We start from the raw sequence: 56,736 nt of genomic DNA, 5'->3' as shown, positions 1-56,736 counted from the left end.
ACGTGGGGCAGTTGTCATCAACTGATGAGCAAAGGACAGAAGTTTTTGTCAACCCTTATACAGGCAAAATTATCGGTGAGCGTATATCGGATAAAACTCTAATTGGTATGCTCCTTGAACTGCATTACAGCCTAATGGCAGGCGAAACCGGAACTATAATTGTTGGCATTGCTGCCTTTCTAATGTGTATACTCACCATCACAGGTTTAGTTCTCTGGCCCGGTTGGCGTAAGCTAATTGCCGGCTTCAAAATTAAGCTTGATGCTCATCCCCAAAGAGCGAACTTTGACATTCACAAAGTGGCTGGCATTATCACTGTGGTTTTTTTATTCTTTACTGGCTTTACGGGCTTTTGCTGGAACTTCTACGATTTGACTGAGCCTATTATTTACGCTGTGACATTCACCCCAAAACCATCCGAGCTAGTATCCAAGCCAATTCCTGGTAAATCAACCTTAGGACTAACAGAACAACTGAAAATTGCTAATGCTGCCTTACCTGGTGCTGTTACCAAAAGCATTTACTTCCCTGATAAACCAGAAGATGCTCTACAAATTCGCATGAAGCTACCGCAGGACAGTTCAGATTATGGTGATAGTAATGTTTATCTCGACCAGTACAGTGGTGAGGTTTTGCGAGTTGATAATGCTTTAAAGATGCGGTTGGGCTCGCGCGTCCTCAACTCCTTTACTCCCCTACACTACGGTACTTTTGGTGGCTTGCCTACTCGCATTCTCTATGTCTTTGTTGGACTTGCACCGTTAATTCTATTTCTCACTGGCTTTCTAATGTACTTATATCGTCACTGGACAAAACGTCCTATAAAAAATAACATTTATACAACTTCAAATTGACGCTCTATAAATTGGCATTACACCACAATTCACGCATTCATTAAATTACAGAGCGTATTTGGTTTCTTCTTGGAAGAGTGAAGCTAAAGATTCATAGCGATCGCTTCCACATCTTCTACAGAAAGGGACAAAGCATCAGCCACTTGTTCTCGGTTTAATCCCATACTCAGTAGTCGAGGTACTGCTTGTTGTAAGCGTTGTTGTGCAGCTTGAGCCTGTTGTTGTGCAGCTTGAGCCTGTTGTTGTGCGGCTTGGGCTTGTTGTTGTGCGGCTTGAGCTTGTTGTTGTGCAGCTTGCGATCGTGCCATTAATTCCCCAAATGTCATAAAAGGCTGACCATCTGGGTATGAAAGTTGCCACTGTTCACCGGAGACATCAAAATTAATTTGCAGCCGTGGACTCACCCATTTTTCACCAACATCTACCCAGTCTAAACCATACTCACCCCGTAACCAAACTCGTAGTTCATTATTTGCTGGGTTATATATATAGTATTCCTCGACACCGTATTGACTGTAGAACAGCAACTTACGATCCATTTCTACTGATGTGTTGACTGGGGAGAGAATTTCAAACACTACTTGGGGCGGTTGGTTTCCTTCTTCCCACTGCTTATAAGAAGATCGACGACCTTTGGGACGATTAAGGGCAACCATCACATCGGGTGCATATTTAATCTTGTTGTTGCCTTCGATGGGATACCAGAACAAATCACCAGCGATGAAAACATTGGGATTATCTGCAAAGAGAATATCTAAATTACCTTTAATTAGTACGATAATTTCAAAGTGTTCTGTATTATTTGCCATCGGCTGACCATCAGATTCAGGATAGAAAATCTCCGAAGGCGCTGAAGATTCAATTTGGGAAACCATCGCTGTTACCTCCACTCGTATTTCTATTTTAGGCGATCGCTTAGTACAAAATTCCAGAAATTCGTAACGAAATTTATGACAAAAACTCTGCGTTACTTTGCGTTAACCTCAGCGTCCCTCTGCGTTTTAAAACGCTACGATTTTAGCCTAACTGTCGCTAGCACCTACCCAATCTCGGAAAAACAAAAATTGTCACCCAAAATGTAAATATCGGCAAACAAATCAAATGAACTAATAAAACCGATGTCGCTACCCCGAAAACTTGCCCATGAACTCCTATCAGTAACGCAGCCGCAAATATTCCAGTAAATATAATATTCCAACGCAAATCTAAGTTAGGTTTACCAATAGCTACTAACAACTGAGAAGCAGCATCCGCAAAAGGTCGAGAAATCGCCGACAAACAAATCATTATCAAAACTGGAATCGCAGGTACCCACTTTTGCCCAAAAACAATTGGCACATAAAAAGGAGCCAAGCTAGCTTGTAATATAACAAAGGGAATAATAATATAGCTAATAGTTTTCAGACTGGTAAAATAGCGTTTCTTAAACTCAAACCAATCGGAACGCGCTGCACATAAATGAGGTAATATAGCTGAACTTACAGCGTTGATAATACTTAAACTAATGCCTAAACCAGCGTTAAACCCAAAGAAGTATATACCTAGTTCTTTAATGCCGATGAAGCGTCCAACTATGAGATAATCTAAGTTATTTCTGAGAGTTTTGAGTAAACCAACACCGAGCAAGTTTTTACCAAAGCTGAAAATTTCGCCCCAGTGCTTGGTGGTGAATTTAGAGTGCGATCGCCAATCGTGAAAATAATAGTATATGATTAGCTCCAGCGGCGCGACCAAAAACGCCGGCAGCACAAAAGACCACACACCCATCCCCGCAACCGCTAATATAGCAGAAAATATACTTGCAAACGAGTTTTGTAAGCTATCAGTTACAGCGATAATTTTTAAGCGATTTTCTCTTTGAATTAAAGTCTTTTGAATAGCCGAGACGGGCCATATTAAATAAACAAGCCCTGATACAATAATTGGCAAAAGAATCTGATTATTTTTATAAAACCAAGAAATCGGAAAAGCGGCAACACTCTGGATGAAAAATAAACTAATAAAAATCATCCAGTTTAACCAGTATGCAGAGTTGCATAAAACCTCTAATTCTTTTTCTTCAGCTTGAATAATTTTTGCGCCAATACCGACGTTAGTAAACGTCAAGGTAAACTCCCGAACTGTCATCACAATTGCTCCCAAACCGTAGTCGTAAGGAGTCAAAAAACGAGCAATGATGACTACCAATCCTAAACGCAAGACTCTGTAGACGATTTCTGTTATACCTAGCCAGCTAAGATTGCGAAGAAACTGGCTAGATAGTTTTTCTTGAAGTCGATTAATTAATGAGTCAAGAAAATTCGGTTTCTGTAGATGGCGCTTATTAATGAATGTCATATTCTAATACATTAAAGCATAGGGTATTATTATTTCGTAGTGAGCGCTTCAGCGCTCAAGCAAAAACTTTTAAGGGCTGAAGCCCTTACTACAATATTAATGTTCAACGGTGTTAGCAACCGTACCCAAAATGGAAACACGAGAAGATTTTAATTCTTCTAATGCTTGTTTCAAAGTAGGACGAAGTGCTTTACCTAATCCAGTAACTAACACAATTCCATCTACTTGCGAAAGCAAAACATTGGTATCGAGACGACCTAAAAGATGTGGTGTATCATACACAACTAAGTCGTAATTTGTTTGCGATCTATCGATAAAAGTCTGCATTGTTAATGAAGACAAAAGCTTTGTTGGGTTAACAGGTATTCTCCCAGCAGTCAAGATAAACAAATTATCGTCTGAAGGTGATTGCTGAATTACTTTGCTGATATCTATACCGTCAGAAAGTACTTCACTCAATCCCTGATTATTTAATAAACCGAATCTCAGATGTATTTGCGGATGGCGTAAATCTCCATCTACTAATAATACTCGCGCTCCGGCTTCTGCCGCCATCTGTGCTAAATATGCCGCCACTGTGGTTTTACCTTCGCCAGATGTTGCGGAAGTGATAGCAATTGAGCGAATAGAAGCCTCCATTTTATAAGATTGCACTTTCGTATAAAATGAGCAAAATGCTTCTATAAACTGAGCCGATTTGTGTTGTACAGATTTAGCATGATTATCTAGTTCGCGTTCCGGATTGTGTTTTTTAGTTAACTGAACTACATCACCTGCACGCGCCAATTTTTTCAGTTCTTTATGGAAAGGAATTACCCCCAATAAAGGCAATTGAGTTGTCTGTTTTATCTCGTCACCATCGTGGTAGACATTTTCTAAATTATCGAGAACAAAAGCAACTAAAACGCCTAAAAGGATACCTGCAACTCCTCCCAAAAGTATGTTACTTGCACCGCTAGGTGAAACGGGCATTAGTTGACCGGTTTTGTTACGCGGTAATGTGGGAGGCATAATTAGTTCCCAAGGAACTTCTTGTTGTGCAGCATCTACGCGCAATGCTTCTTGGCGATTTAAAAGCTGATTCAGTGTATCAGTAGCTGCTTGCAATTCTCGTTGCATATTAGCGTACTGACGTGAAAGTACTGGATATTCAAGAATTTGTTGATTTAATTTAACTTGAGCCGCTTTTGTAGCTGATAAACTGGCTTCGAGTGACTTAACTTGGTTAGTATTATTAGCTAGTTGTTGGATAAGTTCGCGACGAACAGAATTTTGAAAACCGCCTACTTGCGATGAATTTAATTCGACATCGGGTGCGTTATTTCCTAATGTTAATTGTGCTTCTTTATTTAATAAAGGTAATAGTTTTTCTCGTTGTTCGCGCAAAAGCCTGATTGTAGGACTTTCGTCACTAAAACGAACTGATTCTGTAGCAATTTTGGCTTCTATGTCGCGGATGCGAGTGAGTATCTGTTGATATTGAGGTGATTCACTCAAAGCTGAAGCTGCGATCGCTTCATTTTGTGGCATTCCCAACTGACCTTGTAATGAAAGATACAGTGATTTTGCCTCAGCCAATTTTTTCTCAGTTTCTAACTTCGTAGCTTGCAGTTCATCGCGTCTTTTTAACAGTTGTTCCCCTTGTAGCTGCGGGTTAAACAAGTCATGTTGCTGCTGAAAAAATTGTAGTTGACCTTGCAGCGCATTTACCCGATACCGCAATTTTGGCAATTGTTCATCAACAAATTTGATTCCCTGACGTAAATTCGTCTGCTGTTGGTCTTGACTGTACTTTCGATAAGCTTGCGATATCCGATCCAATACAATCTGGACTTTTTGCGGATCGGAATCGCGATAACGAACCTCAATAATTCGAGATTCATCTTTACCTTTCGCCATCCGGTTAACATACAGTGTACCTTCTCGCCCGCTAGCTAGCTTACCAGATACATCATTGCCAACCAAGCGATCGTAGCTAATTTCCGGATATTGTTTTTGCAGTTCTTGAATTACTGGATTTATCAGCTTCGGACTTTTCAAAACCTCCATTAAAGCCTGATAATCCAACGCAGTAGTATTTTGTCTGCTGATTTCGTTGACATTTTGCTGCAACGTTTGCGAAAGCAAAATCAGTAACTCATTATCAGACGTTTTTAACGGTTCAACTAACAGTTGAAACTTGCCTTCATACTTGGGAATACGAGTTGCACTCCAGCCAATTGTTCCTGTTGTAACGATAACTGCCACACTAGCAATTACAGCTACCCTGCGGCGTAAAACTGTAACAATTTGACTCAAACCTTGATTGTTTTCATTGCCTTCAGGTTTTTTCCAAAACCCATAAGATTCTCTTGACGATGAGTTGGAATTTTTCAGTTCCTGCAAATCTTCTTCCTTAATTGGCATCTGCGTTCCCATGCAAAACTGTTGAGGATATCAATTTGATAATTCTCTTTCGGAAAACTTAATTTTTTTTCCAACCGAGGTAGGCAGATAATTTGGATAGCTACCAATAGCTAATGTTGCGATTGCCAAAACCTAGATTGGATTGTTGAGAAAAAGAGCGAACAGTCAACATAAAGTTATCTTGTAGACTTTATATCTTGGATTAATTATGTCTCAATAAATCGATTTTTGAGAATAAGAGACATGATACTTACCAAAATTTTTCCAAGTCTAGATATCCTCAACATATCCTGTTAACAGAATAATGCACTGCGCTTAGTCAAAATTTCATCAAAAAATATTCTTGATGAAGATTAAGTAAAGTTAATCCTAAAATTCTTTATTCCAAGTTAAATTTGGGGGCAGAGCCGCGTCAAATCTTAACCAGGATAGTATTTTTTCAGTTCTACCGCTCTTCAAATTCTCAAAGCTGGTAATTACAGGTTAATGCATTGATTTATAGCTGACTAGAAATTTGTACAGATGGTATTCCGGATTAGCTATTGATAACATCTGCGTGCTGACTTGTTAATTAAATAACTTTATCGGCAATTTTGGCAAAGCTAATCATGCTATTAAAAGGCACTTTTTAGTCTTTTGTAATTTCCTTTTGATAGCAGTACTCAAGTGAAAAAATAGAGTTGTGATGCTTAGATTTACAAGGCTAGTTGAAAAGGCATTTGTTGTATTTTCTCTTTTTCTTTCAACAGCTGCCTTGATACCAGTGCTATTAGAAAGTCCAAATGGTAGTATTCCCCAAGATCCATATAGTCCCTTACTTTTCATGGGGATTTATATGGTGACTTTGCTTTTGCTTGCGACACGACGGAAGAGTTTTCTACTAATTGCACAAAAGGACTTTTTAATTTGGGTACTGGTAGGAATTGCATTAGCATCAGCAATTTGGACTGTAGCACCAGATATTACCCTACGCCGCAGTTTATTGTTGTTAGGAACAACTCTATTTGGGATATATCTAGCTTTGCGTTACAGCTTGCGAGAGCAACTACAGTTATTAAGCTGGGCGCTAGGTTTGGTAATTTTACTTAGTATTGTGTTTGCCATAGGATTGCCATTTTACGGTTTAATGACCATTCAAGAGGGAGGCGTTCACGCAGGTGCTTGGCGGGGTATAATGTCGCACAAAAACCTCTTGGGACGGTTGATGGTTTTGAGTAATATGGTATTTTTGTTTGTAGCAATTTCTGATTCAATTGCTAACAGTAAATACCGGTGGCTGCCGTGGATAGGCTATGTTTTTTCCATTGTTTTAATAGTCCGTTCAACATCCAAAACAGCTTTAGTTGTGTTTGTAGTGTTGATGATAATTATGCCGTTGTATAGAACTTGGCGGCGTAATTATAACCAATTAGTACCGATAGCGATCGCGATCATTCTAGTAATCGGAAGTGCAGCCATTTTGTTTGTCGATAACTTACCCTTCATCACCAGTGCATTAGGGAGAGATTTGACATTAACAGGACGCACAGAGTTATGGAGTGTAATGCTTGAACTCATTCAAGAACGTCCTTTATTAGGTTACGGATTCAATGGCTTTTGGAGAGATTGGGATAGCGATGTCACTGCCTATCTTTGGCGTACACTTCAATGGGAATGTCCCTACGGTCATAACGGCTTCATGGATTTATTAGCCGAATTAGGTATATCCGGATTAGCTGTATTTTTATTGAGCTTAACAACAGCTTGTATCCAAGGAGTACGCTGGTTAAGAATTACCAAAAACGTAGAAGGACTGTGGACATTAATGTATCTAAGCTTTTTGGTAATTTATAACATCAGCGAAAGTACCCTTTTAGCTACTAACAGCATCTTTTGGATTCTATATGTGTCCACAATTTTTTCAATGGCTATAGAGTCAGAACAAGCTCAAATTTACAGCTATACGGCAGTAATGGCACAAGAAAAAGAGCCAAACTTTAGATAAGGAGAAAGAATGCTAATTTCAGTATGCGTAGCAAGTTATAAACGTCCTGAAGGATTAAACCGCTTGCTAACAAATTTAAATCAGCTAACTTTTAACAAGTGTGAAACACCAGAAATAGAAGTAATCATTGTTGATAACGATGTCACTGGTTCAGCGAGTAAAGTTTGCACAAGTCAACTGCTTAAATTCAAATGGAAAATGAAATATTCCATTGAACGACAGCGGGGTATTTCCTATGCGAGAAATAAAGCGATCGCCTGCGTTAACAAAAACGCAAACTTCATCGCTTTCATAGATGATGACGAAGTTCCCCACCCATCTTGGCTAGATGAACTTTTATTCGTTCAACAAACACATAATGCAGACGTAGTAACCGGACCCGCATTACCGCACTTTATCAAATCAGACGTACCTAACTGGATTATCCAAGGTAAATTTTTTGAGCCACAACGTCACCCAACAGGACATCAACTCAAAGTTGCATTTACCAACAACGTACTAATTCGCTCCTCAATTTTACACAACATAGATAAAATTTTCGACGAGCGTTTTGCACTCAGCGGCGGCGAAGATTCCCACTTTTTCATGCGCCTTCACCGCGCAGGATATAAACTAATATGGGCAGACCAAGCCTTAGTTTACGAGTGGATACCCGAAAGCCGTACTAACATCAAATGGATACTCCAACGCGGTTATTTAGGTTGGAGCAGACACAGCATTTGCGAGCGCGAACTTTACCCTTCAATAATCCTACTCACCATACGCATCACCAAAGGAATCGCACTAATAGCTCAAGGATTATGCTTCATCCTTCCCTCCCTTTTCCTCGGACAGCATCAATTTATTAAAGCATTATTACGTATCTACAAAGGCGTAGGAACCCTAGCAGGTATCGCCGGAATGCGCTACCAAGCCTACAAAATAACTCAAGGAATATAACCCTTCAAAAATAGATTCTCTCCCCCTCTTCTCTTGGCGCTCTTGGCATCTTGGCGGTTCGTTAAACAGGTGCATCTCAACTCATCTCCTGCAATTGTGAGAACCCAACTCTTCAATACACCTTACAAATTATTTAATAGGTTTCAACGCTGATTTAAGCACTAAAGTGCTTACTACCTAAAAACTCCAAACTTACCTAATGAAAATATTATACTTAACAACCGTCCTTCCTAGTAAAAAAACAACAGGCGGTGAAATTGCATCACAATCATTTATCGATGCACTTCAACATAATGGACATGAAGCCTTAATCCTAGGATATCAACGCCCAAGCAGTATTTTCCAACCAAAAAACAATGAAATACCCATCGCCCAAAGACACATAGAAACCGACAAATCCCGACTTTATCCTATGCTTTGGATGAGCTTAGGACTATTAAAAAATCTTCCCTACTCCTCAGCCAAATATTATTCTCAAAAATACATCAATCAACTCAAAACTCTTTTAAAAAAAGATAAATTTGACATTTTCCTAATAGATCATGCCCAAATCGGCTGGTTAGCACCTTTCCTTAACAACAAAGCAAAAATTATATTCATCGCTCATAACATTGAACATGAAATATATCTAGCGCAATTAAAAAACTCTCAAAGCCAGATATCACAACATATATATCAGCGAGAAACTGACCTCATCAAAGATATGGAAGATAATTTTGCGAAAACAGCTACACAAGTTTGGACATTTACAGAATATGATGCTAGCTACTTTCTAGACATCAATAAAACAACGAAAATTTTTCATCTACCTTCTAGCTTGAAAATATCATCACATCAACCTACAGTCAAAAACTTTGACATTGGTATTATCGGTTCTTGGACATGGAAAGCTAATAAATTAGGGCTGAATTGGTTTTTAGAAAAAGTTTATCCGCACTTACCCACAAATCTATCAATTCATATTGCTGGATTAGGTGCCGAATGGTTGAAAGGACAGTATCCTAATATCAATTATTGCGGTTTTGTCCCCAGTGTCCAAACATTTATGGCACAGGCAAAAGTATTAGCAATTCCCTCTATTAGTGGGGGTGGGGTACAGATAAAAACTTTGGATGCGATCGCTTCCGGTTCTCCTTTAGTAGCAACACCTACTGCATTACGTGGCATATCTGAATATCCCTCTTCAGTTATAGTTGCCGAAAAACCAGAAGAATTCGCTCTTTATTTGGTTCAATTATTAACTTTAAACACAATACCAGATATTTGTGCCGAGGCGATCGCCTGGTCAGAAAACCGCCACTCGAAATTTCTTGCGGATATTACTTATGCCATAAATCATCTTTAATACAAACATTTTACAATGCAACGACTCAACTCAATACTATGGAGAAGCTTCACAGCAAAAATTGCCATTGGCTTCATCTTAATTTTACTCTCTACAAATCTCTACCTTTTTTCGCCACAGTTCCCCAGCAGCACAGAAGCCGCAGCTACTAATATTATCTTGCCTTTATCCACTCGCGGTTCTCAGATTGTTGATGCTAAAGGTAAAATTGTCATGCTGCGCGGCATCAACTGGTTTGGTATAGAAATTAACACACATGCACCTCATGGTCTTTGGAGCAGAGACTATAAAGACATGCTCGCTCAAATTAAAAGTTTGGGCTACAACTTCATCCGCTTACCTTATTCCGTAGAAGCACTGCGTTCTCAAAACATCAGCGGTATCAACTTTTCTATCGATGCAAATAAAGATTTGCAAGGCAAAACCCCCCTTGAAGTCATGGATTTAGTAATTCAAGAAGCTCAACGCCAAGGGTTGCTGATTCTGTTAGACAGTCACTGTCTTAAAGATGACCATATTTCCGAATTATGGTACGGAGACGGATTCACTGAGAAAGACTGGATTGACACTTGGAAAATGCTGGCAAATCGTTACAAAAAATACACCAACATCATCGGAGCCGATTTGAAAAACGAACCCCACGGTAGTGCTAGTTGGGGAACTGGGAACCAAGCAACAGATTGGCGATTAGCTGCACAGCGGGCAGGAAATCAGATTCTCAGTATAAACCCAAATTGGCTAATTCTCGTTGAAGGAATAGAGAAAAATGTGCCCGGTCAAAAACAGTCAAATTACTTTTGGGGTGCAAATCTCGAAGGTGTCCGCAAATATCCAGTGCGTCTGAAAATACCCAAAAAGCTAGTATATTCACCTCACGAATACGGTGGTTCTAATGTGTCGTGGTTTGCAGATCCGATATTCCCGGCAAACCTTTATCAACGCTGGGAAACTGGATTTAATTATATTGCCACTCAGCGTATCGCCCCAATTTTAATTGGTGAATTTGGCGGATATTTTGTAGATAACAAATCAAAAGAAGGAATTTGGCAACGCTTTCTTGTCGATTACATTGCTAAGAAAAAGTTGAGCTTTGCTTATTGGTGTTGGAATCCCAATAGTAAAGGTACTGGCGGCATTCTCCTAGATGACTGGCAAAATATAAACGCTCCCAAACAAAAGCTTTTAAATAAGCTACTGAAATAAACTTCTCCAAAACCCCTAATTTTACACTCTTTCTTTGCGCCTCCGCGCGGCAGTCGCTACAAACTCCTCCACCCCCCTTCGGGTTCGCCACTTCGACGGGACGGTACAGGCAACCGCCGAGTGGACTCACCGCAACGCGCTACCTTGCCTTTGCGTGAGGTAAATTTTAACATGTCAAAAAATCTCAAACCACGAATTTTAATTATATCCATGAGAAACTTGCATTCTCAAGCTTTTCGCTCTGCCGAATATGAATTTGAAGATGCAATTTGCACTTTTGACTATGCTGATATGCTGACACCTGAGTTCGCTTCTGGCTTGAGAAAGCAAATAAATAAAAAGTTAGCAAATTACGCGGCATTAACTGTAGGTAACGGCAAGCTTCTCAAATCAGGTTGCCGAACATCAACTGTGGATAAAGAATATGATTTATTATTTTTTATCTGTCAGCACTTTTGGGATATTACCTGTATAAATTCAATAAAACAATGGCGAGAAAAGAGTCATAAAGCTGTTTTATGGATAGATGAAATATGGGCTAAAGAAGTTTTGGAACATAAGACTAAGCTTTGTCTGGAACTTGTCAAAGATTTTGATTATATTTTCACGACTCAAGCCAAGAGTGTTGATGCGATCGCTAATTTAATTCAACGTCCTTGTTACTCTCTACCTTATGCCGTCGATGCTATCAAATTTTGCCCCTATCCGCATCAACCTCAAAGAAATATTGATGTCTATAGCATCGGTCGTCGTTCGCCAATAGTACACAAAGCTTTAATAGAACTAGCAGAAGACAATTTTTTATATTTATATGACACTCTCAAAGGTCTGCAAATGATGGATTATAAAGAACATCGAACTTTATATATTAATCTAATTAAAAGAAGCCGTTATTTTATCGCTAATAAAGCCAAATTTGACAGCGTTAATCAAACAGGTAATCAAGAAGAATTAGGCTCTCGCTTTTTTGAAGGAGCAGCAGGAGGAGCAATAATGATTGGAACTCCTCCAATTTGTGAAGCTTATACCACATACTTGAATTGGCAAGATGCAGTAATTGAAATACCCTACAATGCCGTTAATATAGCTGATATCATAGCAGAACTTGACGCACAGCCTGAGCGCATAAAGAGAATACGTCAAGACAATATTATTAACTCACTATTACGCCACGACTGGGTATATCGCTGGAGCCAAATATTAGATAAAGTCGGACTCGAACAAACACCAGAAATGTTATCTAGACAAGCCGATTTAAAGAACCTAGCTGAATTAGTAATGCAAGCATAAACGAGCCAAAACAACTGATTTATCAAATTACAACTCAATCTAAGTAGGTCAACATGAAAAATATAAAATGTAGGGTGCGTTAGGACATTCGTCCTAACGCACCAAAACCCCTACTTGACAATCCATTTTATTAAATCTACTTCAAAGCAGACTTTTTTAAGAAGTTTGTTATTTAGCCCGCGATGTTCTGCGGGCTTTGTCTGTGTGCAACATGAACCGCGACTTCTAGTCGCCAGGGCTAATTACAATCTATCAACAATTTCCCAAATTCTGCTATCATCCTTACGGTCTTTTTTCCGAAATAAATTAAATTTTTGTCTGAAAAGTAGTAGAAAGAAAACAACATCATCTACTAAATATCTTTTCCACAATCTTTTCGGTTCGCGTAATAATCTAAACAACCATTCTAATCCTACTTCACTCATCCATTTAGGCGCTCTTTTCACATTGTCTGCTTCAAAATCGATAGTTGCTCCTAATGCCATAAATATTTTGATAAATGGCAAACTATCTTTGTACTTGTATATCCACTTTTCTTGTTTTGGAGCACCAACACCTATCACCAGAACTGTAGCACCTGAATTATTAATCATGTCAATTATGTTTTGACATTGCTCTACGTCATGTTCAAACCTAAAAGGCGGAGAATATGTAGCAATTACCATATTTCTGCCGATTTTTTGATTTATCTTATTTTGTGCGGTGAGAGCTACTCCTTTACCTGCTCCTAAAAGAAAAATCTTTATTTCTTCATTTTTCTTATGGTAATTGTAGAACGCAGGAAATATGTCTGATCCGGATATTTTTTCTTTGATTGGTGTTCCGAGAAATCTTGAAGCATAAATCAGGATTTTACTGTCACAAAGGTTATAATCACTAATGCTGTATGCTTGCAAAAATTCCGGGTCTTTTTCGAGTTTGATGAGATGATCGACATTGGGCGTAAATACTACCCCCGATTGTAAGTTTTCTAAAAACTCTCTCTTTGACAAATTGTCAAATTCCAAGTTCAGAATTTTAACTTTCTTCATGGTAGCGCCCAGTACGTGATAACTTTTCAACTTGTTTACAAAAAAAACAATATACAGTGAAGCGTGAGGAGAAGTTCCAAGATTCAATATTGTTCTTTCAATGTTCAGGATTTTCTGGGTCTAGACATTTGTCATCAAATATGAATACAGTAAATTGGCAATACATGAAAGCCATTTAGTAGCAGTTACATCAATTGTGGATAAACATTCCTGACGGGGCGATATCGCGCCAATCATGCTTTCTTTACATGAAGAACAATCATGCAAAGCTGCCTGACCCCGAATCTGCTTTATCTACGCCCTTAATTATCACGAACAAAACTAGAACATTTAACCACACAATCTGTAATGTGAGAAACTAATTCAAAACCAAGTAAGTTGAGGAGCAATATAATTTTGGTTTTGATTTACCAAATTTTTGCCGGAGATAAAATTTAAGCTTACAGGAAATTTTCTCACGACTTCAATTTGATAATAACTCATAGCTTAACATAAAAGATAAAAAGATAATAGTAGCTTCACCTATTTTTCATGAAAAAAATATGAAGTTCAGTAGGTATAAAGTCAAGAAAAGCCGGAAATTTCGAGATTTTATCTGTTTTTAGTTGCAGAAGTTAGGCGATCGCTCCGGGTAAAAAATTTGTAAAGCAGAGTCCAGAGACTGGGATAGTCGATTAATGTAAAAACTACTGTAATGCAATTTTTGTTGGTCCGGCTGTGCAAAGCAAAAACAACTGCTGCATCAGCACTGTTGCACTTTCATGCGGAGGCATCACCATTCCGAACTGCCGTAGAGACTGGAGAGAGCGCGGAACGTCTCTACTCCCCATTTTCATAGGAATAAGTATAGTTAATTTTTGTCAACCGTTAAATTCAGGATATATTACTTGATTTTATGGTGTCAGATATTAAATACTTTCCACCTAATTAAGTATGTGTGAATTGATTTTTTGGTGTTAAATTTTGAATATTGCCAGAAGTTGACTCAAAACAACTAAACCCTTATCTATTTTGGCAATATTCTTAGAGGAGTGAATGTGAGTAATATTTTTCTTCGTAAACGTGTTTTTTGCCTGACCAGTGTAACTGTAGCAGTTCTAGGTAGCGGCTTATCTGCTGTTGCTCAGACAGTACCAGCGGTTCAACAATCAACTCAGCTATCCACAACTGAAGTGTCTGTTGACCAAACGAGTGCTGGGGTAGAGACTCAAAGCCAAAACTTCTCTACTGTATCAGAAGGCAATCCAGTTTTGGTATCAGATTCTACAACTGGGCAACAGTTCCCAGGCATCAATACAGAGGAAACTGCTAATCGAATAGTCACGCCTGTTCCCGGAACAACGTCAACCTCATCTGCGGCACTAACTGCTCAATACCCGCAAGCGCAATTTCAAGCATCTTTACCAAAATCTAATTCTCAGGTGGCACAAGCGGATATTGATCCGGGTAGACCTACCCGTGGTGGCAGTAGCTATGTTGGTATCGCTGCCAACATTGGTATAAGTGGTGGTGACTCCGCTGTGGGCGACGGCAATTTTATGGTGATTAGCAAAATAGGATTGTCAAATGCCATATCAGTGCGACCGTCGGCAGTAATTGGCGACAATACTGCTTTTTTGATTCCTGTTACTTACGACTTTTCCTTTCAGCAGGCATCAGATCCATTTAGCGAACCATTACCGATCGCTCCTTATGTTGGGGCTGGTGCAGCGATTAATACTGGGGATGACACTCAAGCCGCTTTTTTAGTAACTGGTGGCGTTGATGTGCCTCTAAATGCTCAATTTACGGCAAATGCTGCTGTAAATGCCGCATTTTTTGATGAAACCGACATCGGATTGTCGATTGGAGTTGGTTACAACTTCGGTCGCTTTTAAATCTAATAGGTAATTGGGAATTGGGAATTGGGAATTGGGAATAGGTAATTGGGAATTGGGAATTGATGATTGGCAAAACCCATTCCCCATTACCCATTCCCCATTACCCAATTTTTACTTAGGGCTAACTTTATCTATCGTCTTAATTTTACCGTCGTCGCCAACTGTCCAAACATCGTAAACACCGACCACATCGCCATTTTGGTCAATATCTACGTTGCCGCTGGCTCCCTGGTAGTTAATTTTCTTACCTTCTTTGAGTAACTTCAGTCCCTCGCAGACATCAGCAACTTCTGTACCAGGACCATTGGCAACTTCACGGATTTTGCTGGCTATGCCGACGCCTGTATTATCTTTAGCAGATTGTGCTGCCAATGCTAACAAAGCGGCTGCATCCCAAGCGTGAGCGGTGTATGGTGCTGGTGGAGAGCCTTTTTTAGATTGCCAAAGCTTGGCGAAAGCGTCTAATCCTTTACCATTGGAACCAGGTACGGTGCCGATCGCTCCACTAACAATATATTTACCATCACCAGCTTTCCCAACTCTATTCGGGAAGGTATCTGACTTGGTGCCATCTGTCAGCATAATCTGTACTCCCTGAGCCAGACCTTGCTGATAAGCAGTTTTTAGTAGTAAACTAGCAGTTTCTTCATAAGCTACGACCAGCACTGCATCCGGTTTCCCGGCAAAAGCTGCTTGAGCTTCGGTATCAAAAGTGGTGGCTTTGGGGTCGTAACGGGTGGGGCTATTTTTGTTAACTACTGTTCCACCTGATTTTTCAAAAGCTTGGACAAATGCTTTTTCAAAGCCTACACCGTAGTCGTTATTTATTACAACTGTGGAAACTTTTTGGAAGCCTTTTTTATTCGCAAGTTGAGCCAAGGCTAATGCTTGGTAGGTATCGGGGGGAGCAGTACGCGCCCAATAACCTTTATAATCTCCTTTGCCTGCCTTTTCGGTAAATACCGGGCTAGTACTACCTGGAGAAATCAACATCACTTTATTGGGTGTAGCGATGGAAACTGCGGCTGTAGAAACGCTGCTGGCAAAAGACCCAACTACACCACCAACTCTATCTACGGTTGCCAATTTCGTCATCCCCGCAGCACCGGCTCTGGGGTCGGTTTGGTCGTCTACAGGGATGAGGGTGACATTTTCACCGTTCACCCCACCACAGGCATTAACTGTATCCACAAGTAAGGGAATAGCACCCACCATCTGCTGACCGATGGAAGCTAAGTCACCAGTTGAGGGTAACAGCGAACCAATTTTCAGTCCTTTGGCATTACTCGCTGTGGTAGTTGAACTAGCTGGGGCAGTAGTAGCACCACTAGTTGTGGTAGTGGTGCTACTAGTAGTTGTAGTGGTTTTCGTACAAGCTGCCGCTAAAAAGCCAGATAATAAAGTAGCTAAACTTAGAGCTAAGGCGGAATTGATTTTTTTCATAAATTACTTTCACTCCTCTGATTTGTGGGAGCCTGAAAGCAATATTCTAACTGGATTATCAGGACTCCGGATGATAAATCATATCATCATCCTTAGGGCATCATCCTTGGGGAATAAAAGTATCTGCTCTTAGTCGATAATTTTTACTGGTTCGTAGTAAGCGCTTAAGCGCTTATTTTAGGCACGAAGAGTGCCTACTACGAGCAGAAATTCACACTTTTGATAGAGGTTCGTAGTAAGCGCTTAAGCGCTTATCTTAGGCACTGAAGTGCCTACTACGAACCTCAATTCACACTCTTAGTGTGATATGCAGACTGGGAAAACGGAGAGGGAGGGATTCGAACCCTCGGTACGGAGTTGCCTGCCGTACAACAGATTAGCAATCTGCCGCTTTCGACCACTCAGCCACCTCTCCAGTGTCACGAATATGAATAATATCAGATTTTCAAGGCACAGTCAAGGGGGATTTGTTATTTGTTATTTGTTAGTGGATAGTGGATAGTTGATGGTTGTTGGGGGTTGGGGGTCAAAAAATACTACGCTCCTACGCTCCCACTATCGACTATCCACTATCCACCAACTATCGACTAAAGTTAGAGGGCTTGCGATCGCAGCCAAGCTACTGGCAAACTGCTTAACTTTTTCCACTGAGCTACATAGGCGCGTTGACTAAACACATCATAATCGTTACGTTCAATAACGCTTAAAATGCGACTGTAATGCATCAAAGATGCCCACACAGGCAAGCGGGCATCGGGTGACAAGTAAGATATTCCTTTTTCTGCTTTGATATAATATTGACGTGCCCTGGCAATTTGAAAACGCATCAGAGAGCGCCAGCGCTCATCGACAACACCTTTCAACAAATCTTGCTCGGTGTAGTCAAATCGCGCCAAGTCTTCTTGGGGAATGTAGATTCGTCCTCGCCTTGCGTCTTCACCTACATCGCGGAGGATGTTGGTGAGTTGGTGGGCAATTCCTAAAGTGATCGCTTCTTCGGTGGGAATGTATATCGGTTTTTGGCGATTCCACGGCGCTGTGTTGGCGTTTGTATCAACTCCCATCACTGCCGTTGACATCAAACCGACGGTGCCTGCTACACGGTAACAGTAAAGATATAACTCTTTAAATGTTTCGTAGCGGCTACGGTATAAGTCCATACGCTGACCGGCAATCATATCCCGAAAGGGTTGAATGTCCATTGAGAAGCGTTGGATGGTATCTACCAAAGCTACATCGAAATTTTCAAAAGGGCAGCCGCTAAAAATAGATTCTAGCTGCTGTTCCCATAAATCTAAAGTTTCCGTCGTAGTCATAGCAGATGCAGGACCATCCACCAGTTCGTCTGTTCGGCGGCACCAAGCGTAAATTGCCCAAATAGCGGGACGCTTTTGCTTGCTCACTAACAAAGTGCCAAGGTAAAAAGTCGTGGAGTACTTTGCTATGAGTTGGCGACAAAGTTTATAGGACTCATCCACAGAGACCAGCGTTTTCATGCGCGCTTTGGAATCAGGCAGTTGCAGCATTCGTTGCAGGCGGTCGGGTTGGCGTTTGCAGGCTTGAGGAATTTACCTCCGGGTGTACTTCCGAAATCGCCTGCGCTGTAAGCTTACCAGAAAGCACGGCACCTTCCATACTCCCTAAGTAACGTTGCATGGTATAACTACCTGCGAGATAGAAGTTACTTATCGGGGTAACTTGGGTGGGGCGGTATTGTTGGCGACCGGGTATGGCGGTATAAACCGATCGCGGTGTCTTGACGACATGATATTTCAGCAGTTTTGCTGGATTATCTCCCCCCAAGTCGTCAGGAAAGAGTTTTTTCAGTTCCGCAAGGGAAGCGCTGACAATTTCTTCATCGGATTTGTCGATCCAATCTTTCGCTGGTGCTAAAACTAATTCCAGCATTGAGCGATCGCTATTCGCGTATTCGCGGCAGGTGTTGCTCATATCAGCATAAACGCTGAGAAGAGGCGATCGCGAAAATAATAAGTGGTCTATATCTGTCAGTTTCCGGTCAAACCACAGATGCAAGTTAATTACCGGCACACCTGACAAACCTTCGAGCTTTTGGAAAAACTCTATTGACTGCCAAGGTTTTGGTAACATCACTTTCATTACATCCACCGACATTGCCGAAACATACAAGTCAGCGGTGATAATTTCATCTGCTGCCCCATTCAATCCCCGAATTAGAAATGCTTTCACAGTACCATCAGAGTTGAGCATTATCTCTTTCAGGGGCGCATTTAACCGCACTTCGCCACCACCATTCGTTATATGGTCTACTATCGGCTGACACAATCGCTCGGTAGGTGAACCATCCAAGAAGGCAATTTTAGAGCCGTATCTCTCTTGGAGAAAGCGATTCAGCGCTGTTAGTAGAATTGTCGCGGAAACTTCATCTGGATTGATAAAGGTCAACGCTTTGGATGCAGCGATAAAAATATCACTATTCACCCGTTCGTCTACACCTTGCCTTCTCAGCCACTCTATGAGAGTGTACTTATCCATATCTTCAACATACTTCTGACCGCGAACCACAGCTGGGAGTAGTCCTATAGCGAACTTAATTTTTTGCTCCCAAGTCAGCATGTCATTGTTGCGAAGAATCGACGCGATCACGTTGAAAGGTGCCGGAATATCCGGAACATCAAAACGTGAAAGCGTTCCCGGCTTTTCTGGCTGATTGAAAATTAGCGTGTGCTGTTTCCATTGCAGCCGGTCTTCAATTCCTAACTCTTTTAATAACTGAAGCATATTCGGGTATGCTCCAAAGAAAGCGTGCAATCCGGCTTCGTACCAGTCGCCGTCTGAGTCTTTCCACGCTGCCACTAAACCACCCAATACGTCTTGGCTTTCCAAAACAATCGGTGTGTGTCCTGCGTCCGTGAGATATTTCGCGCAGGAAAGTCCTGCTAAACCCGCACCAGCGATCGCTACTCGCATTTAACCTTACTGCTCTTCAATATTTCTTAATTGTTTTCTCGTTTTCATTATACGTTGCAATCCGTTACATTTATCATCCAGGAGTGCGATCGTCTCTGAAGAGGCAGGGGGGAGGGGGGCTTTCTTGCAGGGAGACAAGGGAGACAAGGGAGACAAGGGAGACAAGGGAGACAAGGGGACAAGGGGACAAGGGGACAGGGAGACAATAAGAATAATTCTTTCCCCCCATCTCCTTGTCTCCTCATCTCCTTGTCCCCCCCTCTCCCCATCTCCCCATCCCCCCCTCTCCCCTTTCCCCGCTTGGATTTGCCGATTTTAAATTTTTTATTTAGTTCTTCATTAAAACTTATTTGTCTGAGTTATAAATTATTCAAATTATTCATCCCTGAGTTTTTATGTGATTTTGCTGCACCACAAAAAGATGAAAACCTTGCCCATTCAGCCTTATACCTTCTGGGAACGACAGATTATTAAATAATTTTATCTGAAAGTATATTTGCTATACCTAAGTTGGAAAAGATGCTAATAGTCTTTTCAAAACAATTGGTAGCAATTCAAACCAGTTTTTTCAAAAACTACTGCAAGTTCATTCATGATTATTATCTCTAAATCACTGATTTATTCAACAATCATGAGCATTTGCGAGCTTGATAACTTTCCGGCATTGGTAAACAATGCTCTTCGCTTCATAGTATATTTTGCTTCAGTAAATCAATAAAAACATGTATTATATATATCATTTATTAAAATAATTTTAGTATTATTACTGTTGTTAATTAAGTGATAGTTATTTATTTTAAGGCTTTTATTGAAGTTATTTATAACAAATTTAAATCAAAAAGTAGTAAGTAATCGACATCATCTCAAAGCTTTATTTACTTATTTGCCAACAACAGGATAATATGATTTCTGCTGGGGATCGCTCCCACCGCGTGCCTCTAACTAAAAAGAGATTTGTCTGAAGAGCGCAAAGGATATACAGTTTGATTTTCTGGGATAAAAATTATCTTTGCCAAAACTAGGGTTGCACTTATTGTGTGTGCGGGTACCTAAAACTTGACTTAACCATGCTATCTTTTGGATTTTTTTGCATTGCATCCTGGATTGGTTCATTTTTGTCGTTGAGCGAAAACTTGCCACCAAGTTTTATGCCAAAGGTTTCTCCGACAAAGGTTTCATCCAATCTAGATAAACTATTAAGTAACAATCGGGAATTTTTGGAGATACCTAAGCAGCGATTAAATGTCTGGAGTACGACCATATTACCTACAAGGTTTTTGAAGATAGATTGGGGTGATAAAAAATCACCACCAACGAAAGCTAAGTTATCGAATGTTTCCGTAAGCAAAGTAAAGCAAAGTAAAAATCAGTTTTGTAGTTCTCTGCCAGATATTGCATCTGAAAAGATTCCGGTAAAAACGGCAAGTGTTTTGCCGATTCCTCGGTTGATAGAATCAAGCTTGAATAACCGAGATTTGTTGCCAAATAAAATTTTGCGATCGCTGCAAAATTTCTTCAACTATTCCACATTGATGGAACAAGGCATTACAAGAACATCAGTAGTAGTTGTTCGTCGCGACCAAGACAACTATGAAGTGTGGGTAAATAACCGTATAGTTGCAACTTTACCCAACGAAATCGAAGCCAAATCAATGCAACAACGTTTAACGCAAGTCGTCAATTTGCCTCGGTTAGATGCTAATCAATTCCGACCGGCATTAGTTGATGGTATACCAGCGTTAATGGCAGGGAATCGCTTTTTGTTTGGAATTCAAAAAGAAATTTCTCACCAAATTCACCGCAGTGGTGAACTACTAGCGATTGAGTGGATTAACAATCTTCGTTCAGCTTTGCAAGCACCTGCTTTATCACTGGTGGAAGGACAGCAACAAATGTATGATTTAACTCCTTCCAAGAAAAAAATGTTTGGTTTAGCTTCTTGGTATGGTGGTTATTTTCATGGTCGAACAACCGCAAATGGTGAGAAATACAATCAAGATGAATTAACAGTTGCTCATAAGTCACTACCTTTTAACACCTATTTGCAGGTGACTAATTTAAAGAATGGCAACTCTGTGATTGTGCGCGTAAACGATCGCGGTCCTTATATTCCACCCAGAAGTCTCGATTTGTCAAGGGAAGCAGCGAGGTGTATCAACAGTGAAACCGCTGGAGTAGTACCTTATAAAGCCGTAATTTTGCAAAGTAGCGCACCAAAAATGACTTTGAAAAATTCATCTGTTTCTACCGCAAATATTAAACCAGGTAGAAAACTCGCAATTGAAAATAGGTAATTGGTAATTGGTAATTGGTAATGGATAATTGGTAATTGGGGATTGGGTAATGGGTAATTGGTAATGGGCATTTTGAGGAGGGGAAAAGGTTAAAGGGGAAAGGGGAAAGGGAATGAGTTATTTAAAATTCACACAGATGTTTCAAATTACTTCTTCCCCCCTTTACCCTTTCCCCTTTCCCCTTTCCCCTTTCCCCTTGTCCCCCTTGTCCCCCTTTCCCCTTGTCCCCCCCTCCCCCCAGTCCCCATTCCCCATTCCTGCCATAGGTAAAGCATTATGTCAGTATCGCAACTTGAGCGCTTTGGACATCACCTGATTCTGGGTATTTCGGGTACCACATTAAGCGATGATGATAAACGCGCACTCAGTGAATTGAAACCGATTGGGGTGATATTTTTTGCGAAGAACTTTCGTCAAGGTACTCATTATCAAGTTTGGCTGGAAGCTTTTAAAGAACTAATCGACCAGGTAAGACAATACGCTGAACGCGACTCGATGTTTCTCACTCTTGACCATGAGGGAGGTTCTGTGATTCGTACACCTTTGCCGATCGCTCGATTTCCTCATGCTTTTTTGTTGGGAACACTGGCTATTGAAGTCGCAAAAGCAACTGCATTAGAATTAAAGTCATTGGGAATCAATGTATCTTGGTCTCCTGTAGCGGATATTTTTTCTAATCCTGAGAATCCCGTCATTGGACCGAGGGCTTTTGGTACGACTGCACAAACTGCTGCACAAGGTGCTTGCGATTACTATTTGGGATTGAAGGAGTCGGGAATCAAAGGATGTGCGAAGCATTTTCCCGGACATGGAGACACTAGTCAAGATTCGCACATTGAGCTACCAAGGCTAAATTTGACAGTCGAAGATTTGCGATCGCGTGAACTGATACCTTTTCAAGCGCTGATCGAACAACAGATACCGATGATTATGACCGCACACATTCTATTTCCTCAGATAGATGCAGTGCCGGCAACGCTGTCTAAATTAATTTTAAATGACATTCTCCGCAAAGAGCTTAAATTTGAGGGAGTGATTGTATCTGATGACTTAGATATGAAAGCTGTCTCAGATATGTTTATGAAAAGTGGGACTGTCGCAAAAGCGTTTAATGCAGGTTGCGATTTATTTATCGTGTCCCGCAATATCAATTCATCATCTCTGGAAAGAACATATGCGATCGCGCAAGATTTTTCTGTTTCGCTTGATAACGGTAGTCTTGATGAGTCGGTAGTTGCAGCAGCTAAAGCACGAATTGATAAATTACTTGAGGTAACTCCTCAATATATAGTTCATAGTCTTGATGAAGAGACTCTTTTGCGACATGCTAAATTGGCGATCGCTTGCAATCTTTAGTCTCAGATACCCTCAGATACCCGACTTCTTAAAGAAGTCGGGTATCTAGGTGCAGGAAATTCTAAAACTTTAGACGTTGACTGATAATTGCTGACTAATTCTAAGGCTGCAAGTGTCTTTAGAGTAGCTTTTTGTGGATTTAAACTTGTCATGCCTGTAGTAATCATATTCGCATAGGGACGAGGCGATCGCACTACTTCTTCTAAAAAGTCAGCAATACTGCCGTCAAATAAATCTAAAATTGAAGTTGCTGCTATCTTTAATGCCAGCGGATTTCCGCAATAAAATTCAATTAATCTTTCTTCATCATCCACCGACGCAGAAATCCCTTTTGCAGCTAAAATCCTCTGTGCTGCATCATTATTTAATCCCGATAATTGCAAACAACGAATCGGATAGATTTCTCCAGCTAGCGCTGCTACTTCTGCTGGCTTTTTCTGCGAAGTTAGTATTAAGCAACTTTGATGCGGTACTTCCCCTACTCGTTGCAGCAATTCCCCATACTCTTCATAACCAACACGATAATTGCCTGCTTGATTGTTATTAAGTAAAACATCAAAGTTGTCAAGAACCAACAAGCAGCGCGAATTACGTAGATATTCAATTAGTCGGGAGATTTTGCTGCCTACTGTTTCCGGTAAATTTGTATCTTGCTGGCAAGAAAGGAATTTTATTAATGTATCTAAAAAATGTGGGGGGGGGGGGGAGAATTACGTAGGCTTTGCCAAATGACAAACTCAAATCCTTCTTGCACCAGTTGCGCTAACTTCACTGATAAAGCTGTTTTACCAATTCCACCCATGCCTAACAGTGTAATTAAGCGACATTTATCTTGTTCAATCCATTGTTGTAACTTAGTTAACTCATCCGTGCGTCCGTAGAAAATAGAGACATCAATCGCTTCACCCCAATCAACGCGATTTTGGATTTTAGATTTTGGATTTTGGATTGTAGAGACGTTACATGTAACGTCTCTATATTTTTGTTGATGTTTGTAGCCTGCATTTTCGAGAAGTTTTGATACATTACTATAAGTTTTGATATACATATCCGTTACAGTCTCGATGTATCGATACAAACCTCTACAAAGTTCAACCCTCAATCCACCTGGTTCGCGGTTAAGTTCCGTAGCAATCTCAGTTGGACTGTAACCAGAAAGCAATCCCCGCAAACAAGCTTTTTCAGTCGGAGTCAGTTGTTTGCACTGCCTACGTCTTTCTTGCTGCTTGGCATTTGCAATATCTCGGTATAACTTTTCTAAGTTCCAATGCTCGTTTGCTTCGGCAAACTTCTTCGCTAAATCATCGCTTCGTGGTGATGGATGTAATGCCATTAAACTTATAGTCAGAATAAATTTTACTAATAGATATTAGGCTACCAGTGTTTATACAAGCAATAAACTACATGTAATCTTTATAATTCAGTGAATATAAGGACTGGTAGCTTTATAAAGGCGATCGCTTAAGGCTAAGTATTTTTGCTGTTATGAGGTTATTTGCTGTATTAGTATAGTTGGGGTTTTGTGTTGCGGAAATTGCTAATGATGTTGCTAACGCTCATTAGGTGATTTGGGGTGAGGAGGTTGTGTATCTTGTATTCATCACTTCATATCAGGCGCTATCTACTCCCGGAAATGACGTAAAGATTTGATTCGTACTTAACGTCTGGAAAAATACAAATACTTTTCGCAAGTTTTAGGAGGATGAACATATGGGATGGTTTGATGATGCCTTCAAGCAAGTTACTGAAACAGTTGTAAATACAGTTAATCAAAATTCTGCCCTGAGTGAAGGTTTAACAGAGATTGATCCAACTAATCCAGACGCAGAATTTGGAGAAGAAACACGAATTTTTGGTGATGTAGTATTAAACGTTGCTACAGAGGGTGCATCTGGTACAGCTTTTTCCGATGGTAGTGAATTCATTCAAGACTTAAATGATGTTACCGATAATACTTTCACTCTTAATAATATTGAGGATGTTATAAGCGATTTTGACTTAAATTTTTAATAATCCTTTCTGAAAGATGCTCTGAAATACTGCTTACATATTAACTTTTGATTAGCGTAATATTTATCAAATATAAATATTATTTTTCATAAGTTTTCGAGCATTATTGTCATGAGCATCTTACTAAAACTATAACTTTTCGTAAAAAATAGGTAAAAGCTATGAACAATAAATTAGTTGGCTCTTTATTTGCTGGTTTAACAAACGGTGTTGTCAGAGGGGTAGCACAAGTTGCCGTAGGAGCATTTGTTACTGGTGTTCTCAATGCTGTTGGGATAGAGACTGAAGATAATAATTTAACGTCAGACTCACAAAATGACTCGGATTCAAATTCAGATTCATTTGATAATAATACCGAAGCTTAAGTGACTTTTCATTTTAACTAGGATAAACCAATGAAGAAAATTGACGTAGCAGTTACGATAATTGTCATACCGATAATATCAGCATTTTTAACTGGTTGTGCAGCTTTAGATGATATTGCAAGGGTAGGTGGCAGACAAGGAGATAATTTACAACCAAATGTGCCAGGATTTACAAATAAAAAACCTACTGCTGTAACCGTACTTCCCCCTAAGAATTTAAATCAAAATAGATTAGAAAAATGCAGCCGACAAACAGGTAAAAGTGCTGTAGTCGAAGCATGGAACCTAGCAAGTTCTTCTGGTAGCCAAGTAGAGGAAAATTATTTACTTAATGTTGCCAGAGATGCGATACAAAGATGTACTGTTGGAAGAGTGGGAGACAAGATATTGGATGAATTAGCAAGTTCATCAGTTGCAGATTTTAAGCAGGAATATCCCCAAGCTGAATTGAAGTAGGATTCAAATTTACAATTATTGTATACAGGATAAATCAATGAAGTTAAAGTTTTTTTTCACCATAATCGAGTAAAAAAAGTATATTTTTCCTACATATACCCAATAAATTAAATAGGGATAAGTAAGATGGATAAACTAAAAGCTTCAGCTTTGCTAGTTGTAATAACAATTATTGCATCTGGTACGTTTTTTTCTAAGCAAAAGCCAGCATATGGTTGTTTAACAGATCCTTGCCCAGCAGAATGGGATGGGCGATTAATAAGTAACTTATCGTCTGGGAAATGTATTGATGTAGCAGGTGCCCCTGGTTCTGCAAATGGTGCTAGATTGCTACTTTGGGACTGTGAAAGGTCTGGACGTAACAGAGATAACGGTTCTCCTACAGACCACATATGGGTAATAGAAAATGGATTGATCGTAAATAAATTATCCGGCAAGTGCATTGATGTAGCAGGTGCCCCTGGTTCTACCAATGGCGCACCATTGCAACTTTGGGATTGCGAACGGTCTGGACGTAATAGAGACAACGGTTCGACCACAGACCAAAGATGGGTAGTAACAAGTCAGGGGTTTATTAGAAATAGATTATCTGGAAAGTGTATTGATGTAGCAGGTGCCCCTGGTTCTACCAATGGCGCACAATTACAGCTTTGGGATTGTGAACTGTCTGGACGTAATAGAGATAACGCTTCGATTACAGACCAAAGATGGAGATTAGATGGAATTTGATGCGATGCCTACGGCGGTAAACTACGCACTTTCCAATACCACAATAACTTTATGCGATAAGCTTTGCTTAACGCCAAAGGCGTATTACACTGGTGATAGTCCTGATTACACTGAGTAATTCTTCGATTAATTGGTGGTTAGAGCGATGTCTCACGACAAGCCGCTGTGCGTCTACGCATTTATCAAAGTCGGGGTATATTATGTAAAGGTGCAACGCAGAATAAAAATTTCTAAGAATGCCAAAATATGAATAAAAAGCTTCATCGATCAGTTGCAGCATTTGCGCTTATGGCTACTTTCATAACTGGCTGTCGCTCAACAGATGAGTACAAAAAACTTGCTGAAACTGGTGGGAAATATGCTGAAGCTGTAAATCAACTATTGACGGCATCTGGCGAAATTACAATCGAAGCTAGTTCAGAACAATTATTACGAGAAGACAGAGAGTTAAGACAGTTTAAGCGAACTATTACATCTGCTCGCTATAAATAAATTTCTGAAGTTGACGAAAAGCGATTGCAACTTTTAAAAGACCTTCGTCAGCATAATAAACTTTTGCAAGCTTACTTCAATAAACTCTTTGAACTTGCTGATTCTAAAGCTCCGGAAGCTGCAAAACAAGAAGTTGAAGGAATTGCAACTAATCTTAATAAAATAGGTAATGAGCTTAAGGTAAATCCTTTAATTCCGAATTCGGGTATTTTTTAAAATATCACGAGTCTAATTGTTAGTTCTCAAATTAGCAGCGCACTTCGAGAAGAACTTGAAAAACGCAATAAAACTATTATGCTTGAGCTAACAATTCAAGAAGAATTACTTAAAGCATTAAGTAATTCACTGGAAAAAGAGATAGCAATCATTCAGTTATCTCAAGAAGAACGTTTAGTTATTCAACCTCTGGTTCAACCAGAACTGGTATCTAATGAAGATGAATGGATTGCAACACGAAAGCATATTCTAACAATGCAAATGAGGTCAAAAGAACTCACTGAAGCTAGTGAGGCATTAGGCGAGTTTAAAAGCGTCTTCAAAGATTTTGTTGAAGGCAAGTTAAGTATCAAAAAGTTAAATAACTTCTTTAACAATATTGATGCTTTTCTTGCCATTCTTGAAGAAAACAAAAAAACAGCAAATAGTAGTAAGTAGGAGGAATTATATGGGTACAATAATACGCGAAGAGCTTCCATCGATTGAAGAACTGAGAAATAAATTTATAGAAGATATATTTAAGCTAGAAATACTTCTTAACTCAGCAAATCTGAATTTTCCAAATGAAACTCAACAAATCAATTTTATTGAGTCACGCACAGACTTATCTGTATTGCGGAGAAAATTAGAAAATAGAATTTTAGAAAGCATTGCGACACAGTTAAAACGACTTGAGTCAGAATTTAAGAATGGAATAGAAGAACTAGAAAAATCAATTCAAGAATCAAAGAATACCGTTAAAGTAATAGAAAGTATAAATAAATTGACAGGTATCATAGCTCGTATTCTTGTGATTCTCTAACGATTAGTGAAGTTGTGTATTTATTGGTATTGTAAAATACCTGTGATGCTGACTCGTAGCTTGCACGTAACTGACAAGATTGAGCGATACCTAACGGTAAGCTACGAAGACCGCACTTTCGGTGACACGATTATTTTAGGCGATGTCTGGCGACAAGAAGCAGAGCTTCTACGCATTTTCTATGACACGATTATTTTAGGCGATCGCCTATTTATATTCATATCACTCATTAGCGATCGTAGAGCGATCGCTCTGTTGATGACACGATAACTGGATGCGATGCCTACGGCGGCAAGCTACGCATTATTATGATTAGAGTCATAGCGATGCCTACGGCGGTAAACTACGCACTCTTTAGCAGAGCGATCGCAAAACTATCCAATATCAGGCATAATCACAGAAATTTCAAAGATTGCGATGCTGACGATAAATCCTAAAATCACTATCTAATGTAAGCACTGAAGTCTCTGTATAAATTTCAGACATCCGCACCAAACATGCGTCTGCCAAAGATATTGGTACAGAATCATAACGCTGCATTAGCTTTTCAACAGATTCAATTTCATCACATAAGCGAAAAGGTATTTCAATATATCCCTGCTTGACTAATTGCAGAGCTTTTTCACGTCCCCTTGGGCTGAACCTGGACAAAAATGGACAGCCTTGTTTACTAGATCTTCAACACCCCACGACATTTTACAGATGTTGGCTGTCAATGAGTGTCTATTGTTTGTGAAACCCCATGAACTCTTTGTAACAAGAAGCAAACTTCAGTTATAACAGCCTCACAAGTCAAGACAGGATACTGAATATTTGTCAGTGAAGACACAGCCCACTGATGAAATTTATCATTAGGCATCAGAAATGCTACTAAAACTCCTGTATCGATAATGATGCCCTTTCGCATTATTTACCGAAGCCTTCCATATACTTAGGGTTATAAGATAAATCTTCCAGATTGCTGTCTAAACAACCAATAAATTCTTGTGCTGCTTCAGTAAAAGAAACTTCTTTATCATTGTTTTCTATCTGCTCTTGGATATGACTAATTTCGCCTAGTTTAAATTATAAGAACTCAATAAATTTAAGAACTTCGTTTCGTTGCTCAATAGGTAATCTCTTGATTTTGGCGATCGCTATTTCTAAGTTTGTCATTTTTATGATTCTGCCTTCACACTTAAGTTAGTCCTAGTTTAGCAAAATTCAACTTATCAAGTAATTAAAACTTTAACTATCAATCACATCCTCAAATTTATTGATTACTGGGAATATTAATCAGCCACTTCAATACATCCTAAAACTTTGCCTGCTGACCACAATCCTCAACGGTCTAATTGGTCATATTCAGCATCATCGGGGTTATCCCAAATTTTATGTAAAGTTGGCGGCTCATAAAGCTTTGCAACAGCTAGAGTGAGGCTAACATCTGTATTTGGCTGGGATAAAAAATCAATAAAATTTTCAACTATTACCATTTGTTCGGGAACTAGATGACGTATTTTTTCAATTAACCTTTGCTCCGATATTTTGTCAGTTTGCATTATTTACACCCTCCTTTCCTGTTTATTATTTTGTGCGATCGCTCTCTCCAATACCACAATTATTTTATGCGATCGCCTTCACGCAAAATCAAATCCCGTGACTCTTCCCAATCACCCAATTACGCCGGAAAAACCGCGCTAAGGCTGATTCTTCCAAAGATAGATAAATTGGGCGTCCGTGGGGACAGGTGCGCGGATTGCGGGTACGTTGCCAATCATCTAATAGTGTCTGCATTTCTGGTAAAGTTAAAGGTGTACCGTTGCGAATTGCACTGCGACAGGCTACGGCTACTTGGGCTGTTTGTAAGTCACCACCCCAACTAAGTTCTAAAATGGCTTCTGCACAGTCGTCTCTTTGCTGTAAAAGTGCGGGTACGTTACGAACTGCCCAAAGTTGTTCACCGAAGGGTTCTATATCTATATTGATGCGTTGTAGTTGCGAAACTTGCGCTGGTGATAATTGATATAAAATAATTGCAGGTTCCACAGGAATAAGTTGCCAATTATCGCACAATTGCTCATACAAAACTCGCTCATGAGCGATATGTTGTTCTACCAACCACATGCCATTTTGATGTTCGACAACTATATATGTGTTGCTAACTTGAGCAACGGCTTTTAAAGAGTTAGGAGTTAAGAGTGAGGAGTTAGGAGTTTTATTTTCATCGTTGGGGTTGGGACGATTGACATGATAACCGCCTTTTTCTTCTGCGGCTTTGATTAATTTGCTGACGCGGGTTGTGTGAACTGCTTCTTTGATATTGACAGAATCGATGCGAAGTGCTTGTTCAATCGCGCTGGATATTTGTTCTTGCCAATAGCTTAATTCATTGAGATAAATTTCGGTTTTTGCAGGATTGCGATTCCAGTTAATTTGATCGGGGGAAATATAAAGATGTAAAAAACAGATTGGATAGCGATCGCGTGGTAATGTTCTGTGAAATCCTGTAAAAATCGTTTGCTCTAATTCTGGCGATTTGACCATGCGTCCGTTGATAGCTACTCGCACCCAATCTGGACGATGACGATGACAGCGATCGGGCAATCCTATGACTAAATTTAGGGCTTTGTTAGGATTGGATAGTTCTAATTTTAGTTCTTGTAAATCGCCTTGTTTAACTTGATGTAAAATTTGCGGTAACAGTTTTCCGGTTGTGGCAGCTGGTGAAAGAGTGAACCATTCACGGTCATTTTGCCAAACTTGCCAGGTAACATGAGGATGACATAAGGCAATTTGATAGATCGACGCTTGCACTGCTTTCATTTGAATAGCTGATGAAGGCATGCCTTGACGACGAGTTGAGCAATTTCCGAATAAATTGGATATTGTGACAATTGTACCAGGTGCGATCGCTGCTGCTTCCACTACGACAGGTTCCCCCCCATAGCCATACACAACCCTAAATCCACCACTTGAAGAATTTGCCGGACGACTTAATATTTCTAAATCTGCCAAAGTCGTCAAACTGTGTAACGCTTCACCCCGAAATCCTAAACTGTTAATTTGCCACAAATCTGCACAAGAGCGAATTTTACTGGTACTGTGGGCAGATGCTGCTTGTTGCAAATCATCCAAATTCATTCCACAACCATTATCTGCTACGCGCACCCGCCATTGCTGCGCCCATACAGAAATTACAATCCGCGTTGCACCTGCGTCTAGGGAATTTTCTATCAATTCCCGCACCACAGAAGCTAGAGAGTCAATTACCTCTCCGGCTGTAATGAGGTATACTACCTCCGTTGGTAAAGCTTGAATCGTAGAAGACATAAATCTCAGTGTAGGCGAGTTGCCAAGCACTGAATAGAATAAGCAAATTTGTTTACAATCAGCTAGAAAATTTTATGAATTGTAAAGAAATTTTTTTCGTAGTAAGCGCTTCAGCGCTTATTATAAAGTGCTTCAGCGCTTACTACCTAATTATCCCGCATCGCTAAAGCTTTCATCGGGTCAGGTTTCAACAACCCATTTAACAATGATGCCGGACGTTGACCGTAGGGCCAAGCAAAAGCATGACGGAAAGCTGCATCTTGACAAGCTTGTAACTGTTGGAAGTTGATAATGTCGTAAGTTAAGAGATTTTCATACTCAAAGGGTAAACGCACGTTATGCAAACCAGCGTTATCAGTACAAATAGCGATATCTACCCCCGCGTCAAAACATCGGTCAAAAACTAACTTCAGTTGACGTATATCCTCTAAAGTACCAGTTTTTAAGTATGTTGTCGGGCAAACCTCCAAACACTGCCCGCGTTTAGCTACATCTTTAAGTAACTCTGGATACAGCAGCGGAATTTGGATGCCGTGACCAATCCGCATCAAATAAGGTAATAATTCTGGATAGCAGCCAGCCGTGGTTTCATAAAGATGTCCGGTGGTTTTGACGTTAAGCGATCGCGCATAATCATACAAACTAATCCACTCAGAGAGGCGATCGGCATAATAGCTATCACCACCAGCAACATCTATTCCACAGATATACTTGGTATTTTGCGCTGCTAAATCTACAATCGCTTTATTCACCTCATAAGGTAAGCGCGAGTGCATACAAAGTATTTGGCTAGTCACAATCGGATATTCTTGTAATTGACTTGCCTGTCCGACAACTTCCACAATTTCCGCCATTTTGTCAATTCTCTTTGATTGACTTAAATGCTTTGGTGTGCGGAGATAAGGAGTATAGCGCAGTTCCAGATAAGCCAAATTCTCAAAAATATAAGCACCCCGCAGCAGACGATAGATAAAGTAAGGCAAACTTTCGGCATTTTGCACGCTTTCAACTAAAGTGTGCAATTCCAGATACTCATCTAAAGTACTGCGCGATCGCGTGAAAAACTCTTCAAAAGCCGAATAGTCAGCAAACCGTGAAAGTAACTTTGACGAACTGCGTTCTAGGTATCGCCACAGAACACGGGGTACAACCGAACCGCCCAGATGTCTATGCAATTCAGCGTATAAAGCCATAATGGTCTTTTCCCGGAAAAATTATAAAAAAGTCTAATAATCTTAACAATAGCGCAGAAAAGAAGAGAGGGGGGGATGGGGAGAGGGGGAGAGGGGGGGGACAAGGGGACAAGGAGGCAGGGGAGATAAGATGGAATCTTAACTATTGACTATTGACTATTGACTCCTGACTCCTGAATCCTGACTCCACTCCTCCACTCCCCCACTCCCTAAGAAGCGATCGCTTGCAATAATTCTCTCGCTGTGCAGGGTTTGGATAAAAATGCTTTGACACCTGTGCCGGCGGATTCGGCTATGTTTTGATTTGATAACAACCCGCTCATGGCGATAATCTTTACACGAGAATTTATTTTTTGTAGCGTGCGGATAGCGATCGCACCATCCATCCAAGGCATCATCATATCCAGCAACACTACACTAATTTCCTGCTGGTGTTGGGCATAAATCGCTACAGCTTCAACACCATCACTGGCTGTTAGCACCCGATAATTATATGTTTCTAAAGATGATTTAGTCAGATCGCGAATTGCAGCTTCGTCATCCACCACCAAAATTAATTCGCCATTTCCTATAAGTGGTTTTAGTTCAAGAAAAGGCGGATCGATTTCCACTTTGGTGGAAGAAGGTAAGTAAATCTGAAATTGCGTTCCTTTATTAACTTCACTGTATAAATTAACAAATCCACCGTGCTTTTTAATAATGCCCAGTGCTGTGGAAAGTCCTAAACCTGTACCTTTTCCTACTTCTTTAGTAGTAAAAAATGGCTCAAAAATTCGCTCTTGAATTGTCTGCGGTATCCCTATACCTGTATCCGCAATGCTGATAGCAACATAACAACCTACTTGGGCATCGATATGCATTTTCGCATAATGTTCATCAATGACGATATTTTCTGCTGAAATCGTCATTATACCGCCGTCGGGCATGGCATCGCGGGCGTTGACAACTAAGTTCATTAGCACTTGATGCAATTGGGTAGCGTTTCCCTGCACATGCCAAAGATTGTCTGATATGTGTGTATGGCAAGCGATGGATTTAGAGAATGTTCCGGTGATAATGTCTTCTACTTCTGTTAGCAAAGAGTTAATTTTAACAGTCGTCTGTCTGCCTTCGACCCCGCGTGCAAAAGACAATATTTGTCTAACTAAATTTGCTCCGCGCTTGACATTATTTTCTAACATTTTTAGCAAATGTTCGCTTTGCGGATCGGACAATTTCATCTGCAATAAAGGAACTGCTAATAAAATCGGCGCTAACACATTGTTGAGGTCGTGGGCAATACCACCTGCTAAAGTGCCGATACATTCTAAACGTTGCGATCGCAAAAGTTCTGCTTCTAGTTGTTTCTTTTGCGTGATTTCTGTATTCACAATCAAAATTGATTGAGGTTGCCCAAATTCATCACGTACCAAAGTCCATCGACTTTCTACTAGAATTTCCTCACCATTTTTTTGTACTTGTTTTAATTCACCTTGCCACGAACCATTTTTAATTACAGTTAAAAGCGCTGATTCTGGCAGCGGTAAATCTTCGTATAAAAGCGCCAAAGCATCTTTACCAACAGCTTCCTCAACTTTCCAGCCATACAAAACTTCCGCGCTTTTATTCCAGAATAAAATCTGGTTTTGGATATTTTTTACGAAAATTGCGTCAGTTGCTACATCTAGCAGCGCTGCTTGTTCGCGAATTTTCTGTTCTGCTTGTTTCAGTTGGCTGATGTAATGTATAAGCAATTTATACAGCATTGCAAAGAGCGCAAAATCTGCACTCTTGCTGATGAAAAATTTAGCGATCGCCTTTATACTTCCAGAAACTTGTCTTTTTGACAACTTTCTGTTTGTTTCTTTGGGAAACAATTTAGGCAACATTTGCTCTGATAACTTTTGTGTTGACTCGATGTCGAGAACTAGCATTTGAATATTATTTGTCATTTGCTTATCTCTAGGAGATATAATTGACTGCCGAGCGGCTTCAAACATGTGTTTCGACAACAAAATTTTTGATTCTCTGGATGTTTCTTTATTGAGATAATTTGCGGATCAAGTTAAGAAATATACTGCTATTTTCGGTTAATATTTGATACATGTGTGAGTTTTGTTTACTTACACTTTGATAATCTTGACAAGAGAGTGCATCTGTAGCGATCGCGTAACCAATGAGCAAAATTTCCGCATCTTTGAGTGTAGTTCTTGCACTCCTATAGGAAAAAGGGTCAGAAGTCAAAAAGTACGAAAAAGCATTTACGAGCGTGCGAGCGTGCCCAATTTTCAAACCTTAATAAATTTAATAGCAATTTCAACATTCAGAAAAATGTCACCTAAGTTACATTTAATCAAAATTGGTTTATTTGATTAAGCTACTATTTGATTCTCCCAGATAGTATTTGGCACACTTTTCTCTTGGAAATTTCTGGCTTGATTTTGACGATTTTTCATACATATACTGCCAGATAAGAACCTAACAATTTTAATATAAATTAATAGTTATCAGTAGTCAGAAACTAACTTTAGTTGAGAAATTTACAAAAATTAAGATGAAACTCATAATTGAGCGCTGATAACTGATAAATCCGTTGTAGTTGCTTTCAACGAATCAGTCACTTTTTCGGAAAATCTGATTAAAGAAGCTTGACATTAGTCACACAATCTGTTGATAATTAGAATTTGTGAAAACTTTAGCTCTTTAATAAACGCTTGGCTAACGTCATTGTCATAGGCGCCCAGTGGGGCGATGAAGGAAAAGGTAAAATAACAGACTTACTCAGCCGCTCCGCAAACGTTGTTGTACGTTACCAAGGGGGTGTGAATGCTGGACACACGATTGTAGTTAACGATCAAACCTTTAAACTGCACTTGATTCCCTCTGGTATTTTGTATCCAGATACCGAGTGCATAATTGGCTGCGGAACGGTAATCGATCCACAGGTTCTCATCGAAGAACTCGATCAACTTGAAAAACTAAATATATCCACTCGCAATCTGCTGATTTCTGAGACGGCTCATGTAACGATGCCTTACCATAGATTGATTGACTCCGCATCCGAAGAACGACGGGGAAATCATAAAATCGGCACAACAGGTAGGGGTATTGGTCCAACTTATGCTGACAAATCTGAGCGTATTGGTATCAGAATGTTAGATTTGATGGACGAAATCGGGTTGCGCGAACAGTTAGAGTGGACGATTAATTATAAAAACGCAATTCTGGAAAAGTTTTATAACTTGCCACCGCTAAATACCCAAGAGGTGATAGAGCAGTATTTGGGGTATGCAGAACGGTTGCGACCTTACGTAGTTGATACCTCATTAAAAATATACGATGCGGTGCTGCGACGGCGCAATATTTTGTTTGAAGGAGCGCAAGGTACGCTTCTCGACTTAGATCATGGAACTTATCCTTATGTAACATCCTCGAACCCCGTAGCAGGGGGGGCTTGCGTTGGTACAGGGTTAGGACCGACAATGATAGACCGGGTAATTGGGGTATCGAAAGCCTACACTACAAGAGTAGGAGAAGGACCATTCCCCACTGAACAAGACGGAAAAGTGGGAGAATTGTTATGCGATCGCGGTGCCGAATTTGGCACAACCACCGGACGCAAACGCCGCTGCGGTTGGTTTGATGCTGTTATCGGTCGCTACGCCGCTAGAATTAACGGTATGGACTGTCTGGCGATTACCAAACTCGATGTCCTCGACGAATTGAAGGAAATCAATGTTTGTGTCGCTTATGAAATAGACGGCGAACGTTGCGATCATTTTCCATCTAGCGCTCGTCAATTTGCACGCTGTCGCCCCATTTATAAAACAATGCCGGGATGGCAGGTGTCAACAAGTGACTGCCGCACTTTAGAAGACTTGCCAAAGCAAGCACTGGACTATCTAAAATTCTTAGCAGAATTAATCGAAGTCCCAATCGCGATCGTCTCCCTCGGAGCAAGTCGCGATCAAACTATCATCGTAGAAGACCCAATTCACGGTCCCAAACGCGCATTATTGCACGCCGACGGCACACCAGCCACTTTGCTAAGTGCTTAGATTAAGTCAAGAGTCCAAAGTCCAAAGTCCAAAGTCAAGAGTCCAAAGTCCAAAGTCAAGAGTCCAAAGTCCAAAGTCAAAAGTCAAAAAGTCTAAACACTGACCATTGACTATTGATTGACTCTTGACCCTTGACCCTTGACTCTTGACTCTTGACCATTGACTCTTGACCCTTGACCATTGACCCTTGACTCTTGACTCTTGACAACTAACAACTAACAACTTGTATGGATCTCACAATTGAATGTCAAAAGCGCCCAGAAAATAGCAAACCCAACGCTTTGCGCCGTTCTGGGCGAATTCCTGCGAATTTATACGGTCACAAAGGTACAGAGTCTATCTCTTTAACCATTGATGCCAAAACTGTTGAGCGCTTGCTGAAAAAAGGTTCAGTCAACAACACGTTGATTGATTTGAAAATTACTGATATCCCTTGGCAAGGCAAAACTTTGTTGCGGGAAGTTCAGATTCATCCAGCAAAACGCACCCCCTTCCACCTCAGCTTTTTTGCGGTGGCAGGTCACGGTCCGACTACAGTAGAAGTACCGCTGCGGTTTGTCGGAGATGCGATCGGTGTTAAACAAGAAGGTGGTTTATTAGACACCGTGTTTAACCAATTGCAAGTCAGTTGCGAACCGGAGAACATCCCAGAGGCAATTGAAGTTGATGTTTCTAACATGAAAGTTGGCGACAGCTTGCATATTCATGAGCTACCATTGCCCAAAGGTGTGACAGTTCTCAATGACGCAGAGCAAATTGCTGTTAGCATTTTGCCACCACAAATCACGCCAGAAAAAGAAGCTGAACTCGATGCAGCTCAGGCTGAAACTGAGGCTACATCGGAAACAGAGACAGCAACAGAATCTGAAGCTAGCTGAAGTATATAATAGTTGTCGATAATACCAGGGGGTAACTCCTGGTTTTTTTATGTTTGAATTGCCAAATCGCTAAGGACGCTAAAAAATGACAGTTTCTGTTCCAGCATTAATTGAGCAGATGTTGCAACCTGGGTTTTATCCCCATGCGGTAACAGAACCAATTCAACTGATTCAAACGCACATTTCTTATGTGTTGCTAACTGGGGATTATGCTTATAAAGTAAAAAAGCCGATGAATTTTGGCTTTTTGGACTTTTCAACTTTGGAAAAACGGCAGCATTTTTGTCAAGAAGAATTGCGGTTAAATCAGCGGGGTGCAGCAGAACTGTATTTAGAAGTTTTGCCTATTACTTTGACGGATAATCAATATCATTTGGGGGGAACGGGAGAAGCTGTAGAATATGTATTGAAAATGCAGCAATTTCCTCAAGAGACTTTATTTAGCGCTTTATTTGAACAGGGTAAGTTGAATGAAGCAGATTTGGAAAACTTGGGACAAGTTGTAGCTGAATATCACGCGAAAACAGAAACTAGCGATCGCATTCGCACTTTTGGTGAAGTTGCTCAAGTTCGAGAAGCGTTTGACGAGAATTACCAGCAAAGTGAAAAATATATTGGTGGTCCTCAAACGCAGACGCAGTTTGACGAAACAAAGCAATATACAGATAACTTTTTTCGCGATCGCACGGAACTATTTAAAAGTCGCATCGCTAATAACTTCATTCGCGAATGTCACGGAGACTTGCACTTAAGAAATATTGCTTTGTGGCAAGATAAAATTTTGCTCTTCGATTGCATTGAGTTTAACGAACCGTTTCGCTTTGTTGATGTCATGTTCGATATTGCTTATGCTGTGATGAATCTAGAAGCAGAGCAACGACAAGATTTGAGCAATGCTTACTTGAATACTTATGTTGAGCAAACTGGTGATTGGGAAGGGTTACAAGTATTACCGATATATTTAAACCGTCAAGCGTATGTTCGGGCAAAGGTGACATCATTTTTGTTAGACGATCCAAGTGTTCCCGCAGATGTGAAAGCCGAAGCGACAAAAACCGCAGCTCAGTATTATAAACTAGCTTGGAATTATACTAAACCCAAGCAAGGAAAATTAATATTGATGTCGGGGTTGTCGGGTTCTGGTAAAAGTACCACAGCTAAGTTATTATCTCGCGAATTAGGAGCAATTCTCATTCGTTCGGATGCGGTGCGGAAACATTTGGCGGGAATTCCACTTTTAGAACGCGGTGGAGATGATTTGTATACACCTGAGATGACGGAGAAAACTTATGCACGCTTGCTGTCATTGGGAATTATACTGGCAAATCAAGGTTATACGGTGATTTTGGATGCCAAGTATGACAAACAGAAGTTGAGACAAGAAGCGATCGCCCAAGCTAATAAACATGAACTTCCGCTACAAATTATTCAATGCACCGCACCAATAGAAGTTTTGGAACAACGGTTGCGCGATCGCACTGGTGATATTGCCGATGCCACAGTTGATTTATTGCGATCGCAACTTAACTTGGCTGAACCCTTCACCGAAGAAGAAAAACCCTACCTGAAAATTTTGGATACAACTCAACCACAACAGGCACAATTAAAAGAAGTAATTCGCCAATAGATTTAAGCTTATGGCACCAAAAAAGAACGACTTCGGCGGTCTGATTACCATCTCTCAATCTTTCTTTTCTCAACTCGTCTTTGGGTTATTTTTAATACTCATATTTTCCATGACCGGCGCACCACCATCCCTAAGTATCTTCTTAGGTATATTGGGCGGTATAGCCTTAGGCGGGTTGACAACAGCAACCAGAAGCGGTCCCCAAGCCCCTACTGTTGGCTCGGCTGAAGGCGTTGATGCCGGATTGAAATACTGGTTATTTTTTCTACTTGGTTTTCTGTTTTTGGGATATCCAGCACCGATGAGCGTTTTGTTAAGCGCATTAGCCGGTTTAGGTGGGGGCTGGATTATTGCTTGGTGGGAAACCACAGAACAAACTAAAACTCAACTGGCAGCTGAAGGTTCAGAAGAAGTCGAAGGACAACTCCCAAACGAAAGGGCAATCAAACGGAAACGCAGACCCACTCGTCGTTTCCGTCGCTCTCGTGGAAATTTCAATTTTAGGTTTTGGGAAAGGTAGTAATTGGGTAATGGGGAATGGGGAATGGGTAATGGGTAATGGGGAATGGGGAATGGGTAAGTACTTTTCTTATTTCCAATTTACAATTACCTATTACCTATTACCAATTCCCAATTCCCATTGCCCCATGCCCAATTCCCAATTATGTTTTTATACCTCTCTAAGTTACTACCGCTGTTTTTTTACCCGCTAGGGTTAGCTTGCGTCTTTTTGCTGTTTTCACTGTTTATGCTGTGGAAAAGACCGCGCATGGCAGCTATAGCGATCGCACTCGCATTAACTATATTGCTAGTTTCTGGTAATGCTTGGGTTTCTCACTCTTTGGTGCGATCGCTTGAATGGCAAAATCTCCCACTTGCGTCCATACCATCATCTGAAGCAATTGTGGTTTTGGGTGGTGCAACTAAATCAGCGACTCCGCCACGTCCTGGTGTAGATTTAAATGAAACTGGCGATCGCGTTATTTACGCGGCTCAACTTTACCGCCAAAAGAAAGCTCCCACAATCATTCTCAGTGGTGGTCGTATCGATTGGCGCGGCAGCGGTTCCCCTGAGTCAGCGGATATGGCAACAATTCTTACTTCTATTGGTATACCAACAGAGGCAATTGTCCAAGAACCTGACTCTCTCAATACTCATGAAAATGCCGTAAATGTCCGGAAAATTCTCGCGGATCGTGGTATTCGTCGGGTATTGTTAGTTACTTCGGCAATGCATATGCCGCGATCGCTACTTATCTTCAAGCGTCAAGGAATTGATGTTATTCCTGCACCCACTGATTTTCTCATCAGTCAGGGCGAAATGCAAGAACTCACCAACACTCCCAAAGCCGCTATCCTGAATTTGTTTCCCGATAGTGACAATTTACAGCAATTTACCAGCGCTTTAAAAGAGTACATTGGTACTGTTGTCTATCGTTTACGCGGTTGGCTTTGAGAAAACTCACAAAACAAAGCTTTCAAGTCAGATGTTAAAGCGAAAATCCTTGGCGATTTAAACCCGCAGAACACCGCAGGTTTTCTTTGTACCAGCGACTTCTTCTAGGGTGAGGGCGATTCATAAATCGCTATAATTTCAATAGTTACAAAATCCTAAATCCCTGAGTATCTATAAAAAATGAATAAAAACTTACCGTATATTCTTCGCATTCCTCAACCGGAAATTGAGGAAACCTTTGCCGCTCACCAAACTACTCATCAGTTTTATCACGAAGTTCGGGCGCGGTCAGAGTTTAAGCGTCATTGTGAATGGTATTATATCACAGCAGAACGCAACCGTCAAGACTTAGAAAAGATGCGCGGCGAATTAAATATTTTCCGTTTGTTTCGCCGCCGATAATAAATTTAGATTATATTATTTCTAGCTCATTATCGCGTAAGTGAGCCTTAAATTTTTTACTAAACTGTACTACAAACGGCAGGTTAGCGCTAATCGGTTTACCTTTCCAAACGGTAGCAATTTGCACTACTTCGCCTTCTGAGCCTTTGATGTCAAAACCCTGACCGCGATGTTCAGGATGATGATAGACTATTACGGATTCTTTAACGCGGACGCGATCGCCAATTTTCATATTAACATTTACACCTAGTTGCTTTTCTACAAGTATTTCCACAGCCATTCCTCATCTGACTTGCTTTTTTGAAAAAATAGACTGCTTGCTTTAGTGGTTGTTTAATGCTTAAGTACCTGCCATACGCTCGATACATCGAGAGAAGGAGCGATCGCCTATCATTAAAAGCCTGTGCAGGCTTTAATAGTAATTAGACGGCAACATGACTAGTCGTCAGGTACTTTAGCAAGAAGTCTCATTTTTTATCTTCGATTTCAACAGCGTTAAATAAAGCGAGAACTCCAACAGACGCGATCGCGCTCTTGACGTTGCCCTATACCCTCACTCCTGATGGGTAGGCTTACAGGCAAGGAACAACCCGATGACGCTTTTTAAGTGCGCCTTAACGCCAAGATTAATTTTACAACAAATGGGTAATGGGTAATGGGTAATGGGGAATGGGGAATGGGGAATGGGGAGTGGGGAGACTCCTTGGAGATGGGGGGATGGGGAGACTCCTTGGAGATGGGGGGAAAGAATTATTCACCTTGTCACCTTGTCACCTTGTCACCTTGTCACCTTGTCACCTTGTCACCTTGTCCCCCACACCACGCTTCCCCCACTCTCCCTACTTCCCAGGTGGACACAATTGCTGCACTTTTTGAGGAAGTTGCCGACACGTTTGCTGGAATCCTTGAGGATTAAGTTGCGACCAAGCAAACAATCCCATCGTACTTCCTACCAGCAGCGCTAACATTCCGGACAGTAGCACCCAAACCTTACCGCGACGTGGTTTTGTCACTTCAGTTGGAGTTGCAGAAACGGCAGGTGCTTCGGCTGATGGAATGTCTAAATCCAGCAGCGCTTGCGAACTATCTGTCAACTCTGGTTGTGGTTCTGATGATGTTTCTTCTATCACGTTTGCTGGGGGTAGCGAGGGAGTCACAGCCACCAAGTATTCTGGAGATACACGGCAATGGGTAAGCACAACCGAAATATTATCATGACCATTTTTCTGATTTGCCAAATTAATCCAGTTGTAAGCCGCATCTTCTGGGGAAATTTCACCTTTTAACACTGGTAGTGCATATTCCTGCCAGTGATTTTCCACCAAGTTGTTATCACTCAGTCCATCGGAACACAGCAGTAATATACCGTCTTCTTCTAAGATGAATCGCTGAATTACAAAACGCAGAAATTCGCCATCTTTTGTCCCCAAAGCTTGGGTAAGGGAATAAGCATCTGGACGTTGTAGTGCTTTGCGATACAGACTGCGGGCATAGCGTACTTCCCGCGACGCCACATCATCATCTACTGTCAGTAACTGGCAGTAGTTGGGTGTAATCCAGTATGCGCGGCTATCACCGACACTTGCCAAGTAAAGTTCATGGGTATTCTGTGAGTACGATCCAGGGGTTATCTCGACTTGTTGCGGCACTTGTACAGCCATAACGACGGTTGTTGCCATGCGTTCTCTACCTTGGCGTTTTTGGTCGTCGTTGCAGGCGCAAATTACGTTATTTACAACCCGCAAACTTGCTTCTAGTTGCTGCTGTAACAATTCTGGCGATACTAGTTCAGTTTGTTGTGCTACTTCTGCTAGTAAGGCGCGAATTTGCAACTTTAGAGATTGTACTGCTAATTGGCTGGCAACTTCACCGCCTTCGTGACCGCCGATACCATCGCACACAATCGATAAGCGCGGTAGTAAGGGATCGTCTGAGTCACCAAAGGCTATGGGATAGCAAGTGTCTTCATTTTGCTTGAGTTGGGAACCGCTATCTGTTGCTCCTGCGACTTTTAGATTTAATGGCAATTGCGCGGCTGATGATAATAATAACTGATTGAGTTGAGTTGCGATCGCGCTTAACTCAATTTCACCAGCGCACATTGAATCGACTATTTTCTGCAAAGGTTGCGCTACTGCTGGTTTAGCGACAGCTACAATCGGTTTCCAGCACTCACCCAACTGTTGAAGACTCGGCTGTTCTGACTCATAAAGTTCCAAGAGTCGCACACACCAACCTTGTACTCGCAGGTTGTCGGGAAACAGTAAACTCAGGGCAACTTTGAATTCTGATAGAGGTTGCCAAAGTTGAATAATTTGCCACAGCCAGTAAACTTGTCGGACTGGAGTTGCTTGTTCCCATGCGTCGGCGATCGCTGGATATAAATTGCCAGTTTCATCTATCGGCACATTTTCCAGTAAAAGTATATCATCCGCAAATCCATAAACTTGAGGCAGCGAGCGATCGCTCGACAAGCGTAAATAAGGAATAATTGCTTTTGGTAATTCTTCGGGTATATCTGGCAGCTGTCCTGGTTGAATATCCAGCCAAATTTGCGATGTAATTACCTCATATCTATCTTTTATTAGTTCTCCCGGTCGAATAACTTGATGTTCGCCAGTTGCCCAAATATAACGGTGAATTAAAGGGGTTTGACAACTTGCACATAATCTGCTGTTACCCATAGGATTGATGGGATTAGTACAGCCAGGATTCGTGCAATAAATTATCCGCTCTTGTGATGAAATCATGCAGCTATAAGTTCAAGGATTTAAATCAACCGCAGTTTTTTCGACTACATCTGGCTGTCACATGATTGTTGTTTGGTGCTGTTTTGAGTAAGTTATGGTTGCAGTTTTTGGTATAAATTGTATAGGGCAACGCTAATTACGTTTAATTATTTCCACTTACTTAATTATGCTTTCATATTTGTTTGTGCGATCGCCACAATGTAGTCGAAAATTCAGTCCTGCAATTCTAGCCGAAAGATTAACATAAATTTCATCATTTGGGATGAGGGGGGATGGGGGGAGTGGGGCAGGGGGCAGGGGGCAGGGGGCAGGGGGCAGGGGGCAGGGGGAGCAGGGGGAGCAGGGGGAGTTTGTCTTTTCGTCTTCCTTGCCTCCCCCCTCTCCCTTGTCCCGCCATCTCCCCTCATTCTGCCGCTTGTGCCATTTGACATTGACTGCACAAACCAAAAAACTCTAAAGTGTGGTAAAAAATCTTAAACTTATGAGTGCCTTGTAATTGTTCTTCTAGGTCATGGACTGGGCATTGATTTATCGGAATTGAAATACCGCATTGCAAGCAAGTCATGTGATGCTTGTCTTGCTGCGCTAGGCTATAAAGGGCTTCACCGTTAGCCAATGTCCGCACCTGTACCATGCCTTCCATTTTTAAAGCTTCCAAAGAGCGGTAAACTGTTGCTAAACCCATGCTTTGGTTGCGGTTACGCAGTTCTACGTAAATATCCTGCGCGGAAATGCCTTGCTTGATGGTTTTCAGAAGGCTCAAGATACGATCTTGACTGCGGGTGCGTATGGCTCTCATAGACTATTGTTTAAATTTGCCGCTGTAGTTGAAGCTGTAAACTTGCTAATTTAGATAAATCAACAAGTTAGAGCTTCTTCATCTTATTTTCACTCACTTGGAACAGAAAGTTATAGTATAGCGATCGCAGCATTCAGCAAAAGCCCGTGCAAAGGAAATATCTAGCCAAAATTTTTGTGACGCTTCGTCCCTCAGTCTTAGACCCTGCTGGTGTAGCTGTACAATCTAGCCTAAAGCAGTTGGGATACGATAACGTTGACTCTGTACGGATTGGTAAGTACATCGAAGTAATCATCACCGAGCCTGATGAACGTAAAGCACGTCAAAATTTGGATCGCATCTGTGACCAAATGTTAGCAAATCCCGTGATTGAAAATTATCGCTTTGATTTGATTGAGGTCGAATCACAGACAGGAGTCTTTTGAGAGGGGTAATGGGTAATGGGTAATGGGTAATCGGTAATCGGTAATCGGTAATCGGTAATGGAGAATGGAGAATGGGTAATGGGTAATGTACTTTTCTCATTCTCATGTTCCCAATGCCCAATTCCCAATTCCCAATTTCCAATTTCCAATTCCCCATTCCCCATTCCCCATTCCCCAATAAAAAATGACTAAATTCGGTGTTTTGGTTTTTCCGGGTTCTAATTGCGATCGCGATGTTGCTTATGTGACGCGAGATATTCTCAAGCAACCTACTCGCATGGTTTGGCATCAAGATACGGATATTTCTGATTTGGATGCGATAATTATCCCTGGTGGTTTTAGTTACGGGGATTATCTGCGCTGTGGAGCGATCGCTCGTTTTTCACCTGTGATGCAGCAAGTTGTTGAACACGCACAAAAGGGTAAGTTTGTCATCGGTATTTGTAATGGATTTCAGGTATTAACTGAAGCGGGACTTTTGCCGGGAGCGTTGGTGAGAAATCAAGATTTGCATTTTGTGTGCGATCGCTCTCCCCTAAAAGTCGAGCGTACCGATTTACCTTGGACGCAAGCTTATACAAAAGGTGAAATTATCACTTTGCCGATCGCTCACGGTGAAGGAAGATATCATGCAGATGATGTCACTCTCGCAGAAATTGAAGATAACAATCAAGTTGTCTTTCGTTACGAAGGTGAAAATCCCAACGGTTCGTTAAATAATATTGCGGGTATTTGCAATAGTACAGGAAATGTGCTAGGGATGATGCCGCATCCAGAAAGAGCGTCAGATGCGATGTTGGGTAGTAGCGATGGGTTAAAGTTGTTTTCTGGATTGTTAGAGCAAGTAGCAGCTTTAGTTTAGCTCCTACGTTGAATCGCGGTAGCGTTCTGGTGACTATTAAGACTAATACTAAATAGTCACCAAAAGCTAGGAGTTAACAGGGTGAATAGTATCCAACCAGGAAGCGACGATTTAATTTACGTAGATTATAGCGATTTATTAGCAAAAATTTTACATTGCTTGCGTGGTAAGAAAGTCTTTAAAATCTCTGATGATAACAACCGCTTACGCATCAATATTGATAGCATAGCTGCTCAAGTCGCCAATCAACAGATAGAAAATCCTTTAAGTGTTTCTGCTACCAGCGCCAAAGCTGCTACAGTTAACTTTAGTCCGGGTTTTAGAGAAAACTTTCCCAGTCAAATTCAACAAATAAGAGATTGTCTGAAGCAGATATTAGAATCTGCCCTAGGAGATAGTACCTTAATTGAGCAGTTTGTCGGCAACTTAGTTACAGATTTGCAGAATTTTAAAGGTGACAAGCCTAGTTTAGACTTTACTTATCCCTTTTTACCGCATCAAGGGTTACAAAAACAACGGTTAACTTTCAAGAGCGAAAATGCTGCAAATAAAGAACTTTTGAAAGTTCACAAACTGACTATCACTGTGCAGAACACCCGTGATTTTAACAGACAGTTGCAGCAAGGTTTAGAACATTATATTAACGAGCAATTTAGTAGTGCAAGTGCCGGCGAAAAAGAAGATATTGAGTACATTCTTGAAGATTTGGAGACAGAGACTAACTCTGACTTTTACCGCTTGCGGGATATTGTCAATCAGGAAACTTTGGGAAAACTCAAAAAACAAGCACAGATAAATTATTTAGAGTTTCTCCACGAGAATATTAATATTAGTGCTAGCGCTGCTTACGCTGAAGGTGCTATATATCTCCAAGATTTGATTAGACGACTAAAGCTGATAGAAGAATATATTAACGATACCACCAAAGCAGATGGTGATTACTTAGTTAACTATGCAGGTACTTCAGTTAATTATAGAGATTTATTTTCTCGCGGTGAAGCTTTTGAAATATTGCCAATTATCCCCAAGATAGAGGGTTACTTAGGAGAAACCAAAGATGAAAACCGAGGAGAAATTCAATTTATCTTTGGTCTGAAGCTGAAGTTTGATGGTAAAGTGCAAGCGTATGGTGGCAAAAATGTCTTTGAATATCATCTGAATTTGCTTAACCCAGATAGTAAGGAACATCAAGCGGGAATCGCAGATGCTAAAAAGGAAACATTTGCGAGAAAAGTTTTAAAAATAGCGTTTTTATACTACTTTTTGTTTGCAAGTCGTAATAACCCCGAAAAAGATGATTACAACCCGAATGCTGAATTAGAATACGATCCGATTGCTGGATTTGAGAAAAATGTAATCCAGATTCTTAAGGGTTCTGACGAAGCTGCAAAACAACAGCTTTTTCGGAATATTTACAAATATTTTCAGAAATTTAAAGTCCAGAGAAAAATCAATCATCTCAAGGGGTTGCTGCGAAATACAATCAAGCGAAAGACTAGCTTTCCGATGCGAGAGTATCCTTTGCATATTTCTGTGAAAAAAAGCATCCTTGAGGACAATAAAAGCAATATCTTCAATAACAATACATTTTTCAAACCTGTCTTGAGAGGAAACCCCAAAGAAGTTCTCAAGTATATATCTATTGGAGAAGCGAAAGCACAGACAAATTCACTTTGTACTCTCCCAGCGAAAATTACAATCAGCGACATTCATTTTTTTGCTACCGATGACCGGGAAACCTTCGCAATGGAGTACGATTTAACAGGTATCCGTGCTTTACCTATACTTTTTGCTCCTCTAAAAGATAAAAAATGCCAAGAGATTTACAATCAACATTTCATCCAGCGTAAGCTGATATTATTTCCTTACAGTTTAGAAAGTAATAAACTAGAATCTCACCAAGCTTTTGTTTATCGCTTTACCTTTTGCTTACTTGCTTATATCAGTCTTCGGGTATTGTTGGAAAAGCAGAAGATGTTATTTATCCCGATTTTTCGCTTGCATCTAAACAACAAGCAAGACGATGCACCGATAGAAAAATTTATCGTGTCTTTGTCTTGTGTATTATCTCATTTATTAAACGAGAAACATCGGTCTAATGCACAAGGAATTGACATTAGAGACTTGCAAAGTAAAGGTAGATTTAAAGTTCCGAATGTTCTGAGTTCATTATATTCCGTCTTGCCGAAAAAATTTACCTTTGCCAATGCGTCAGACTCTCCGCAACTGGATAAATTAGCGATTGTGATAATTTCTAGTCGAGAAAGCGATCGCAAATGGGTTAGTTCTCAAAAAATCTCCAATTTGATGGGAGAAATTATGGGAGTTAGACGTCAAGATAATGCTGTCAGAGTGCAGTTACTCAAAACTTTCTCAGACAACTACGATAACCAACAAATGTTTACATATCCCAGCGTTGTCATTGAAGAAGTAGCTAAACTTTACAAAATGGGATTCAAGCACTTTCTCTATATTGCCAAAGCACCTTATTCGAGTACATTGCACATGACACAGACTGAGGATGATGACGGATTATTCTTCATGTCAAGAGATGTGATTAAAGCTTTAAAAGCAGAACACAAAGACATCAAGATATATCCGATGTTTTTTGATAAATACTATGCGGTTAAGCTTCCAGAAAAACTAGATTCAAGTTCGCTGTATATTCAAGATACTATAGAACTGACAAATTTAGTCAATGACCCCAGCAAGCAATCTGTCGTGTTTTTTAACTTGTTTAACGGAATTCAGGTTCCCGGTGAACAAAAAAACTACAATGGTGTTATTTATTACGCAACCTTATTAAATATTTACCAAGGCATCCTTGATGATGAAGACATTAGAAAAGGTTTGATTTTCAACGGTTCATTAAAAAACGACATCTTGCAATATTTAACTTTATTCCACTTTTCCCGATATCAAAAAGCGAAAGATATCCATTTAAAATTAGACCCTTACGAAAATCTTATCGGAGAAGAGTCTGTGGGTAAACTCTCCTTATTTAATCATATGAGAGGAAAAAGCGAGTTTAACTCATTAGCGTTTTTAACTCAAGTGAATAAAGTACTAAACGCAGAGGAGCGCAAAGGTTAACGCAGAGGTTCGCAGAGTTCTCTTGTCTTCCTCTGCGTTACTCTGCGCTTCCCTCAGCGTTACTTTGCGTTTAAAAAAGGAGATTATAATGAAATCAAAAATAGCAGAAGATTTAGGACGTTTGTTTGAAGTAGGTTTTAATATTGGGATTCTTGCCTATATTGAACAAAACAAAATTAAGCACAGATTTGCAAACTTATATCGTCAGGAATTGCAACAGCTAAAGTTTCCCAAAATGCGATCGCGAGTTGTAGATAAAGTTATCAGCACTGTAGAAAGAGAAATGGCTGAAACTTGGAGTACATTCTTTTTACAAAAAGGCTTTTTGAGTGGCTTTAATTTCTTTCATGAATACTTGAAATCTACAGGTTGGGTTGAACGTGACAAACTAAGAAATTTGGAAATACTATATTATCAATGTAGGTTTAGCGGTGATAACAGCATCGGAACCTACGATATTAAGGATGATAGTCAGTGGTTTGCAGAAGTATTATCTCAATTTGAGAATTTAGATAATATCTCTGAGTATATTAAAGGTTATAAACAAAAAGGTGAGTTTCTGAATGCAGACACTTTAATACTGCTGCGACATCGGAGACAATATCGGGTGATTTGTGTTGATTTATCGGTGTTTTCTATTAATTCCAATGACGATGTGAAAAATCTGGATTATATAGAAATTATCCGACGTTTATTGATGAGGGATATTAGCTATTTGCGCTCTAAAAGTGTTTTTTCTAATCTTCGCATCGATACGGAATCTTTAGGGTTAGATTTTTCGGAAGATTTAAAGAGTTATTTTACAGCTTTTAAATATAAAGATAAAGAAAGTGCGAAATTAATTCAAGCTGCTGGGTATGTTTATAGCTTTCATGAATTTATGCAAGAAACTGGGATTTTACCTGATGCAGCATCGGTGGTATTCAACTCTCTAGGATATAGCGATCGCGGAATAAGTGCCATGTCCATAAACCGCGAAAATTTAGATGTTTTGAAAACCTGTTATCAGATTTACAAACATGACTTAAGTCCGAAAGAAATTCCCGAAGCACGCAAGCAAGTTTTAAATCGAATTAAACGCAGCGCTTATCATAGTTTTGAACGTGGTAAACTGTTTGTTGATGCTCTTTTAGAAGTTCCTGCTGATAGGATTACTTTTTTACCTCCTCATCAAGAGAAAATTACTGGGTTTTTCAATTCTGTTGCAGAAGTTCCCCCAGAATTGATGTCTCAGTTAAGTTTAACAGGAGTTATGAATCTGCGACAAGCGCACGCAGAACTGATTAAAAAAGCTTTGGTTTCTCAAGATACTTATATATTTTTAACTGGCAATCCTGGTATTGGTAAAACTACAGCGATCGTCGATTTTCTCAAAAATCATATAGATGAAGGTTTTCTCTTCTTTTATGTCAGTCCAAGAAAACAAGTTAACTTAGACATTATCGAAAAGTTTAAAAATAAAGAAACTGGAAAGTTATGCGATGAACGGTTATTAGCTATTAATAGCCACAGCAATCTAATTACAGATAATTTTGGACGCTATACTGTTGAATACACCTGCAATCAGCGTCAGGGTAAGTTTGTGCAACAGTCCGTAGACTTTATTGATAGTAGGCAAAATGAGCAAATCGGACAACATTCAGATAGATTAAGGAAACCGACGGATGATGTTATTCAAGATATTGGGAAAAAAAGTAAAGGTGTTTTAAATAGCATTTGCGAAGCGATATCCACGATTGTAGAAGATGAAGTTTCAAATAATATTATCGCTACAGCTTCTATCCAAGCTTTAAAGATAACACAAACTGGCGACACTTTGAAGCATTTCGAGAAAATCTTTAGAAATGCTTACAACGAAAGAGAAGGTAAAGTCTTTCCCGAAAGAATGCGAAAGATTTCGGGGAGAATCAAGCACTTATTCATCATGATAGATGAAATAACGGGGGATGATGGGGGAGTTCAGTTTTTAGATGGAATTCATCAGATTATATCTAAGTATAAGTTAAATGATGGCAAACACGGTTTTAATACTAAGGTAATTGTTGCTGATGCTTCTATCGTTGATAAAAATGTTATAATTCAACACCTTGATGATACATCACCCGAACCAGACAAAATATATTTTCGTCGCGCTACAGAAACTGCTCAACCTCTTTCAATTCAACCATTAGTATTTAAGGATGTAGCAGCAACTGTTATTAATGCTAACTCCTACCCGGCAAAAAGTTTATCTATCACCTATAAAGTATTGATCGAGTCTTGTAAGTTTAGTGAAGAAGCACGTTTCAGACAAAAATATAACTTGGAAGCAAGTTTGCAAAACGAGATTTTAGAAGACATCGAAGCTTTTTTAAATCAGTCTGATGTTGAGCAGATAATAGTTTACATCCAAAATCAGCGCAGATTAGCAGAATTGATTGAAAAAATTAAGGAACATCGGGGACAATTTGAAAAGTGTACCGATTATCTTGAAATACATGCGAATATATCTGAAGAGGAAAAGAAAGAAATACAAAAGTTTCAAGAAATCGTAAAAGTAGTTTTTATGACTGCTTCCGGAAGTCGGGGTTTATCCTTCCCCAAAGCTAAACACATCCTGGTAGAAATTCCTAAATTTCAGATTGAGAAAAATCTCATGGAAGTAATCCAGGTAATTTATAGAGGTCGTGGGAATGATAAGATAGATAATCAGGATAAAGAACTAGTTTTTTACTTAGCTGAACGTTCAGTTTATTATCAGGATGACCAGCAATTATCTTTACAAGAAAGTGTGCTGAGTCTGTTAAATATCTTATTAATTTTGAAAGCTTCTATAATGACCAGAATTTTTGGCTCTGGTTGCATAGGTCGAGATAATTTTATCATTATACCTATAGGTGGTAAGTCTGTTTTAGCTGCTGGGGAAACATTTTCTGCTCAAATGGTAAATCTCATCAACCAACTGAAGAAAGAACATCATAGAAACAGAAGCGATGTTTTAGCAGAAAAGGTTTATACAAGTTTAGAACAGTTATTAGGACGAGCCGAATTTACTGTTAGGAATGCAACTAAATCTAATTATCTAGCGTTGCGAGAGTCTTTCAACCGCGATTTTTATCAAATATGTCACACTCTAGATAAGTTACTTGATTTTGGCAAAATTGAACCAGGATACATTAATGGTAGTCTGCTGGTAGTGCCTATTGCTAACAACATTTTAGAAGAAACTTATCAAATGCGGTTGCTTGATATCGCAAATTATAGTGATGAATTGTGGCAAAATATGCAGCAAATTAGCCGTCGCAAATCTTACCCGGAGAGTTTGCGTTCTGCGATTAAGGATGCTATAGAGTTAGTTAAAAAGCTCAGGGATGGAGTTGAGAAAACACAGAGACTTGAACAGTTTAGCCAGCGTTTTGACCAGTATTATGCATTGCCATTATATGCGTTTATTAGCGGCGAAGCTATGAGTGAATATTTTGCAAATGAACCTAATGAACCAGAAGATGAACGCTTTCGGGATATTTTAGCTGCATATATCCGCTTGCTGTATCCTGTTGGTAATATTTTGCCTATTGGTTGCAACTATCAAGATTTTCCTTTTGTTATTTTTATAAGTTACAGCTTAGAAGAACTTAGACACAAAATTTTTACAGATAAGTATCTTTTAAGTTATAATGAGTTAAATGTACTAAATTTAATTCTGTCTAAAGATAGTGTTTTTACACCCTAGAAGGTTATATATAATGGGTGACTGTGGACGAGTACAATTTAAGCCTATAGATAGGGTTTTCCTCAATTTACTCAGTCTAAGCTGAGGTGTATGAAATCACGGAAGTTGAGGAATAATTATGCCAGGTGGTAATGCTAGCCATAAAGGTGCTTCTGCTAAAACCAATGTTAACGCTAATGGGTTGACAAACGCTGCTGCTGAAGGACCACAAGAAACTCAGGGAGTTATCAGCAATGCTGACGATTCTACCAGAACCGACGAAGCAGAGGTAAATCCTGCTGCTGTTGAACGTCCGCAGACACCTGATGATGAGAAGTAGGATTTTGGGCGATCGCTTATTTTTTGTTTAGGCGATCGCTTTGATTATAATATCAACGTTAAATCCAACACAAATCCAGGTAAAACATCTTCACCTGATAAAGTAGCAGGATTTTCTAAAATTTCTACTTCTTTACCTGGTCGATAAATTTCGACTCGCTTATTTTTCCTATCAATTAACCAACCTAATATTGCACCATTGTCAATATATTCTTGCATTTTTTCTTGCAATTCTTTGAGCGAATCAGTACGCGATCGCAACTCAACTACAAAATCAGGACAAATCGGAGCAAAGCTTTCTTGTTGTTCCGGGGTTAAAGCATTCCAGCGCTCAATTTTCACCCATGAAGCATCAGGGGAACGTTTAGCACCATTAGGTAGGGTGAAACCAGTTGAAGAGTCAAAACCTTTGCCTAATTTAGTCTGTTTATTCCAGATTCCTAACTCAACAACGATATCAAAGTTACGGTTGCCAGTCTCACTACCTGTAGGTGGCATAATTAATAATTCCCCTTCGGCTGTGAGTTCAAATCGATAATCGCGGTTGTTTTGACACAGTTGGAAATATTGCTCATCAGTCAAATCGATATTCAATTTTAGTGTAGAAGGTAAGGCAATTTGCAGTGCTTCCATAAACTTACCTAAATCAAGCGAGATAGTAAATACTTTCTATTTTAATCTTATATATCAAGGCGATCGCACGCTAAATTGACTTATAATATCAACGTTAAATCCAACACAAATCCAGGTAAAACATCTTCACCTGATAAAGTAGCAGGATTTTCTAAAATTTCTACTTCTTTAAGAGGACGATAAATTTCGACTCGCTTATTTTTCCTATCAATTAACCAGCCTAAACTAGCACCATTGTCAATATATTCTTGCATTTTTTCTTGCAATTCTTTCAGCGAATCAGTACGAGAACGCAACTCAACTACAAAGTCAGGACAAATCGGAGCAAAGCTTTCTTGTTGTTCCGGGGTTAAAGCATTCCACCGTTCAATCTTCACCCAAGACGCATCAGGGGAACGTTTAGCACCATTGGGTAATATAAAGCCAGTTGAAGAGTCAAAAACTTCGCCTAAATTATTCTGAGAATTCCAAATATCTAGTTGAGTGGTTATTTTAACATTACGTCTGCCAGTATCACTACCTGTAGGTGGCATAATTAATAATTCCCCTTCGGCTGTGCGTTCAAATCGATAATCGCGGTTGCTTTGACACAGTTGGAAATATTGCTCATCAGTTAAATCGATATTCAATTTTAGTGTAGAAGGTAAGGCAATTTGTAGTACTTCCATAAACTTACCTAAATATCTGCGAATGGTAAATAATTTCTATTTTAATTCTATATATCAAGGCGTTGGCTCTCATCTTTATCGAAGAGCGATCGCGCTGATAATTTACTTATAAAATCGCCGTTAAATCTAACACAAATCCAGGTAAAACATCTTCTCCTGATAAAGTGGCAGGATTTTCTAGAATTTCTACTTCTTTACCTGGTCGATAAATTTCTACTCGCTTTTTTTTCCTATCAATTAACCAGCCTAAATTAGCACCATTGTCAATATATTCTTGCATTTTTTCTTGCAATTCTTTGAGAGAATCAGTACGAGAACGTAACTCAACTACAAAATCAGGACAAATCGGAGCAAATTTTTCTTGTTGTTCGGGGGTTAAAGCATTCCATCGTTCAATTTTCACCCAAGAAGCATCGGGGGAACGTTTAGCACCATTGGGTAGGGTGAAACCGGTTGAAGAGTCAAAAGCTTTACCAAGATTATTTTGACGACTCCAAGCTTGAAGTTGATAGGCTAGTTCAATATTACGGTTGCCAGTATCACTACCTGTAGGTGGCATAATTAATAATTCCCCTTCGGCTGTGTGTTCAAATCGATAATCGCGGTTGTTTTGACATAGTTGGAAATACTGCTCATCAGTCAAATCGATATTCAATTTTAGTGTAGAAGGTAAGGCAATTTGCAGTGCTTCCATAAACTTACCTAAACATCTGTTTGTTGGTGAATAGTTTCTATTTTAATTCTATATATATATAGCGCTTCTCGATTGGGTGTAGTACAACTTAACCTCACCCCGATAAAGCTATGCTTTATCTCCCCTCTCCTTACGCTCGTAGAGGGGTGTCCGGAACGGATGGGGTGAGGTTTTATCTTCAATAAGTCTTTAATCCGCTATCCCCAAAGGCAAATTCTTCACAATCTGCACAGTTTCTAAACTAACAGTAATAACTTGTCTAATTAATCTAACGATATATTCTTCATCATCCAATCTATTCGGGTCATTCACAATCCCGCTACGTTTATCAGTAGTAACTTGATATTGGTCTATCACCCATTATAATGCAGAACGATTGCCTAAACGATATTGAAATGCTTCTTTGGGAATACCATTTAAGGTGAGAAAATCATTATAAATAATTGCAGTTTTATCTTTATTAAATCTCATTTTTTCGACTTGCCAATTTAATGGTAAGTCTGGATTTTCGATAAATTTCAGGGGATATTCTGGTTGTTGTTCGTAGTTGACGTGAATTTCAGCTAACCGTTTACCGGCTTTGGCGAAAATGTGAAAATCGGGTGTGTAGGGAATGCGTGGTAATTCGCGTTTCAGGTTTGCGGCGTATCTTTCTCGATATACTGGATGATGTAAGACAGCGTAGGTGTAATGGAAGATATCCCATTTGGTGATGCTGTCGTCTTGGTAATAGTTGCGGTATTGTTGTAATGACCAATCGGTGATGTTTTCTCTGCGGTTTGTGCCGTCTTCATCGTATGTGTAGAATGGGAAGCATTGAGTTTGTCTTCCACCATAATGCAAGCATGGTATACAAGCTGCTATTTGTGCGGAAAAAGGTATTTGAGCTTCATTGACAACACAAATAACTCTATTTTCTTTTTCAGTTGCAGGAGTAGGGAATATTAATGGAAATTGCCCTCGTCGATGATTGAAAATACTATCAAAGTATAAATATTGATAAGTGAATGGGCGATAAAGTGATTTTCTAATATTCTGCTCATCAAACTTTACCCTTAATTACTTTCTCAATTTCCACCGCAATCACGTTACGATGAATAAAATCAGGATTATCAAATATTTTCCTAAATATCCGTTCTGTAAGTAAGTGCTGAATCAGCATTTCCTCAATTGCCTTTTCTGACAAGTTGGGATTTCTGCTGCTGCGACACAATATGAAAAAATCACTAAAAGCTTGAATAAATTTAGCATTACTTTGACGTTCTTTGGCAATAATTTCTACTAGCTCATCGCCTAATTCCTTCACCCTACCGCCAAATTCCACTGCCGCTATTTCCCACCGCGCAATTAACGGTGTGCGATCTTCAAAAAAATGCCTCAAACTATCAACTAAAGCTGATGGCTGACTAATATCTTCATCCAGAATTTGCTTACCACCTTGCCAAAGAATCACCCGCTTTGGTGTTTGAAAAAGTATATTATCTTTGGGATAACCA

At 40.0% G+C, this 56,736-nt stretch carries 57 protein-coding genes and 1 tRNA gene (1 of these 58 only partly in view); 31 read left to right on the top strand and 27 right to left on the bottom strand.

Annotation, left to right across the window (positions count from 1 at the left end; all coding sequences use genetic code 11):
* Window positions 1-854 (top strand): PepSY-associated TM helix domain-containing protein (locus PI95_RS08345; protein ID WP_163518710.1); only part of this gene is annotated, 854 nt, incomplete at its 5' end.
* A gap of 83 nt (window positions 855-937) precedes the next feature.
* Here the strand turns inward: PI95_RS08345 and PI95_RS08340 are convergent.
* The 3 genes from PI95_RS08340 to PI95_RS08330 all read right to left on the bottom strand — a co-directional run bounded on the left by PI95_RS08340 (window position 938) and on the right by PI95_RS08330 (window position 5,597).
* Complete coding sequence (locus tag PI95_RS08340; protein WP_039754734.1) at window positions 938-1,729, bottom strand: Uma2 family endonuclease; 792 nt, start codon at window positions 1,727-1,729, stop codon at window positions 938-940.
* Window positions 1,730-1,886: 157 nt separating this feature from the next.
* Entirely contained in the window at window positions 1,887-3,191 is a 1,305-nt protein-coding gene (locus PI95_RS08335; protein WP_052325903.1) for a lipopolysaccharide biosynthesis protein, read from the bottom strand.
* Between the two features lie 96 nt (window positions 3,192-3,287).
* Window positions 3,288-5,597, bottom strand: a complete 2,310-nt coding sequence (locus PI95_RS08330) for a GumC family protein (protein ID WP_039754975.1) — start codon at window positions 5,595-5,597, stop codon at window positions 3,288-3,290.
* Window positions 5,598-6,282: 685 nt separating this feature from the next.
* On the opposite strand from PI95_RS08330, the gene PI95_RS08325 reads away from it, so the two are divergent.
* The 5 genes from PI95_RS08325 to PI95_RS08305 all read left to right on the top strand — a co-directional run bounded on the left by PI95_RS08325 (window position 6,283) and on the right by PI95_RS08305 (window position 12,358).
* A complete protein-coding gene (locus PI95_RS08325; protein ID WP_039754733.1) occupies window positions 6,283-7,581 on the top strand; it encodes an O-antigen ligase family protein in 1,299 nt (432 codons plus the stop codon).
* 9 nt (window positions 7,582-7,590) lie between these two features.
* A complete protein-coding gene (locus PI95_RS08320; RefSeq protein ID WP_039754731.1) occupies window positions 7,591-8,520 on the top strand; it encodes a glycosyltransferase family 2 protein in 930 nt (309 codons plus the stop codon).
* A gap of 199 nt (window positions 8,521-8,719) precedes the next feature.
* Window positions 8,720-9,865, top strand: coding sequence for a glycosyltransferase (locus tag PI95_RS08315; protein WP_039754730.1), 1,146 nt, complete (start codon window positions 8,720-8,722; stop codon window positions 9,863-9,865).
* Window positions 9,866-9,880: 15 nt separating this feature from the next.
* The gene (locus PI95_RS08310) at window positions 9,881-11,068 is read left to right on the top strand and encodes a cellulase family glycosylhydrolase (RefSeq protein WP_052325902.1); all 1,188 of its coding nucleotides are present in this window, start codon (window positions 9,881-9,883) and stop codon (window positions 11,066-11,068) included.
* Between the two features lie 171 nt (window positions 11,069-11,239).
* A complete protein-coding gene (locus PI95_RS08305) occupies window positions 11,240-12,358 on the top strand; it encodes a glycosyltransferase family protein (protein ID WP_039754729.1) in 1,119 nt (372 codons plus the stop codon).
* A gap of 242 nt (window positions 12,359-12,600) precedes the next feature.
* On the opposite strand, the gene PI95_RS08300 is transcribed toward PI95_RS08305, so the two are convergent.
* Window positions 12,601-13,389: a WecB/TagA/CpsF family glycosyltransferase gene (locus PI95_RS08300; RefSeq protein ID WP_039754727.1), complete on the bottom strand. Its 789-nt coding sequence runs from the start codon at window positions 13,387-13,389 to the stop codon at window positions 12,601-12,603.
* Window positions 13,390-14,426: 1,037 nt separating this feature from the next.
* On the opposite strand from PI95_RS08300, the gene PI95_RS08295 reads away from it, so the two are divergent.
* Window positions 14,427-15,266 (top strand): hypothetical protein, encoded by an 840-nt coding sequence (locus PI95_RS08295; RefSeq protein ID WP_039754973.1) that lies wholly within the window; start codon window positions 14,427-14,429, stop codon window positions 15,264-15,266.
* Between the two features lie 114 nt (window positions 15,267-15,380).
* Here PI95_RS08295 and PI95_RS08290 read toward each other — a convergent pair whose 3' ends face one another.
* The 4 genes from PI95_RS08290 to pds form a co-directional block, all read right to left on the bottom strand.
* Complete coding sequence (locus PI95_RS08290; protein WP_039754725.1) at window positions 15,381-16,712, bottom strand: ABC transporter substrate-binding protein; 1,332 nt, start codon at window positions 16,710-16,712, stop codon at window positions 15,381-15,383.
* A gap of 323 nt (window positions 16,713-17,035) precedes the next feature.
* Window positions 17,036-17,127: transfer RNA gene (locus PI95_RS08285), tRNA-Ser, on the bottom strand.
* A gap of 178 nt (window positions 17,128-17,305) precedes the next feature.
* Window positions 17,306-18,238, bottom strand: coding sequence for a 15-cis-phytoene synthase CrtB (crtB, locus tag PI95_RS08280; protein WP_039754723.1), 933 nt, complete (start codon window positions 18,236-18,238; stop codon window positions 17,306-17,308).
* Complete coding sequence (gene pds / locus PI95_RS08275; RefSeq protein WP_039754721.1) at window positions 18,222-19,661, bottom strand: 15-cis-phytoene desaturase; 1,440 nt, start codon at window positions 19,659-19,661, stop codon at window positions 18,222-18,224. The genes crtB and pds overlap by 17 nt, the downstream gene beginning before the upstream one ends.
* A gap of 124 nt (window positions 19,662-19,785) precedes the next feature.
* On the opposite strand from pds, the gene PI95_RS35145 reads away from it, so the two are divergent.
* The 3 genes from PI95_RS35145 to nagZ all read left to right on the top strand — a co-directional run bounded on the left by PI95_RS35145 (window position 19,786) and on the right by nagZ (window position 23,311).
* Complete coding sequence (locus PI95_RS35145) at window positions 19,786-19,980, top strand: hypothetical protein (RefSeq protein WP_201280351.1); 195 nt, start codon at window positions 19,786-19,788, stop codon at window positions 19,978-19,980.
* A 748-nt stretch (window positions 19,981-20,728) separates the two neighbouring features.
* Window positions 20,729-21,955 carry a septal ring lytic transglycosylase RlpA family protein gene (locus PI95_RS08265; protein WP_039754720.1) on the top strand — a complete coding sequence of 409 codons (1,227 nt, stop codon included), beginning with the start codon at window positions 20,729-20,731 and terminating at the stop codon, window positions 21,953-21,955.
* A gap of 276 nt (window positions 21,956-22,231) precedes the next feature.
* Window positions 22,232-23,311 (top strand): beta-N-acetylhexosaminidase, encoded by a 1,080-nt coding sequence (gene nagZ / locus PI95_RS08260; protein ID WP_039754718.1) that lies wholly within the window; start codon window positions 22,232-22,234, stop codon window positions 23,309-23,311.
* A gap of 2 nt (window positions 23,312-23,313) precedes the next feature.
* Here the strand turns inward: nagZ and PI95_RS35140 are convergent, their stop codons facing one another.
* Window positions 23,314-23,886: a hypothetical protein gene (locus PI95_RS35140; RefSeq protein ID WP_201280350.1), complete on the bottom strand. Its 573-nt coding sequence runs from the start codon at window positions 23,884-23,886 to the stop codon at window positions 23,314-23,316.
* A 107-nt stretch (window positions 23,887-23,993) separates the two neighbouring features.
* Complete coding sequence (locus tag PI95_RS35135) at window positions 23,994-24,644, bottom strand: helix-turn-helix transcriptional regulator (RefSeq protein WP_052325900.1); 651 nt, start codon at window positions 24,642-24,644, stop codon at window positions 23,994-23,996.
* A 377-nt stretch (window positions 24,645-25,021) separates the two neighbouring features.
* On the opposite strand from PI95_RS35135, the gene PI95_RS08250 reads away from it, so the two are divergent.
* The 9 genes from PI95_RS08250 to PI95_RS08220 all read left to right on the top strand — a co-directional run bounded on the left by PI95_RS08250 (window position 25,022) and on the right by PI95_RS08220 (window position 28,651).
* On the top strand, window positions 25,022-25,321 hold the full coding sequence (locus PI95_RS08250) for a hypothetical protein (protein WP_039754716.1): 300 nt from the start codon (window positions 25,022-25,024) through the stop codon (window positions 25,319-25,321).
* A gap of 161 nt (window positions 25,322-25,482) precedes the next feature.
* A complete protein-coding gene (locus PI95_RS08245) occupies window positions 25,483-25,686 on the top strand; it encodes a hypothetical protein (protein WP_039754715.1) in 204 nt (67 codons plus the stop codon).
* Between the two features lie 30 nt (window positions 25,687-25,716).
* On the top strand, window positions 25,717-26,142 hold the full coding sequence (locus PI95_RS08240; RefSeq protein ID WP_039754714.1) for a hypothetical protein: 426 nt from the start codon (window positions 25,717-25,719) through the stop codon (window positions 26,140-26,142).
* A 126-nt stretch (window positions 26,143-26,268) separates the two neighbouring features.
* Window positions 26,269-26,871 (top strand): RICIN domain-containing protein, encoded by a 603-nt coding sequence (locus tag PI95_RS08235; protein ID WP_052325899.1) that lies wholly within the window; start codon window positions 26,269-26,271, stop codon window positions 26,869-26,871.
* Between the two features lie 288 nt (window positions 26,872-27,159).
* Complete coding sequence (locus PI95_RS35705; protein WP_236116981.1) at window positions 27,160-27,363, top strand: hypothetical protein; 204 nt, start codon at window positions 27,160-27,162, stop codon at window positions 27,361-27,363.
* 24 nt (window positions 27,364-27,387) lie between these two features.
* Window positions 27,388-27,579 carry a hypothetical protein gene (locus PI95_RS35700; protein WP_236116980.1) on the top strand — a complete coding sequence of 64 codons (192 nt, stop codon included), beginning with the start codon at window positions 27,388-27,390 and terminating at the stop codon, window positions 27,577-27,579.
* A gap of 78 nt (window positions 27,580-27,657) precedes the next feature.
* Entirely contained in the window at window positions 27,658-28,017 is a 360-nt protein-coding gene (locus tag PI95_RS35695) for a hypothetical protein (RefSeq protein ID WP_236116979.1), read from the top strand.
* A gap of 10 nt (window positions 28,018-28,027) precedes the next feature.
* On the top strand, window positions 28,028-28,381 hold the full coding sequence (locus PI95_RS08225) for a hypothetical protein (RefSeq protein ID WP_039754712.1): 354 nt from the start codon (window positions 28,028-28,030) through the stop codon (window positions 28,379-28,381).
* A gap of 45 nt (window positions 28,382-28,426) precedes the next feature.
* On the top strand, window positions 28,427-28,651 hold the full coding sequence (locus PI95_RS08220; protein ID WP_039754710.1) for a hypothetical protein: 225 nt from the start codon (window positions 28,427-28,429) through the stop codon (window positions 28,649-28,651).
* 135 nt (window positions 28,652-28,786) lie between these two features.
* Here PI95_RS08220 and PI95_RS08215 read toward each other — a convergent pair whose 3' ends face one another.
* From PI95_RS08215 to PI95_RS08185, 6 genes are all read right to left on the bottom strand, one after another.
* Complete coding sequence (locus tag PI95_RS08215) at window positions 28,787-29,032, bottom strand: PIN domain-containing protein (RefSeq protein ID WP_201280349.1); 246 nt, start codon at window positions 29,030-29,032, stop codon at window positions 28,787-28,789.
* Between the two features lie 61 nt (window positions 29,033-29,093).
* Entirely contained in the window at window positions 29,094-29,240 is a 147-nt protein-coding gene (locus tag PI95_RS08210; protein ID WP_236116984.1) for a hypothetical protein, read from the bottom strand.
* A gap of 463 nt (window positions 29,241-29,703) precedes the next feature.
* Window positions 29,704-29,922 (bottom strand): hypothetical protein, encoded by a 219-nt coding sequence (locus tag PI95_RS08200; protein WP_039754709.1) that lies wholly within the window; start codon window positions 29,920-29,922, stop codon window positions 29,704-29,706.
* Between the two features lie 88 nt (window positions 29,923-30,010).
* Window positions 30,011-31,693: a DNA mismatch repair endonuclease MutL gene (gene mutL, locus PI95_RS08195; RefSeq protein ID WP_039754708.1), complete on the bottom strand. Its 1,683-nt coding sequence runs from the start codon at window positions 31,691-31,693 to the stop codon at window positions 30,011-30,013.
* Between the two features lie 146 nt (window positions 31,694-31,839).
* Window positions 31,840-32,886 (bottom strand): adenosine deaminase, encoded by a 1,047-nt coding sequence (locus tag PI95_RS08190; RefSeq protein WP_039754706.1) that lies wholly within the window; start codon window positions 32,884-32,886, stop codon window positions 31,840-31,842.
* Between the two features lie 209 nt (window positions 32,887-33,095).
* The gene (locus PI95_RS08185; RefSeq protein WP_236116978.1) at window positions 33,096-34,817 is read right to left on the bottom strand and encodes a hybrid sensor histidine kinase/response regulator; all 1,722 of its coding nucleotides are present in this window, start codon (window positions 34,815-34,817) and stop codon (window positions 33,096-33,098) included.
* A 762-nt stretch (window positions 34,818-35,579) separates the two neighbouring features.
* Here PI95_RS08185 and PI95_RS08180 point away from each other — a divergent pair.
* From PI95_RS08180 to PI95_RS08150, 7 genes are all read left to right on the top strand, one after another.
* Window positions 35,580-36,923: an adenylosuccinate synthase gene (locus tag PI95_RS08180; protein ID WP_039754702.1), complete on the top strand. Its 1,344-nt coding sequence runs from the start codon at window positions 35,580-35,582 to the stop codon at window positions 36,921-36,923.
* Between the two features lie 227 nt (window positions 36,924-37,150).
* Entirely contained in the window at window positions 37,151-37,801 is a 651-nt protein-coding gene (locus PI95_RS08175; protein ID WP_039754700.1) for a 50S ribosomal protein L25/general stress protein Ctc, read from the top strand.
* Window positions 37,802-37,886: 85 nt separating this feature from the next.
* A complete protein-coding gene (locus PI95_RS08170; RefSeq protein WP_163518709.1) occupies window positions 37,887-39,428 on the top strand; it encodes a bifunctional aminoglycoside phosphotransferase/ATP-binding protein in 1,542 nt (513 codons plus the stop codon).
* 10 nt (window positions 39,429-39,438) lie between these two features.
* Window positions 39,439-39,948, top strand: coding sequence for a hypothetical protein (locus PI95_RS08165; protein ID WP_039754699.1), 510 nt, complete (start codon window positions 39,439-39,441; stop codon window positions 39,946-39,948).
* Between the two features lie 10 nt (window positions 39,949-39,958).
* On the top strand, window positions 39,959-40,141 hold the full coding sequence (locus PI95_RS08160) for a hypothetical protein (RefSeq protein WP_163518704.1): 183 nt from the start codon (window positions 39,959-39,961) through the stop codon (window positions 40,139-40,141).
* A complete protein-coding gene (locus PI95_RS08155) occupies window positions 40,093-40,884 on the top strand; it encodes a YdcF family protein (protein WP_039754698.1) in 792 nt (263 codons plus the stop codon). The genes PI95_RS08160 and PI95_RS08155 overlap by 49 nt, the downstream gene beginning before the upstream one ends.
* Window positions 40,885-41,064: 180 nt before the next feature.
* On the top strand, window positions 41,065-41,286 hold the full coding sequence (locus PI95_RS08150) for a hypothetical protein (protein WP_039754697.1): 222 nt from the start codon (window positions 41,065-41,067) through the stop codon (window positions 41,284-41,286).
* A gap of 10 nt (window positions 41,287-41,296) precedes the next feature.
* On the opposite strand, the gene PI95_RS08145 is transcribed toward PI95_RS08150, so the two are convergent.
* The 4 genes from PI95_RS08145 to PI95_RS08135 all read right to left on the bottom strand — a co-directional run bounded on the left by PI95_RS08145 (window position 41,297) and on the right by PI95_RS08135 (window position 44,835).
* A complete protein-coding gene (locus PI95_RS08145; RefSeq protein WP_039754696.1) occupies window positions 41,297-41,566 on the bottom strand; it encodes a ferredoxin-thioredoxin reductase variable chain in 270 nt (89 codons plus the stop codon).
* A gap of 352 nt (window positions 41,567-41,918) precedes the next feature.
* Window positions 41,919-42,044, bottom strand: a complete 126-nt coding sequence (locus tag PI95_RS36710; protein ID WP_268896689.1) for a hypothetical protein — start codon at window positions 42,042-42,044, stop codon at window positions 41,919-41,921.
* 81 nt (window positions 42,045-42,125) lie between these two features.
* Window positions 42,126-44,036 (bottom strand): 4-Cys prefix domain-containing protein, encoded by a 1,911-nt coding sequence (locus PI95_RS08140; RefSeq protein WP_039754694.1) that lies wholly within the window; start codon window positions 44,034-44,036, stop codon window positions 42,126-42,128.
* A gap of 403 nt (window positions 44,037-44,439) precedes the next feature.
* On the bottom strand, window positions 44,440-44,835 hold the full coding sequence (locus tag PI95_RS08135; protein ID WP_039754693.1) for a Fur family transcriptional regulator: 396 nt from the start codon (window positions 44,833-44,835) through the stop codon (window positions 44,440-44,442).
* A 146-nt stretch (window positions 44,836-44,981) separates the two neighbouring features.
* On the opposite strand from PI95_RS08135, the gene purS reads away from it, so the two are divergent.
* Complete coding sequence (purS, locus tag PI95_RS08130) at window positions 44,982-45,260, top strand: phosphoribosylformylglycinamidine synthase subunit PurS (RefSeq protein ID WP_039754691.1); 279 nt, start codon at window positions 44,982-44,984, stop codon at window positions 45,258-45,260.
* Here purS and PI95_RS08125 read toward each other — a convergent pair.
* Window positions 45,212-45,424, bottom strand: coding sequence for a hypothetical protein (locus tag PI95_RS08125; protein WP_163518708.1), 213 nt, complete (start codon window positions 45,422-45,424; stop codon window positions 45,212-45,214). The two genes, purS and PI95_RS08125, sit on opposite strands and share 49 nt — an antisense overlap.
* A 20-nt stretch (window positions 45,425-45,444) precedes the next feature.
* On the opposite strand from PI95_RS08125, the gene purQ reads away from it, so the two are divergent.
* From purQ to PI95_RS08105, 4 genes are all read left to right on the top strand, one after another.
* Window positions 45,445-46,122, top strand: a complete 678-nt coding sequence (gene purQ / locus PI95_RS08120; protein ID WP_039754690.1) for a phosphoribosylformylglycinamidine synthase subunit PurQ — start codon at window positions 45,445-45,447, stop codon at window positions 46,120-46,122.
* Between the two features lie 81 nt (window positions 46,123-46,203).
* Entirely contained in the window at window positions 46,204-49,215 is a 3,012-nt protein-coding gene (locus tag PI95_RS08115; protein WP_039754689.1) for a hypothetical protein, read from the top strand.
* Between the two features lie 88 nt (window positions 49,216-49,303).
* Window positions 49,304-52,927, top strand: a complete 3,624-nt coding sequence (locus PI95_RS08110) for a helicase-related protein (RefSeq protein WP_039754688.1) — start codon at window positions 49,304-49,306, stop codon at window positions 52,925-52,927.
* 118 nt (window positions 52,928-53,045) lie between these two features.
* A complete protein-coding gene (locus PI95_RS08105; protein ID WP_039754686.1) occupies window positions 53,046-53,246 on the top strand; it encodes a hypothetical protein in 201 nt (66 codons plus the stop codon).
* Between the two features lie 44 nt (window positions 53,247-53,290).
* Here PI95_RS08105 and PI95_RS08100 read toward each other — a convergent pair whose 3' ends face one another.
* The 6 genes from PI95_RS08100 to PI95_RS35125 all read right to left on the bottom strand — a co-directional run.
* Complete coding sequence (locus PI95_RS08100) at window positions 53,291-53,878, bottom strand: Uma2 family endonuclease (protein ID WP_039754685.1); 588 nt, start codon at window positions 53,876-53,878, stop codon at window positions 53,291-53,293.
* Between the two features lie 80 nt (window positions 53,879-53,958).
* Window positions 53,959-54,546, bottom strand: a complete 588-nt coding sequence (locus PI95_RS08095; protein ID WP_039754683.1) for a Uma2 family endonuclease — start codon at window positions 54,544-54,546, stop codon at window positions 53,959-53,961.
* 106 nt (window positions 54,547-54,652) lie between these two features.
* Complete coding sequence (locus tag PI95_RS08090) at window positions 54,653-55,240, bottom strand: Uma2 family endonuclease (protein WP_039754681.1); 588 nt, start codon at window positions 55,238-55,240, stop codon at window positions 54,653-54,655.
* A gap of 189 nt (window positions 55,241-55,429) precedes the next feature.
* The gene (locus PI95_RS35690; protein ID WP_236116977.1) at window positions 55,430-55,597 is read right to left on the bottom strand and encodes a hypothetical protein; all 168 of its coding nucleotides are present in this window, start codon (window positions 55,595-55,597) and stop codon (window positions 55,430-55,432) included.
* A gap of 3 nt (window positions 55,598-55,600) precedes the next feature.
* The gene (locus tag PI95_RS35130; RefSeq protein WP_336507188.1) at window positions 55,601-56,272 is read right to left on the bottom strand and encodes a type ISP restriction/modification enzyme; all 672 of its coding nucleotides are present in this window, start codon (window positions 56,270-56,272) and stop codon (window positions 55,601-55,603) included.
* Window positions 56,273-56,282: 10 nt separating this feature from the next.
* On the bottom strand, window positions 56,283-56,736 hold the 3' portion of the coding sequence (locus tag PI95_RS35125; RefSeq protein WP_039754678.1) for a hypothetical protein. The gene runs 308 nt beyond the window's last position; only the last 454 of its 762 coding nucleotides appear in the window; the start codon falls outside the window, past its right edge; its stop codon occupies window positions 56,283-56,285.

The sequence above is a fragment of the Hassallia byssoidea VB512170 genome (assembly GCF_000817785.2).
Taxonomy (GTDB): Bacteria; Cyanobacteriota; Cyanobacteriia; order Cyanobacteriales; family Nostocaceae; genus Hassallia; species Hassallia carrinoi.
The sequence above is the reverse complement of the archived record's forward strand: the minus strand, read 5'-3'. Positions and strand labels throughout refer to the sequence as shown.

Bases quoted from the DNA above. Each gene is read 5' to 3' on its own strand.
- PI95_RS08340 (WP_039754734.1), bottom strand. From the start codon at position 1,729: ATGGTTTCCCAAATTGAATCTTCAGCGCCTTCGGAGATTTTCTATCCT.
- PI95_RS08335 (WP_052325903.1), bottom strand. From the start codon at position 3,191: ATGACATTCATTAATAAGCGCCATCTACAGAAACCGAATTTTCTTGAC.
- PI95_RS08330 (WP_039754975.1), bottom strand. From the start codon at position 5,597: ATGCCAATTAAGGAAGAAGATTTGCAGGAACTGAAAAATTCCAACTCA.
- PI95_RS08325 (WP_039754733.1), top strand. From the start codon at position 6,283: ATGCTTAGATTTACAAGGCTAGTTGAAAAGGCATTTGTTGTATTTTCT.
- PI95_RS08320 (WP_039754731.1), top strand. From the start codon at position 7,591: ATGCTAATTTCAGTATGCGTAGCAAGTTATAAACGTCCTGAAGGATTA.
- PI95_RS08315 (WP_039754730.1), top strand. From the start codon at position 8,720: ATGAAAATATTATACTTAACAACCGTCCTTCCTAGTAAAAAAACAACA.
- PI95_RS08310 (WP_052325902.1), top strand. From the start codon at position 9,881: ATGCAACGACTCAACTCAATACTATGGAGAAGCTTCACAGCAAAAATT.
- PI95_RS08305 (WP_039754729.1), top strand. From the start codon at position 11,240: ATGTCAAAAAATCTCAAACCACGAATTTTAATTATATCCATGAGAAAC.
- PI95_RS08300 (WP_039754727.1), bottom strand. From the start codon at position 13,389: ATGAAGAAAGTTAAAATTCTGAACTTGGAATTTGACAATTTGTCAAAG.
- PI95_RS08290 (WP_039754725.1), bottom strand. From the start codon at position 16,712: ATGAAAAAAATCAATTCCGCCTTAGCTCTAAGTTTAGCTACTTTATTA.
- crtB (WP_039754723.1), bottom strand. From the start codon at position 18,238: ATGCTGCAACTGCCTGATTCCAAAGCGCGCATGAAAACGCTGGTCTCT.
- pds (WP_039754721.1), bottom strand. From the start codon at position 19,661: ATGCGAGTAGCGATCGCTGGTGCGGGTTTAGCAGGACTTTCCTGCGCG.
- PI95_RS08265 (WP_039754720.1), top strand. From the start codon at position 20,729: ATGCTATCTTTTGGATTTTTTTGCATTGCATCCTGGATTGGTTCATTT.
- nagZ (WP_039754718.1), top strand. From the start codon at position 22,232: ATGTCAGTATCGCAACTTGAGCGCTTTGGACATCACCTGATTCTGGGT.
- PI95_RS35135 (WP_052325900.1), bottom strand. From the start codon at position 24,644: ATGGCATTACATCCATCACCACGAAGCGATGATTTAGCGAAGAAGTTT.
- PI95_RS08250 (WP_039754716.1), top strand. From the start codon at position 25,022: ATGGGATGGTTTGATGATGCCTTCAAGCAAGTTACTGAAACAGTTGTA.
- PI95_RS08245 (WP_039754715.1), top strand. From the start codon at position 25,483: ATGAACAATAAATTAGTTGGCTCTTTATTTGCTGGTTTAACAAACGGT.
- PI95_RS08240 (WP_039754714.1), top strand. From the start codon at position 25,717: ATGAAGAAAATTGACGTAGCAGTTACGATAATTGTCATACCGATAATA.
- PI95_RS08235 (WP_052325899.1), top strand. From the start codon at position 26,269: ATGGATAAACTAAAAGCTTCAGCTTTGCTAGTTGTAATAACAATTATT.
- PI95_RS35705 (WP_236116981.1), top strand. From the start codon at position 27,160: ATGGCTACTTTCATAACTGGCTGTCGCTCAACAGATGAGTACAAAAAA.
- PI95_RS35695 (WP_236116979.1), top strand. From the start codon at position 27,658: ATGCTTGAGCTAACAATTCAAGAAGAATTACTTAAAGCATTAAGTAAT.
- PI95_RS08225 (WP_039754712.1), top strand. From the start codon at position 28,028: ATGGGTACAATAATACGCGAAGAGCTTCCATCGATTGAAGAACTGAGA.
- PI95_RS08220 (WP_039754710.1), top strand. From the start codon at position 28,427: ATGCTGACTCGTAGCTTGCACGTAACTGACAAGATTGAGCGATACCTA.
- PI95_RS08210 (WP_236116984.1), bottom strand. From the start codon at position 29,240: ATGCCTAATGATAAATTTCATCAGTGGGCTGTGTCTTCACTGACAAAT.
- PI95_RS08200 (WP_039754709.1), bottom strand. From the start codon at position 29,922: ATGCAAACTGACAAAATATCGGAGCAAAGGTTAATTGAAAAAATACGT.
- mutL (WP_039754708.1), bottom strand. From the start codon at position 31,693: ATGTCTTCTACGATTCAAGCTTTACCAACGGAGGTAGTATACCTCATT.
- PI95_RS08190 (WP_039754706.1), bottom strand. From the start codon at position 32,886: ATGGCTTTATACGCTGAATTGCATAGACATCTGGGCGGTTCGGTTGTA.
- PI95_RS08185 (WP_236116978.1), bottom strand. From the start codon at position 34,817: ATGACAAATAATATTCAAATGCTAGTTCTCGACATCGAGTCAACACAA.
- PI95_RS08175 (WP_039754700.1), top strand. From the start codon at position 37,151: ATGGATCTCACAATTGAATGTCAAAAGCGCCCAGAAAATAGCAAACCC.
- PI95_RS08170 (WP_163518709.1), top strand. From the start codon at position 37,887: ATGACAGTTTCTGTTCCAGCATTAATTGAGCAGATGTTGCAACCTGGG.
- PI95_RS08165 (WP_039754699.1), top strand. From the start codon at position 39,439: ATGGCACCAAAAAAGAACGACTTCGGCGGTCTGATTACCATCTCTCAA.
- PI95_RS08160 (WP_163518704.1), top strand. From the start codon at position 39,959: ATGGGGAATGGGGAATGGGTAATGGGTAATGGGGAATGGGGAATGGGT.
- PI95_RS08155 (WP_039754698.1), top strand. From the start codon at position 40,093: ATGTTTTTATACCTCTCTAAGTTACTACCGCTGTTTTTTTACCCGCTA.
- PI95_RS08150 (WP_039754697.1), top strand. From the start codon at position 41,065: ATGAATAAAAACTTACCGTATATTCTTCGCATTCCTCAACCGGAAATT.
- PI95_RS08145 (WP_039754696.1), bottom strand. From the start codon at position 41,566: ATGGCTGTGGAAATACTTGTAGAAAAGCAACTAGGTGTAAATGTTAAT.
- PI95_RS08140 (WP_039754694.1), bottom strand. From the start codon at position 44,036: ATGATTTCATCACAAGAGCGGATAATTTATTGCACGAATCCTGGCTGT.
- PI95_RS08135 (WP_039754693.1), bottom strand. From the start codon at position 44,835: ATGAGAGCCATACGCACCCGCAGTCAAGATCGTATCTTGAGCCTTCTG.
- PI95_RS08125 (WP_163518708.1), bottom strand. From the start codon at position 45,424: ATGGGGAATGGGGAATTGGAAATTGGAAATTGGGAATTGGGAATTGGG.
- purQ (WP_039754690.1), top strand. From the start codon at position 45,445: ATGACTAAATTCGGTGTTTTGGTTTTTCCGGGTTCTAATTGCGATCGC.
- PI95_RS08110 (WP_039754688.1), top strand. From the start codon at position 49,304: ATGAAATCAAAAATAGCAGAAGATTTAGGACGTTTGTTTGAAGTAGGT.
- PI95_RS08105 (WP_039754686.1), top strand. From the start codon at position 53,046: ATGCCAGGTGGTAATGCTAGCCATAAAGGTGCTTCTGCTAAAACCAAT.
- PI95_RS08100 (WP_039754685.1), bottom strand. From the start codon at position 53,878: ATGGAAGCACTGCAAATTGCCTTACCTTCTACACTAAAATTGAATATC.
- PI95_RS08095 (WP_039754683.1), bottom strand. From the start codon at position 54,546: ATGGAAGTACTACAAATTGCCTTACCTTCTACACTAAAATTGAATATC.
- PI95_RS08090 (WP_039754681.1), bottom strand. From the start codon at position 55,240: ATGGAAGCACTGCAAATTGCCTTACCTTCTACACTAAAATTGAATATC.